Source organism: Brevibacillus sp. SIMBA_040 (assembly GCF_046535075.1).
Classification (GTDB): domain Bacteria; phylum Bacillota; class Bacilli; order Brevibacillales; family Brevibacillaceae; genus Brevibacillus.
On the sequence record NZ_JAWRXI010000016.1, the window covers coordinates 1 to 57,671 of the forward strand.

56 protein-coding genes, 3 pseudogenes and 1 other annotated feature (1 of these 60 running past the window's edge) are annotated in these 57,671 nt (G+C 47.0%); of the genes and pseudogenes, 42 read left to right on the forward strand and 17 right to left on the reverse strand.

Annotated features, from left to right (window positions below; genetic code table 11):
- Positions 1 to 144: 144 nt before the first annotated feature.
- The 3 genes and pseudogenes from SB752_RS23290 to SB752_RS23300 all read left to right on the forward strand — a co-directional run.
- A pseudogene (locus tag SB752_RS23290) lies at positions 145 to 1,070 on the forward strand (VanZ family protein).
- Between the two features lie 437 nt (positions 1,071 to 1,507).
- Positions 1,508 to 3,007, forward strand: a complete 1,500-nt coding sequence (locus tag SB752_RS23295; RefSeq protein ID WP_410717922.1) for a recombinase family protein — start codon at positions 1,508 to 1,510, stop codon at positions 3,005 to 3,007.
- Between the two features lie 35 nt (positions 3,008 to 3,042).
- A pseudogene (locus tag SB752_RS23300) lies at positions 3,043 to 3,417 on the forward strand (sigma-70 family RNA polymerase sigma factor); the annotation flags it as partial.
- Positions 3,418 to 3,467: 50 nt separating this feature from the next.
- Here SB752_RS23300 and SB752_RS23305 read toward each other — a convergent pair.
- Positions 3,468 to 3,620, reverse strand: a complete 153-nt coding sequence (locus SB752_RS23305) for a hypothetical protein (protein WP_410717923.1) — start codon at positions 3,618 to 3,620, stop codon at positions 3,468 to 3,470.
- A gap of 1,589 nt (positions 3,621 to 5,209) precedes the next feature.
- Between SB752_RS23305 and SB752_RS23310 the strand changes: the two are divergent.
- The 10 genes and pseudogenes from SB752_RS23310 to SB752_RS23355 form a co-directional block, all read left to right on the forward strand.
- Positions 5,210 to 5,782: pseudogene (locus SB752_RS23310) on the forward strand (Ig-like domain-containing protein); the annotation flags it as partial.
- A gap of 554 nt (positions 5,783 to 6,336) precedes the next feature.
- Positions 6,337 to 6,675 carry a hypothetical protein gene (locus SB752_RS23315; protein WP_410717924.1) on the forward strand — a complete coding sequence of 113 codons (339 nt, stop codon included), beginning with the start codon at positions 6,337 to 6,339 and terminating at the stop codon, positions 6,673 to 6,675.
- 125 nt (positions 6,676 to 6,800) lie between these two features.
- The gene (locus SB752_RS23320) at positions 6,801 to 6,929 is read left to right on the forward strand and encodes a hypothetical protein (RefSeq protein WP_410717925.1); all 129 of its coding nucleotides are present in this window, start codon (positions 6,801 to 6,803) and stop codon (positions 6,927 to 6,929) included.
- Positions 6,930 to 7,459: 530 nt separating this feature from the next.
- The gene (locus tag SB752_RS23325; RefSeq protein WP_410717926.1) at positions 7,460 to 10,408 is read left to right on the forward strand and encodes a hybrid sensor histidine kinase/response regulator; all 2,949 of its coding nucleotides are present in this window, start codon (positions 7,460 to 7,462) and stop codon (positions 10,406 to 10,408) included.
- 446 nt (positions 10,409 to 10,854) lie between these two features.
- Complete coding sequence (locus SB752_RS23330; protein ID WP_410717927.1) at positions 10,855 to 11,196, forward strand: hypothetical protein; 342 nt, start codon at positions 10,855 to 10,857, stop codon at positions 11,194 to 11,196.
- Positions 11,197 to 11,327: 131 nt separating this feature from the next.
- Positions 11,328 to 11,663, forward strand: coding sequence for a hypothetical protein (locus SB752_RS23335; protein ID WP_410717928.1), 336 nt, complete (start codon positions 11,328 to 11,330; stop codon positions 11,661 to 11,663).
- A gap of 369 nt (positions 11,664 to 12,032) precedes the next feature.
- Positions 12,033 to 12,458: a DMT family transporter gene (locus tag SB752_RS23340; protein WP_410717929.1), complete on the forward strand. Its 426-nt coding sequence runs from the start codon at positions 12,033 to 12,035 to the stop codon at positions 12,456 to 12,458.
- 42 nt (positions 12,459 to 12,500) lie between these two features.
- A complete protein-coding gene (locus SB752_RS23345) occupies positions 12,501 to 13,199 on the forward strand; it encodes a Crp/Fnr family transcriptional regulator (RefSeq protein WP_410717930.1) in 699 nt (232 codons plus the stop codon).
- 18 nt (positions 13,200 to 13,217) lie between these two features.
- The gene (locus SB752_RS23350; protein WP_410717931.1) at positions 13,218 to 13,676 is read left to right on the forward strand and encodes a DMT family transporter; all 459 of its coding nucleotides are present in this window, start codon (positions 13,218 to 13,220) and stop codon (positions 13,674 to 13,676) included.
- Positions 13,677 to 13,840: 164 nt separating this feature from the next.
- A complete protein-coding gene (locus SB752_RS23355; RefSeq protein WP_410717932.1) occupies positions 13,841 to 14,341 on the forward strand; it encodes a CarD family transcriptional regulator in 501 nt (166 codons plus the stop codon).
- An 88-nt stretch (positions 14,342 to 14,429) separates the two neighbouring features.
- Here SB752_RS23355 and SB752_RS23360 read toward each other — a convergent pair whose 3' ends face one another.
- Positions 14,430 to 15,485 (reverse strand): CapA family protein, encoded by a 1,056-nt coding sequence (locus SB752_RS23360; RefSeq protein WP_410717933.1) that lies wholly within the window; start codon positions 15,483 to 15,485, stop codon positions 14,430 to 14,432.
- Positions 15,486 to 15,644: 159 nt separating this feature from the next.
- On the opposite strand from SB752_RS23360, the gene SB752_RS23365 reads away from it, so the two are divergent.
- From SB752_RS23365 to SB752_RS23375, 3 genes are all read left to right on the forward strand, one after another.
- Positions 15,645 to 16,826, forward strand: a complete 1,182-nt coding sequence (locus tag SB752_RS23365) for a UDP-N-acetylmuramoyl-tripeptide--D-alanyl-D-alanine ligase (protein ID WP_410717934.1) — start codon at positions 15,645 to 15,647, stop codon at positions 16,824 to 16,826.
- A 216-nt stretch (positions 16,827 to 17,042) separates the two neighbouring features.
- Positions 17,043 to 18,029: a C40 family peptidase gene (locus tag SB752_RS23370; protein WP_410717935.1), complete on the forward strand. Its 987-nt coding sequence runs from the start codon at positions 17,043 to 17,045 to the stop codon at positions 18,027 to 18,029.
- A gap of 114 nt (positions 18,030 to 18,143) precedes the next feature.
- Positions 18,144 to 18,473 (forward strand): transporter, encoded by a 330-nt coding sequence (locus SB752_RS23375; protein ID WP_410717936.1) that lies wholly within the window; start codon positions 18,144 to 18,146, stop codon positions 18,471 to 18,473.
- Between the two features lie 70 nt (positions 18,474 to 18,543).
- On the opposite strand, the gene SB752_RS23380 is transcribed toward SB752_RS23375, so the two are convergent.
- The 6 genes from SB752_RS23380 to SB752_RS23405 form a co-directional block, all read right to left on the reverse strand.
- Positions 18,544 to 19,323, reverse strand: a complete 780-nt coding sequence (locus SB752_RS23380) for a FixH family protein (protein ID WP_410717937.1) — start codon at positions 19,321 to 19,323, stop codon at positions 18,544 to 18,546.
- 14 nt (positions 19,324 to 19,337) lie between these two features.
- Complete coding sequence (locus SB752_RS23385) at positions 19,338 to 19,940, reverse strand: SCO family protein (RefSeq protein ID WP_410717938.1); 603 nt, start codon at positions 19,938 to 19,940, stop codon at positions 19,338 to 19,340.
- 37 nt (positions 19,941 to 19,977) lie between these two features.
- Entirely contained in the window at positions 19,978 to 20,847 is an 870-nt protein-coding gene (ctaG, locus tag SB752_RS23390; protein ID WP_410717939.1) for a cytochrome c oxidase assembly factor CtaG, read from the reverse strand.
- A 171-nt stretch (positions 20,848 to 21,018) separates the two neighbouring features.
- Entirely contained in the window at positions 21,019 to 21,489 is a 471-nt protein-coding gene (locus SB752_RS23395) for a thioredoxin family protein (RefSeq protein ID WP_410717940.1), read from the reverse strand.
- Between the two features lie 4 nt (positions 21,490 to 21,493).
- Positions 21,494 to 21,922, reverse strand: a complete 429-nt coding sequence (locus SB752_RS23400) for a disulfide oxidoreductase (protein WP_103109037.1) — start codon at positions 21,920 to 21,922, stop codon at positions 21,494 to 21,496.
- A 159-nt stretch (positions 21,923 to 22,081) separates the two neighbouring features.
- A complete protein-coding gene (locus tag SB752_RS23405) occupies positions 22,082 to 22,882 on the reverse strand; it encodes a metallophosphoesterase family protein (RefSeq protein ID WP_410717941.1) in 801 nt (266 codons plus the stop codon).
- A 197-nt stretch (positions 22,883 to 23,079) separates the two neighbouring features.
- Here SB752_RS23405 and SB752_RS23410 point away from each other — a divergent pair, with 197 nt between their 5' ends.
- From SB752_RS23410 to SB752_RS23430, 5 genes are all read left to right on the forward strand, one after another.
- Positions 23,080 to 23,820 carry a cupin domain-containing protein gene (locus SB752_RS23410; protein ID WP_410717942.1) on the forward strand — a complete coding sequence of 247 codons (741 nt, stop codon included), beginning with the start codon at positions 23,080 to 23,082 and terminating at the stop codon, positions 23,818 to 23,820.
- Between the two features lie 92 nt (positions 23,821 to 23,912).
- The gene (locus tag SB752_RS23415) at positions 23,913 to 24,638 is read left to right on the forward strand and encodes an NAD-dependent deacylase (RefSeq protein ID WP_410717943.1); all 726 of its coding nucleotides are present in this window, start codon (positions 23,913 to 23,915) and stop codon (positions 24,636 to 24,638) included.
- 173 nt (positions 24,639 to 24,811) lie between these two features.
- Positions 24,812 to 26,722 (forward strand): ABC-F family ATP-binding cassette domain-containing protein, encoded by a 1,911-nt coding sequence (locus SB752_RS23420; protein ID WP_410717944.1) that lies wholly within the window; start codon positions 24,812 to 24,814, stop codon positions 26,720 to 26,722.
- An 86-nt stretch (positions 26,723 to 26,808) separates the two neighbouring features.
- On the forward strand, positions 26,809 to 27,345 hold the full coding sequence (locus SB752_RS23425) for a hypothetical protein (protein WP_410717945.1): 537 nt from the start codon (positions 26,809 to 26,811) through the stop codon (positions 27,343 to 27,345).
- Between the two features lie 106 nt (positions 27,346 to 27,451).
- Entirely contained in the window at positions 27,452 to 27,673 is a 222-nt protein-coding gene (locus SB752_RS23430; protein WP_410717946.1) for a hypothetical protein, read from the forward strand.
- A gap of 76 nt (positions 27,674 to 27,749) precedes the next feature.
- On the opposite strand, the gene SB752_RS23435 is transcribed toward SB752_RS23430, so the two are convergent.
- Positions 27,750 to 28,112 (reverse strand): L,D-transpeptidase, encoded by a 363-nt coding sequence (locus tag SB752_RS23435; protein ID WP_410717947.1) that lies wholly within the window; start codon positions 28,110 to 28,112, stop codon positions 27,750 to 27,752.
- Positions 28,113 to 28,203: 91 nt separating this feature from the next.
- Positions 28,204 to 28,449, reverse strand: a complete 246-nt coding sequence (locus SB752_RS23440) for a hypothetical protein (RefSeq protein WP_410717948.1) — start codon at positions 28,447 to 28,449, stop codon at positions 28,204 to 28,206.
- A 171-nt stretch (positions 28,450 to 28,620) separates the two neighbouring features.
- Between SB752_RS23440 and SB752_RS23445 the strand changes: the two genes are divergently transcribed.
- Complete coding sequence (locus tag SB752_RS23445; RefSeq protein ID WP_410717949.1) at positions 28,621 to 29,379, forward strand: DUF4931 domain-containing protein; 759 nt, start codon at positions 28,621 to 28,623, stop codon at positions 29,377 to 29,379.
- A gap of 101 nt (positions 29,380 to 29,480) precedes the next feature.
- Positions 29,481 to 30,611, forward strand: a complete 1,131-nt coding sequence (locus SB752_RS23450; RefSeq protein ID WP_410718036.1) for a virulence factor — start codon at positions 29,481 to 29,483, stop codon at positions 30,609 to 30,611.
- Between the two features lie 50 nt (positions 30,612 to 30,661).
- Here SB752_RS23450 and SB752_RS23455 read toward each other — a convergent pair whose 3' ends face one another.
- Positions 30,662 to 31,366 (reverse strand): M15 family metallopeptidase, encoded by a 705-nt coding sequence (locus SB752_RS23455; protein ID WP_410717950.1) that lies wholly within the window; start codon positions 31,364 to 31,366, stop codon positions 30,662 to 30,664.
- A gap of 204 nt (positions 31,367 to 31,570) precedes the next feature.
- On the opposite strand from SB752_RS23455, the gene SB752_RS23460 reads away from it, so the two are divergent.
- The gene (locus tag SB752_RS23460) at positions 31,571 to 32,866 is read left to right on the forward strand and encodes a phytoene desaturase family protein (RefSeq protein ID WP_410717951.1); all 1,296 of its coding nucleotides are present in this window, start codon (positions 31,571 to 31,573) and stop codon (positions 32,864 to 32,866) included.
- A 111-nt stretch (positions 32,867 to 32,977) separates the two neighbouring features.
- On the opposite strand, the gene SB752_RS23465 is transcribed toward SB752_RS23460, so the two are convergent.
- On the reverse strand, positions 32,978 to 33,784 hold the full coding sequence (locus SB752_RS23465) for a serine hydrolase (RefSeq protein ID WP_410717952.1): 807 nt from the start codon (positions 33,782 to 33,784) through the stop codon (positions 32,978 to 32,980).
- A 109-nt stretch (positions 33,785 to 33,893) separates the two neighbouring features.
- Here SB752_RS23465 and SB752_RS23470 point away from each other — a divergent pair, with 109 nt between their 5' ends.
- From SB752_RS23470 to SB752_RS23490, 5 genes are all read left to right on the forward strand, one after another.
- Positions 33,894 to 35,525 (forward strand): peptide ABC transporter substrate-binding protein, encoded by a 1,632-nt coding sequence (locus SB752_RS23470; protein ID WP_410717953.1) that lies wholly within the window; start codon positions 33,894 to 33,896, stop codon positions 35,523 to 35,525.
- Positions 35,526 to 35,549: 24 nt separating this feature from the next.
- Positions 35,550 to 36,284: a gamma-glutamyl-gamma-aminobutyrate hydrolase family protein gene (locus SB752_RS23475; RefSeq protein ID WP_410717954.1), complete on the forward strand. Its 735-nt coding sequence runs from the start codon at positions 35,550 to 35,552 to the stop codon at positions 36,282 to 36,284.
- 129 nt (positions 36,285 to 36,413) lie between these two features.
- Entirely contained in the window at positions 36,414 to 36,854 is a 441-nt protein-coding gene (locus tag SB752_RS23480; RefSeq protein WP_410718037.1) for a peroxiredoxin, read from the forward strand.
- 96 nt (positions 36,855 to 36,950) lie between these two features.
- Positions 36,951 to 38,003 (forward strand): DNA polymerase IV, encoded by a 1,053-nt coding sequence (locus SB752_RS23485; protein WP_410717955.1) that lies wholly within the window; start codon positions 36,951 to 36,953, stop codon positions 38,001 to 38,003.
- 11 nt (positions 38,004 to 38,014) lie between these two features.
- Positions 38,015 to 38,206 (forward strand): hypothetical protein, encoded by a 192-nt coding sequence (locus SB752_RS23490; RefSeq protein WP_410717956.1) that lies wholly within the window; start codon positions 38,015 to 38,017, stop codon positions 38,204 to 38,206.
- Between the two features lie 152 nt (positions 38,207 to 38,358).
- Here SB752_RS23490 and SB752_RS23495 read toward each other — a convergent pair whose 3' ends face one another.
- Positions 38,359 to 39,576, reverse strand: a complete 1,218-nt coding sequence (locus SB752_RS23495) for an MFS transporter (protein ID WP_410717957.1) — start codon at positions 39,574 to 39,576, stop codon at positions 38,359 to 38,361.
- 71 nt (positions 39,577 to 39,647) lie between these two features.
- The gene (locus SB752_RS23500; protein ID WP_410718038.1) at positions 39,648 to 40,211 is read right to left on the reverse strand and encodes a TetR/AcrR family transcriptional regulator; all 564 of its coding nucleotides are present in this window, start codon (positions 40,209 to 40,211) and stop codon (positions 39,648 to 39,650) included.
- 161 nt (positions 40,212 to 40,372) lie between these two features.
- Between SB752_RS23500 and SB752_RS23505 the strand changes: the two genes are divergently transcribed.
- From SB752_RS23505 to leuS, 9 genes are all read left to right on the forward strand, one after another.
- Entirely contained in the window at positions 40,373 to 40,936 is a 564-nt protein-coding gene (locus tag SB752_RS23505; RefSeq protein ID WP_268811906.1) for a YqeG family HAD IIIA-type phosphatase, read from the forward strand.
- On the forward strand, positions 40,933 to 42,054 hold the full coding sequence (gene yqeH, locus SB752_RS23510; protein WP_410717958.1) for a ribosome biogenesis GTPase YqeH: 1,122 nt from the start codon (positions 40,933 to 40,935) through the stop codon (positions 42,052 to 42,054). Before SB752_RS23505 ends, yqeH begins: the two co-directional genes overlap by 4 nt.
- A 71-nt stretch (positions 42,055 to 42,125) precedes the next feature.
- A complete protein-coding gene (locus SB752_RS23515; RefSeq protein ID WP_410717959.1) occupies positions 42,126 to 42,977 on the forward strand; it encodes a shikimate dehydrogenase in 852 nt (283 codons plus the stop codon).
- A 37-nt stretch (positions 42,978 to 43,014) separates the two neighbouring features.
- A complete protein-coding gene (yhbY, locus tag SB752_RS23520) occupies positions 43,015 to 43,305 on the forward strand; it encodes a ribosome assembly RNA-binding protein YhbY (protein WP_410717960.1) in 291 nt (96 codons plus the stop codon).
- A 17-nt stretch (positions 43,306 to 43,322) separates the two neighbouring features.
- Complete coding sequence (locus tag SB752_RS23525) at positions 43,323 to 43,922, forward strand: nicotinate-nucleotide adenylyltransferase (protein ID WP_410717961.1); 600 nt, start codon at positions 43,323 to 43,325, stop codon at positions 43,920 to 43,922.
- Positions 43,906 to 44,502: a bis(5'-nucleosyl)-tetraphosphatase (symmetrical) YqeK gene (yqeK, locus tag SB752_RS23530; protein ID WP_410717962.1), complete on the forward strand. Its 597-nt coding sequence runs from the start codon at positions 43,906 to 43,908 to the stop codon at positions 44,500 to 44,502. The genes SB752_RS23525 and yqeK overlap by 17 nt, the downstream gene beginning before the upstream one ends.
- Complete coding sequence (gene rsfS, locus SB752_RS23535; RefSeq protein ID WP_410717963.1) at positions 44,495 to 44,851, forward strand: ribosome silencing factor; 357 nt, start codon at positions 44,495 to 44,497, stop codon at positions 44,849 to 44,851. The genes yqeK and rsfS overlap by 8 nt, the downstream gene beginning before the upstream one ends.
- A gap of 6 nt (positions 44,852 to 44,857) precedes the next feature.
- On the forward strand, positions 44,858 to 45,607 hold the full coding sequence (locus SB752_RS23540; protein ID WP_410717964.1) for a class I SAM-dependent DNA methyltransferase: 750 nt from the start codon (positions 44,858 to 44,860) through the stop codon (positions 45,605 to 45,607).
- 39 nt (positions 45,608 to 45,646) lie between these two features.
- Positions 45,647 to 45,881, forward strand: a binding site (T-box leader).
- A gap of 76 nt (positions 45,882 to 45,957) precedes the next feature.
- A complete protein-coding gene (gene leuS / locus SB752_RS23545; RefSeq protein WP_410717965.1) occupies positions 45,958 to 48,375 on the forward strand; it encodes a leucine--tRNA ligase in 2,418 nt (805 codons plus the stop codon).
- A 428-nt stretch (positions 48,376 to 48,803) separates the two neighbouring features.
- Here leuS and comER read toward each other — a convergent pair whose 3' ends face one another.
- The 3 genes from comER to asnB form a co-directional block, all read right to left on the reverse strand.
- Positions 48,804 to 49,637, reverse strand: a complete 834-nt coding sequence (gene comER / locus SB752_RS23550; protein ID WP_410717966.1) for a late competence protein ComER — start codon at positions 49,635 to 49,637, stop codon at positions 48,804 to 48,806.
- 75 nt (positions 49,638 to 49,712) lie between these two features.
- Positions 49,713 to 50,426 carry a helix-hairpin-helix domain-containing protein gene (locus SB752_RS23555; protein WP_410717967.1) on the reverse strand — a complete coding sequence of 238 codons (714 nt, stop codon included), beginning with the start codon at positions 50,424 to 50,426 and terminating at the stop codon, positions 49,713 to 49,715.
- Between the two features lie 134 nt (positions 50,427 to 50,560).
- A complete protein-coding gene (gene asnB, locus SB752_RS23560) occupies positions 50,561 to 52,486 on the reverse strand; it encodes an asparagine synthase (glutamine-hydrolyzing) (RefSeq protein WP_410717968.1) in 1,926 nt (641 codons plus the stop codon).
- Between the two features lie 221 nt (positions 52,487 to 52,707).
- On the opposite strand from asnB, the gene SB752_RS23565 reads away from it, so the two are divergent.
- The 4 genes from SB752_RS23565 to holA form a co-directional block, all read left to right on the forward strand.
- Positions 52,708 to 55,077 (forward strand): DNA internalization-related competence protein ComEC/Rec2, encoded by a 2,370-nt coding sequence (locus tag SB752_RS23565; RefSeq protein ID WP_410717969.1) that lies wholly within the window; start codon positions 52,708 to 52,710, stop codon positions 55,075 to 55,077.
- A 55-nt stretch (positions 55,078 to 55,132) separates the two neighbouring features.
- Positions 55,133 to 55,678 (forward strand): RNA polymerase sigma factor, encoded by a 546-nt coding sequence (locus SB752_RS23570; protein ID WP_212964935.1) that lies wholly within the window; start codon positions 55,133 to 55,135, stop codon positions 55,676 to 55,678.
- Positions 55,678 to 56,535 carry an anti-sigma factor gene (locus SB752_RS23575; RefSeq protein ID WP_410717970.1) on the forward strand — a complete coding sequence of 286 codons (858 nt, stop codon included), beginning with the start codon at positions 55,678 to 55,680 and terminating at the stop codon, positions 56,533 to 56,535. Before SB752_RS23570 ends, SB752_RS23575 begins: the two co-directional genes overlap by 1 nt.
- Positions 56,536 to 56,800: 265 nt before the next feature.
- On the forward strand, positions 56,801 to 57,671 hold the 5' portion of the coding sequence (holA, locus tag SB752_RS23580) for a DNA polymerase III subunit delta (RefSeq protein ID WP_410717971.1). It continues 164 nt past the right edge of the window; only the first 871 of its 1,035 coding nucleotides appear in the window; it begins with the start codon at positions 56,801 to 56,803; the stop codon falls past the right edge of the window.

Genomic DNA, 57,671 nt, shown 5'->3' on the forward strand with positions numbered 1-57,671 from the left:
AAAGATGTCCTAATTAGGGGGATGAAACCTTTTCATATATCGGTTGATTGAGTTTACACAAAAATCTTGACAGACCCGAATCTATCTAGGTTATATGGTAAAGGCGAGTCGGTGCTTGTCATTACTACACAGCAGCGTAAAATTATGTTTGCCATAGCCATATTCTATACAATTGTGATTCTTTATTTTATATTTCTAGCGTTCGGTAGAGGAGATTCCTTGGATCAAAGGACGAGTTACGTCTTCATTTTTTTACCGGACAGTTTTTTTAGGTTGCCAAGTGTATCAGATCTTCTACATCCTACTCTGATGGACTTCGTTGGTTTTGGAAACATCGCTGCATTCATCCCTTTTGGCATATTGATTCCGTTGTTATATCGGACCAGTTTTATTAGATTCATTGCAATGTTCATCCTGTCCATTCTCGTGATTGAAACGATTCAGGCACTAACTTTACTCGGCAGCTTCGATGTTGACGACGTAATTCAGAACTCATTAGGTGCAGCAGTCGGATTCGGTGCGTACAAACTTGGCTTTCGTACAAAATATGTCTGGAGAAATATAGCAGCTACGGGAATTTCCATTCTTGTCCTTATGACCATGGTTTGGGGAATCTTCGGGATCGTTGACAAAGCGTTCATCAAAGATATTGGCCCTTTCGTGACGTTGAACGAATTGACAGACAGCACCGGAAATAAATCTACTGGTACAAAACCATACAATTTCAAAATTGGCGGTCAAACCGTAGAACCCAAATATAATGTGTATAGTGTCGAAGGCAATAATATTGAAACGTACACGTATACATTAGGCAATAAGGAGCTTTATCTCTCCTTGCATTATGGGATTCCCGATCAAAAGGATTTTCATGGGAGTTTAAGTGTGTCCGTCGACGGACAGGAGTTCCTGTCTACCTCTGCAGAAAGTCAACGCCATGAGCCAGATATGTTACTAGTTTATCTCGAAAATGCAAATGAGCTTACGATAACCATTGAGGGAAAGAAACAATATGGGATGTTGCGTTTCAGGAGATGAAATATTATTGGAGTTGGGAAAAGCGCGAGGAATAAGGCGAAATACCAATGCATATGGAGCCTCAAAAAGTAGGGTAATCAAAAATTCACCACTAGCTCAATTAACCCGCCCCCAATTTAAGAGGGGGTTTCTTCATTAAAAGTTTTTTTCATGTAATCATACGAATAAACAAACTCTTTTCACTGGCGATGATATATCGTTTCAAGTTCTCTCTAAACGATCGATCTGCTAGGGCAAGCTCCACAATGAACGCCTGCGCGCTGTCAAAAGATTTGCTCAGCTTCGCACTCCAGTATTAATTCTTCGACAGCATTAGTGAAGTTTTTCTACTTTTGACAAGCCGTATCTGAATATCCTCTCCACAGGAGGGGATGAACGATGCATATAAGAATGATACCCGGCGATTCTACTGACAGTATTCGTTCTGCCTGCTATCATTATTTATTAGGAAAGTACAGGAAGGAGAAGCAAAATGGTCGGAATATACGCCAGGGTGAGTACGGAAGAGCAAGCGAAAAGCGGATTCAGCCTCGACGATCAGATAAGGGAGTGCAGAAAGAAAGCCGGGACGAGTGAAGTTGCTGAGTATATAGATGATGTTTCTGGAGAGTTTCTTGATCGGCCTTCTCTCTCACGGTTGAGGCAAGATGTAAAGGATGGAGTAATTACTAAAATCGTCTGTCTTGATCCCGACAGGCTATCACGGAAGCTAATGAATCAATTACTCATAACAGATGAATTTGATAAACGTGGAATAGAGCTGGTTTTTGTAAATGGAGAATATGCGAAAACACCAGAAGGCCAACTGTTTTACAGTATGCGTGGTGCAATTGCTGAGTTTGAGAAGGCAAAAATTAACGAACGGATGAGTCGCGGAAGAAGAGAAAAAGCAAGGCAAGGTCGTGTTCTTCGTGACTTTCAGATATACGGATACGGTTATAATTCTGAGAAGGAACAAATTGTCATAAATGAAGCTGAGGCGGCAGTAGTTCGTCTGGTATTTGATTTATTTACTCAGCCTAATGATTTGGTTCATGGCATAAATGGAATAGCGGTTTACTTAACAAATAAAGGAGTACCTACGAAGCGAGGAGCTAGTGTGTGGCATCGTCAGGTTGTCCGCCAGATGCTCATGAACGAGGCATATGTGGGCCGGTTCTATCAGAATAAATGGAATACTGAGGGAATGTTGGGTAACCAATATCGCCAACCGGATGAGAAAGTACGTATGAAAATGCGACCAAAAGAAGATTGGATATCATTGCCTTGCCCGTCAATTATTGATGAAGCCAAATTTGAGCATGCACAGCGCCTGCTTAAGGAATCAAGAAGAAGGTGGGCTGGGCAAAGTTTAAACGAATACCTGTTGAGTGGATTAGTGCGTTGCGGCAGCTGCGAAAATACGATGCCTGGTAGAAAGGCGAAGAACTGGGGACGGCATGTGTTTGAATACACTGACATAAAGAATACTGCAGGTGCAAAAAATAAAGGTTGCGGTCGTCATGTAAGATGTGACTACTTGGATCTCCAAGTTTGGGAGACGGTTAGTGCTTGGTTAAACAATCCAGATGAGATTGCAGCTGCCATAGAAGAAAAGGTGGAGACACCATTTGAGCAAGTGGAACTGGATCGTTTGCAACAAGAACTCGAAAAAATAAAAACAGGTCGAAAACGACTACTTAAATTATTTGCTTCTGGTGAGGAAGACATTGGTGAAGAAGAAATTCGACAAGAGCTGAAGGAACTGAAAGAAAAAGAAGAAAAATTGAATCGACGGCTTAATGAGCTAAACGAACAGACAAGACTTCAGAGTGATCACCAATACAGTAGAAATTTGATTCAGGAAGCAGCAGAGTATTATTTATCGAAGGCACCCGATGAGCTTTCGTTTGAGGATAAGAAAGAGCTTATAAGACATGTAGTAAGGGAAGTTCGAGTGTTTGAAGATAGTGTGGAGATATTCACTTTTTAAGGGGCTTTCCACGCCGTCCTTTTGACATTTAGATCGAAATCCTCATGCACCTTCGTAGTCTGAAAAAAACCAAGAAGGACGTTTCCTTGCACGACCCGATCGGGACAGATAAAGAGGGGAATGAAATCACCCTGATCGACGTCTTGGGAACGGAAACAGATGAAGTCGTGGATGCCGTACAACTGAAGTTGGAATCCAACAAAATTTATCAGCACATCCACATCCTCGATGATCGGGAAAAAGAGGTTATTATCGGCAGGTTTGGCCTGGATCAGGACAAAGAAAAAACACAGCGGGAAATTGCACGAGAGCTTGGCATCTCCCGTTCGTACGTATCCCGGATCGAAAAGCGTGCACTTATGAAGCTGTTTAACGAGTTTTACAGGACAAAGCAGGCGCAGAACAGATAAACAGGTAGGCAGGAGTAAGCCCGTGCTACTAGTGTAGTGTTACAGCAGTCTCAAGAAGCTGGCGTGTGGAATGATTCTCCATTCCCGTTAGACGCAAATTCAACTACAGCCTCAGCACCAGCGTTCATAGGAATACCGGTGAAGTACAGATTGGTCGTCGTAGGTGGTAGTAAGGCCGGATATTCTAATGAAATCACTGTCACTGCATTACCACCAGTTTAAAGCATCTCATTTACTAGAGTATCCCTTAGGAAATATCCTAGGGGGTATTTTAGTTTAATTTAATAAGGAGCTGCTGAAGTGGCTCCCTGATGAAATGCATTAACTTTAGATAGGTTACCAACTCGTGTTATTAGGTTAATCTGAAGATGCCCGTTGTAAAAACTTTCTTACCCGTTGATGGAACGCCGTGTGCGATGAAAGTCGCCCGCACGGTGTAGGCTCGAACGAAAGCCCTCCCGAAGCTAAGGGTATAAGTCGAGAATAGCTCAAAACCGATTACTGACTTCGCTGCTTATGGCTCCGCAAAAAATGAACTGGGAGATGTATTTGTATTTCTGTCATTTTCCCAACTAACCGGGGTTACTTCGGCTAAAATTCAATATTCAACAGACCAACAAACATGGCAAGATGCGGAAGTGGATAGCCCTATTACCTCTACAACGGATGAAGTAATTGCAAAATTACCGTCCTACGCTTCCGGTTCCTATTATTTCCGGATGATTGTTGATGGAGGTCAGCGAGCAGGTGTGTCCAATATAACAAGCAAAAATATCGAGTAATCATCATTTCCATCAACCAGCCCTCGGGGGAAATCCCGGGGGTATTTTTTATCACGAAGAATTTGAGTTGCCTCGAACCGAGCGGGGCTATTTTTATTGCCTGCTATGGGAGAGGGTTCGTAATGAAGTGAAGAAGCGACTCGTGTGCTTGGTTTTCCAGATCTGGCACAGTAATGCTGATTCAACCAGAAAGGGCGTTTTTTAGGGGGAGCTGAGTATGGGTTTCTATCAGAAGTTTCCTTGTTTATTCTTTGTTGATTGTAGCTTGATAGAATGAAGATGCCCATTGTAAGTTTCAGACGACGAAAGGATACCTTTTTAACTGTTGATAGAACGCCGTGTGCGATGAAAGTCGCCCGCACGGTGTAGGCTCGTTATAAATCCGAAAAGGTATAAGACGAGAATAGCGTACCAAGTGATACAACTCCTCCAGATGCGGTGCCAAGCTTAGTGGCAACTCCATCAATGTTGGGACAAATTAGTCTTAACTGGGTAGGGACTACTGATTCGGACTGGGATCACTATGAATTGTATTATTTAGTTGATCCAGTAGCCGATGCAGATGATACAAGTACAAGTACTCATCATTCCAACTATAGCTATCAAGGAGACAATGTTGCAAACTTTGCATTTGCTCCAGGGATGAGAGTATCTTTTGCGCTGTACTCTGTCGATGCAACTGGAAACAAGTCAGTGACTAAAACATCTGTAATCCCTTCGATTTAATGTTAGGAAGTAAATCAATTAACCCTCGGGAAACCCCGGGGGTATTTTTTTACCAGCCAGACCATGAACCAGCCCCGAATCGATCGGGGATATTAAGCAACCAACCTAACTTTAGCTAGGTTTCAAAAAGAGATTGATATGATAATCTGAACGAGCCCATTGTAAGAATCTTCTTATTCGTTGATGGAACGCCGTGTGCGATGAAAGTCGCCCGCACGGTGTAGGCTCGAATGAAAACCCTCACAAACAGAAGGGGATAAGTCGAGAATAGCAATCAAGCACCTGTAGTAGTTAGTCCCATTCCGGATCAATTGATGTTTCCGGGGTTGCCTTTGTTGTCTGTATCCGTGGCAGGGAATTTTTCCGACCCGGATGGAGATCCTCTGACATTCTCGGTTGTCTCGAGTGACGCAAGCATCGCTACAGCCACTGTAGATGCATTTGGACTCGTAGAAATTCAAGGAGTTCCCGGTAAAAGTGGTATCGTTACAGTGACCGTCACAGCCACCGATGCCAAAGGGGCAACGGTCTGGGATGCTTTCCTAGTCACTTTGCCAGCGCTACCACCTATTATCGTCATCGATCCGGCATATATTAGTGGAACGAATTTTTCCATTCTCGGACCAGAACCCTATAGCATTCCCCTACACAACGCCATCAAAGATTTGAATGGAGGAGTCGTTACCTTTTCTAACTTCAAGATCAGTGGTGGTTTAGACCGAGTGGAAGTAGTGGGGAAGGATCTGATTGTTTATCGGAAATCAGACCCAGGACCAAGTTTTGCTAACGTCACCTTTGATTACACTGACAGCCTGGGAATGACGAAGGGTCATACCTGGGGCTTCATAATCATGTAAAAGAAGAAATTTGTGCTTGGTTTTCCAGAACTGGCACAGTAAAGCTGATTCAAACAGAAAGGGCGTTTTTTAGGGGTAGCTGAGTATGGGTCTCTATCAGAAGTTTCCTTGTTTATTCATTGTTGATTGTAGCTTGATAGAATGAAGATGCCCATTGTAAGTTTCAGACGACGAAAGGAGACCTTTTTATTTGTTGATGGAACGCCGTGTGCGATGAAAGTCGCCCGTACGGTGTAGGCTCGTTATAAAGCCATATGGTATAAGACGAGAATAGCAATCCTGGAGTAACAGGAACCCAAGGAAGTGTTACGGAAGGCTTTCCAGGCACAAAAGCATCGTCTCAACTAGAGTACAGAGCACCATCAAATGGGGATGGAGTCAACGTAGGAGGAACAAGCTTTATCAAGGCGGAAATTGGTAACGGTAGCACCACCTTCAGTACAATGGAAGAGCTAAAAACTTTAATCGACAACCTCCCATTTTTTGATGCATCACTATCTGGATCGACAATCACGATTACGTACTATGAGACAGGAACAGTTGGGAACGACTTCATGGCTACTAGTTCCAATGTAAATCAGATTGCTATGGTAACGGGTCCATTTCTTTCAGGCGGAAGTGACGGACAAACAGAATCAACAACCTTCACAGTGCAAACAGGAGCAACTGTTACTGGAAGCATCACCGTAACAGTTGGTGGAGTACCACACACCGTAGCAGTTACAGCTGGACTAATGGATTGGCAGGTGGCGGCACAAATCGCGACGAAACTGAATGCTGATGTAGTACCTGGTTACACGGTTACGAGTACTATTTTTTCGCCAACTATCCAATTTACTGCAACTACTCCAAACATTGACATTACACCGAATCTAACTGTGTCCATCGACTAAAAACAAACGACTTTCTCTATTCCTGAGGAGCTGCAGACGCGGCTCCTTTTTTTAAAAACACCAAGAATGACGGCCAGCCTCGTACCTAGCGTGGCTATTTTTGTTACCCCGAGGGGGTGAGGAAGGTGCAGGGGCAAAAGTTCGATGCGTTGTCTGAACGCGTTACTCGTGTAGAGGAATCTTATTTCTTGGAGGCTGGCAAACTGGCTTTCATGGAAGCACTGGGAGCTATCGGCATCCACTCTCAGGCATGAAGGACACATACAGAGTAAAAGGAGTCTTCATCAAAGCTACGGAAGGGGTCGGATATACTGACCCCAAATTCAAAGTAAAACGTGCAGGGGGCTGTCGCAACGGAAACAGATGAAGTCGTGGACGCTGTGCAGCTGAAGTTGGAGTCCAACAAAATTAACCGAGTTTTACCGGACAAAGCAGGCTCAGAACAGATAAGCCAAATCCACATGAAGTATGTAATAATATGAAAGACAAACACATCCATTTGATTTAAGAGGTTTACAACTTAAGACCTGTAAAATTAGTATATGTAACAGAGAAATGTAATTTTGTGGGGGAGCAATGAAAAAAGAGTGAGAAGAAAGGAAATTTGAAAAACAACGAATAAATAGGAAAGGAAAGGCTTTGACTAGCGTCAAACAAAACAAAAATTATGACAAAAAGAAAGATCTTCCTTTTAATTACCCTATTTATTATTTTCCTTTTAGCGATCCGGACAACTTGGTACCTACTGCTTGCAGAGCCGAATCACAAAGGAGCGGAACAAGGAGTGCTTGATCTCAGGGACTTCGATTTCAATTCTAATCGTGTTCTGACATTGAATGGAGAATGGGAATTCTATCCTCACGAACTTTTGATTCCGAACACATTCACTACTAGTAATCGACCTACCTACATTCAAGTTCCAGGTAACTGGGCTGGAGCCTTACATCCTGAGACGAACTCAAAAATTGGCTACGGAACCTATCGCTTGCGTGTATGGGTCAAGCCTGATCCTCAGCGTTTGTATAGTATCAAGTTATCGTATGTAGTATCCGCGTCCGCAGTATTTGTAAATGGTCACTTGGTTGGAAGCTCAGGTAAGCCAGCTGAGAAACTCGATCAAAACATAGCTCGAAATGTCCCTTACACCGCTACCTTTACCACCGATCAAAGCGAACTGGATATCGTAGTTCAAGTAGCGAATTACGATCATCTTCGAAGGGGAGGAATCATTAGTTCCGTCAAGTTTGGCAATCAGCAGGCGGTTGAAAGGGACAGGTGGTTCTCAATCAGCATGCAAGTGATTGTGTGCACGGTTTTAGTCATGCATGCCATCTATGTCTGTATCCTATATCTAATTGGTACTCGACAAAGGGCTCTACTTTCCTTTTTTATACTTATTCTCTTTGCGTTGCTGATGACCCTAATGGATGATGACCGATTGCTTTTGACTTGGCTACCGATTGATTATCCATGGTCTATAAAACTCATTTATTTGGCTATAATTGGTGTGGCTGCATTCCTGATGCACTTTGCCAAAAGCATTTTGGTCTCTCCCAGGAAGGCAAACATCTTCAACTGGTTCTTCTGGATTTGCGCCATCTCTGCGATAGTTATTTTGTTCACGACTGCCAAACTGACAACGGTTCTAGCATCTTTTTATTTCGGTCTGACCTTAATCGCAAGCATCATCTTGCTTGTCCTTTCAGTTCGAACGGCAGTAACCGTTGATGAAGATGCGATCTTTATTTCTTTGGGAATCAGCAGCATTCTGACAAATGTCCTTGGCGGTTTTATTAAGGGACTTTTCTGGCCAGATATCGGTTATTACCCAATTGACTTGATTGTAGCATTCTTGATGTTTGCCTCGTTTTGGTTCAAACGTTACTTTCGAGCTTCGACGCGCACCGCTGAGCTAGCTTCTCAACTACAAGCTGCTGACAAAATGAAGGATATCTTCTTGGCAAACACGTCACATGAGTTGCGTAATCCACTTCATGGGATGATTAATATCGCTCAAACTGTCTTGGAAGATTGGGACAACCAACACCATAAAAAGAGAAAAGCAGATCTTGAGTTACTCGTTACGGTCGGGAAGCGCATGTCCTTTTTATTGAACGATTTACTGGATTTAACCAGATTGAAGGAGAACGGTATCCGTCTGAATGTCCGTCCTCTCAAGATTCAGGGTATCGTAAACGGTATCACTGATATGATGAGATTTATGCTGCAGGGCAAATCAATTCGACTCATTAACCAGATCCCAGATAGTTTTCCAGCTATAATCGCTGATGAAAACAGATTTACTCAAATCTTGTTCAACCTGGTTCACAATGCCATAAAGTATACAAACGAAGGTAGCATAACCCTCCATGCAACAAAAGAGAACGGTATGGCAATGATCAGTGTTATTGATACAGGCATCGGCATGGACGAACAAACTCTTACACGTATTTTCCAGCCATATGAACAAGGAGGCAATGACACGCAAGCTATGAGTGGTGGTATTGGGCTTGGGCTGAGTATCGCTAAGCAGCTTGTAGAGTTGCATGGTGGGAAAATCGAGGTGTACACTGAGCCGGACAAGGGATCGCATTTTCGTTTTTCCATTCCATTGGCGAAGGAAAATGAACAAATGCCCGATCTTTCCAATCACCAAGCAGAAGATATGGTACAGCGGGAAATTTCGGTTACTGCTCCTAGTACGGCAAATGATGCTGAATTAGAAGAACAAGTAAGCATTCCTGAAGATAGAATAGCGGTTTTGGCTGTTGACGATGATCCTGTTAACTTGCAGATCCTTGCCAATATCCTTTCCTCAGAGAAACATGACATCATCAAGACGACTAGTGGAAAGGAGGCCTTGTCTATTTTGGAGCAGCGAGAATTGGATCTGGTTGTTACCGATGTCATGATGCCGATCATATCTGGTTACGAGTTGACACGTCTCATTCGGGAGAGATACTCCCTTTCTGAGCTGCCCGTACTGATCCTAACAGCACGTAGTCAAATAGAAGATATCCATACAGGGTTCTTAGCTGGAGCCAACGATTATGTGTCAAAGCCTGTGGATGCCCAAGAGTTGAGGTCACGCGTGCAAGCATTAACGGGTATGAAGCAGTCGGCCCGAGAGAGGCTTCGAATGGAAGCAGCATGGCTACAAGCACAGATAGAGCCGCATTTTTTGTTTAACACATTGAATGCTATCACTGCTCTTAAGCTAGTAGATTCTGAGCGGATGAGTGGGCTGCTGGAAGCTTTGACTGACTTCTTACAAGCAAGCTTTGACTTTAGTAATTCGAGAAGGCTTGTTCCGCTTTCGCAGGAGCTGGATCTCGTGCGGTCTTACTTGTATATCGAGAAGGTACGTTTCGATGACAAGCTTAAGATTCAGTGGGACATCGATGATGATCTTGAATTGCAAATTCCCCCTCTTTCTATCCAACCACTTGTAGAAAATGCAATTCGACATGGTGTCTTGAAGCGTTTAGGCGGGGGAACTGTCAGCATTCAAATTACTAATGTGGGGAATTGTGCTGAAATCGTTGTCAGCGATGATGGGGTAGGGATGGACGAAATTACCTTACGTCACCTATTTGATACAAATCGTCAGCAAAAATCAGGGATAGGTCTTTTGAATACACATCGACGCTTACAGCAAATATACGGAAAAGGTCTGCAGATACAGAGCCAGCCCGACCTGGGGACAAAGGTTTCCTTCACGGTTTGTAAGTGAAGGTATATGATCTAAATCAACAACAGGAGATCAGAGTTTTTACATATCTGCCACTGAGTTGAGCTATAGACAGGTGAATCAGAGCTATACCTTGCTTGAAAGAGGGAATGAATCAGCGTTATTTCGATAGTAAAGCGGGAATTTTCAGGAGAGCATTACCGTTGATTCAAACGGCATAGTAACGGTTTACCCAGATTTATTTTATCGAGAGATTTTGTGAGACGCTCATTTGGCGTCTTTTTCTTTTTCAGAACCAAAGGTCGGACACCAACAGAAGTTCCTTGTTTATTCTTTGTTGATTGTAGTTTGATAGGATGATCATGCCCATTGTAAATCTCGCGCGGAAGGAGCACCTTTTATCTGTTGATGGAACGCCGTGTGCGATGAAAGTCGCCCGCACGGTGTAGACTCGTTATAATGCCGAAAAGGAATAAGACGAGAATAGCGTGCCGTTAAGCAGTGATGCAACGATTACAGTACGAAATGGAAACATGTTCTCTTATATTAATCTCAACGAACCGTTAACGATCTGGGTTTCGTATGACTACGGTCCTGTTACAACTACACAGTTGCGGAGCAGTTTGCAAACGAATGACGCTGGAGCGACGTTCAAGATTGTACCAGTCAACACGGTTATTACAACTGAAACGGAGTTCAATGACTCGGATGAAGCACCAGAAATCGATCCAGTCCTTAATGGTTCTTCAGGAACGTCATTTGTGAAGGTGGTTGTTAAAGCAGCGAATGGCGCATTGGAGACCTATACAGTTAAGAAAAATGTACTTTAATTGATTCGAGGAGGAGCCGCATTTGCAGCTCCTCTTTCTTTTTACACCAGACAGTAAGCCGGCCTCGAACCGATCGGGGTTATTTTTATTGCCTGCTATAGGAGAGGGGAGGTGATCAGAGGGAACTGAGTATGGGACTCTATCAGAAGTTTCCTTGTTTAGATGCTGTAGATGCTGGAGATAAAATAAAGATCACTTTCTCAGAACAAGTTTATGGTAACGAACATGAATTAGTTGATGATTTTACGTTGAATAGTGCATCAGGAAACTTTTCTTTTGAGAGCGATGACATCTTCAGTGTAGATAATAACGTAGTGACTGTAACGTTAGGGAATACTACACTGGCGGCGTTAGAGGGAAACATCACAATCATTATGACTTCAAATGCAAGCGATGTTTCTTTGACTCTCACTCTATCGAACTGTCACATTCGTATACAAAATAAAATTAGCAGCCCCAATCAATAGCTGGACGCAAAAAGAAGCTAGTGAAAAGTATAAAGCGGTTCGTCCGACCTTTTTCATTTGCGGGTTTTGGTTAAATAACGAAATGATCCACGTGATAAAACCGATCGGAAAAAGGATAAAGCTCAAAATATACAACATCACCTTTTCAAATTTGCTCATTCCATCCACTCCTTTCCCTATTATTATACAAAAAGTATATAATTTTACAAAAATTCTAACGCTGTAACGAATTTCATAAAGAGAAGGGTTTGTCCGCTTTGTGGGGGCGTGTTTACAAAAGGTACGGAGCAAAGTAAAGGACATATGTCCTTTCTTCCAAGTCAGGTTCTATCCTTTAATTAAGGAAAAAGACCTCAAGGAGAGAGTGAAATGAAAGGCAGTTTCTTCGCATTTATCGGTGGGGCTTTCATTACCTTGCAAGGAGTAGCGAATTCCCGAATCAGCCAAGATATAGGAACCTGGCAGACGGCGACACTCACCCAGCTTACCGGTTTTATTACGGCCTTATGCATTTTGCTTGTCGTGCGGGATGGAAAATGGCTAGGATTGAAAAGAGTCCAGCCAATATATTTGGCGGGTGGTGCTTTGGCGGCGGTCATTATTTTTGGCAATGTCACTGCGATTCACCAGATCGGTGCTACGCTGACGATATCCGCCATCTTGATTGCGCAGCTGAGCTTGACCTTTATTATTGATAGTAATGGATGGTTTGGTGTGGCAAAGCAGCGGATGAGACTCCCTCATATTATCGGGATAGGTCTTATGATCGCGGGTGTAGTCATTTTGAGATTTTAGAAGATGAAAAGCGGTGAGAGAAGGGCTGGAGGGAACGAAGTTATGAACGAAATCTCGGATCGTGAGCAACTAAACCATTTTTTGCGTGAGTATCAGCTAGAGTCTGTGTTTCATAAGCAGCTGCTTCCTCAATTATCGCTGTTTCGTTTTGATCCAGGTGAGCTCATATGCGCCCAAGGAGAGCAAGCGCATGTTTTGTATGTGCTCGTTAAAGGAAAAGTGAAAATCTACACGACGACGTCAGAGGGGAAGACACTGATCTTATCCTTCAAGACACCGCTGGAGGTGATCGGAGAGATCGAATACGTGCGGGAGATGGAGAACCTCAATACGGTAGAGGCTGTATCGACGGTATGGATGCTCGGTATTCAGCATCGGTTATTGAAAAAATACAGCTCTGATTACGCTCCCTTCCTGCAATTTTTACTGGAGACCCTTACGAAAAAATTTACGATCAAATCCAATTCGCTCAGTTTCAATCTAATGCATCCGGTAGAGGTGCGGCTGGCCAGCTATTTGCTATCCGTTTCCTATGATGAATCTGATTCATTGATGAAAGGACAACTCGGATCGGATCAGCTACTGGATGCCGCAAATCTGATTGGCACGAGCTATCGACATCTGAATCGCGTCATCGGGCAAATGTGTGCAGATGGCTTGATTGAACGAAATAAAGGATACATCGTCGTAAAAGACAGGGGAGGACTCGCTGTACTGGCAAGAGGCAATATTTATGAATGAACGAAAGGGGAAAGCAACATGATTGTTGGGCTGTTACTGGCACTTACCGCTGGCGCATTGGTCAGCTTACAAAATATATTCAACAGTAAAGTGAATGAACACGCGGGGACATGGACAACTACCACGCTTGTTTTGGGAATGGGATTTCTCGCTTCGTTTGGCATAGGGCTGCTACTAGAGGGGAAGCACTTGTTTTCCATATCGAATATGCAGCCCTGGTATTGGTTCAGCGGAATAATCGGTGTCGGGGTAGTTATCAGTCTAGTACAGGGGATCAGATTGCTTGGGCCTACGTATGCGATCTCGATTGTCCTTACGTCTCAGCTAGGCTTCGCCCTCCTGTGGGATTCACTTGGCTTGTTCGGCCTGGAACAAGTCCCTTTTACAAGCAAGCAGTTGTTTGGTGTGCTGGTCATTATCGCTGGGGTGATCGTGTTTAAAGTGGGTGGGGGACGTGCGGTTCAAAAAGGTGGTTAACCTCTCCGGGAAGCAGCTCGGAGGACATCATTTCCTTTTTCTCTACATGAAATTTTATCCAAAATAAAATATTGACTTAAAATAATTCCCTGTGATAAAATTAAAAACTTTAAAACGAAAATCTGTGGTATAATGAAATGGATCGTATTGAAGGAGGTGGACGTATGTTTCAAGTTGGAGACAAGATTTTTTATCCCATGCACGGTGCTGGAATCATCGAGGTCATGGAGGAGAAGGAGTTTCTAGGGGAAAAGCATCTGTATTTTGTACTAAACATGATGTTAAAAGATCTACACATTATGGTCCCTGTTGAAAAAATGTCCGCTCTGGGTATACGCCAGGTAGTTGAAGCAGATATTTTGGCGCATGTGTTGGGGGTTTTGCATGAGGGGAAACCCGATGTAAGCATCAATGCAGCACAGCGGTACAAAGTGAACACGGAAAAAATGAAGAGCGGCAATATTTACGATGGTGCCGAGGTTATCCGCGATTTGTTCCTGATCAGCAAAGGAAAGGTGCTCGGGACAGGAGATAAAATCATGCTGGATCAGGCACAACAGCTCCTCATCAGTGAAATTGAGCTCGTAAAAAGTTTGGATTTTAATGCAGCTTCCGAATGTTTGAAGCAGGAGCTTTATAAAGAAGAGGCACAGGTAGCGCCGTAAGCTCCAGCTGTTACTGTATGCACTGATTCATAATAGGAATAGGAAATAGGGGTGGGACTGCGCTGGCAATCTCACCCCTTTTTGTTTTCTATATAAACCGTGGACCGATCGTGCGCCTGGAGTGGCCAAAGAGCAGCCTGAGCTTCTTACGCTGCGTCAGCGTCAGAAATTTGTCCGGGGAAAGCAGCGCAGAACGCATCGGAATGACGCGATACCGGACACGTCCCCCCGAAAAAAAGCGGTGGGAAAAGGTAGGCACGACAGAGATGTGCGTAATTTCTGTTTGCTCTTGTTCATCTTTTTCCACGGTCAAGCGTAAAATTGCGCCACATAATGAAGTTTCGAAATTAAGCATACGTTCAGAAGTGAAATTTCCGAGTGAGTATGCGACAACGGTACGTCTGATTTGTCCATCGGGTGTTTTGATCTTCGGGGTTACGACTGGCTGCAATACATGAGGGTGAGCGCCAAGAATGACGTCTGCCCCCTGATCCAAAATGCTTTGAGCAAGCAGTCTTTGTCTTTTGGTCGGGATATAACGGAATTCGAGTCCAAAATGAAGACACACAATCAGGAGATCGACAAGGGGACGTAGGCGCGAGATATCTTGCAAAATCTTTTCCTGGATGAGCAGATTGACTACCCAAGGAGAGTTTGGCGGGATTTGCTGTTTGTTCGTTCCGTACGTATAAGCCAGAATCCCGATGCGGATGCCATTCACCTCTTTAATCAGATAGGTAGAGGCATCTTGTTGATTGCGGTATGTGCCTGTGTGATCAATTTGATGCTGATCGAGTATATCCAGCGTTCGAAAAAGTCCGTTTGTGCCCCCATCAAGACAATGGTTGTTGACGGTCGTCAGTACATCAAAGCCTACCTTTTTCAAATCAGCAGCGAGAGCATCAGGACAATTGAAGCGAGGGTAGCCTTCTCGTGCTGACCCGATTTGATAGGGCTGCGTGCTCCCGGAAAAGGTCGTTTCCAGATTTCCGATGGTCAGATCCGCGCCCTGCAGGATAGGAGCGACAGGAGCAAACATGTCCGCGAATGAATACTGGTTCGTCCCGGGAATGTGAGCAGTTGCGATTTGCTCTCTCCACATGAGAATATCCCCAACCGCGGCTATCGTTACCTTTTGTTTCATTGGCTTCACCTCTCTTTCCTACTCTATTCTGGGAGTCGTCCGCTTGTTTTGGATAGAAGCGGAACGTTTTCATAGATATCGGTCTATACAGGCTGTCTCAGATACTCATACAATGTGAAAGCTGATCGTGAGGTAACCGAGGTAAAGGGGAGGGTGCCAGTGAGAAGGACCGGGGGAAAGAAAGCGCTCAAACCTGCGCTAAAGCCTGTAAAAACGCTCATCCTGGATAAACCGGTTATCGCCGTGACAGGAAGTGCAGGCAAAACAACGACCAAGGAAATGATATCGTCTATCCTTAGTAGACATTGGAGCATCTATAAATCCATGTATAACAGGAATTTTTTGGGGAATACGAGGGCGCATGCTAGACGAATCAAGGACGAGCACAAAGCGGCTGTCCTCGAATTCGGCATGCTGAACAGTGGCGATATAAAAAAGCATTGCCAGATTATTAAACCATCAATAGGCGTCATCACGAACATTGGAACGGCCCATATCGGTAATTTCGGCGGGCAGATCGCAGGAGTAGCAAAAGCCAAATCAGAATTGATTCGACATATGAAAACAACGGGGAAAGTCTTTTTAAGCGCGGATTGTTCGTACACCGATAAGCTGATGCAGCAGCCTTATACAGGCTCGTTTGCAGGAACGTTTATTACGATTGGAATTCAATGTGAAGCGAATTATCAGGCCAGTGATATTACGATGGATGAGCGGGGCATTACCTTTCTTTGCAGTATGAACGATACAAAAGAATCCTTTTTTATTCCTACTCTCGGAGAACACAATATTTACAATGCACTTTTTGCGATAGCAGTTGCGCACACACTGGGCTTTCCTGTCAGCACGATCAGAGAAGGACTGAGGACCTTCCAGCAGCAGCGAAAACGCTTGACACGATATCGCTTCACGGGAAACGTGCAGGTGCTAGACGATACGTACAGCTCGAATCCCCATGCTGCCAAAGCGGCGATTGATGTTCTCTGCCAGGTAGGAAGTGGGACGAAGGTGGCGGTTTTGGCAAGTATGCTGGAAATGGGATCCTATGAAGTACAGGGACACGAAGATGTAGGACGCTATTTAAGTCAAAAAGCCGTAGATTACCTCTTTACACTAGGAAATAGTGCCCGCCATATTGCGAGGGGAGCAATTCGCTCAGGCTTTCCTGCAGATCGGGTGGTGCATTGCAGGACAAAAGCTCGCTTGCATCGGATGCTGGCGAAACGGATGGGGCCGGACACATCGTTTCTCGTAAAAGGCTCTCATCGGTTAAAGATGGGAGAAACAGTTGTGTTTCTATGCAAGCAAACAGGAAAAATCTGGTCCCAAAAGAAAGGATAGACACTAGTGAATATACTGTCGAAGCTCTTGTCAATCAGGAAGGACAAGGGCTTTTTTCCATGTGTTGGGGTGTTGTCAAGATAGGACAATGGTCATCCTACTATGTAATCAAATCCTCGATTGGAAAGATTTACAGCCTTATACGAGCTCTATTCTTCCAGTAAACTGGTTTTTGTACCCAATCCGTTGGGAAAAACACAGCCAGGAGGAGAACGAATGACGAAACGAGATTGGTTGCAAAAGTCGACTGTCGCCGTCATGCTGAGTACATCCCTGCTCATGTTTGCTGAAGGTGGACATGCTGCAGCTAAGACTGTGGATTCACAAGCGTCTGCGAAAGCGACAGCAGAAGTAGTATCACAAGCAAAAGCGCTGGTCGGAAAAGATTACAAATATGGCGCAATGGGACCAAATTCATTTGGCTCAGCAGGTTTGGCAACATACATATACAAAAAAGCAGGCATAACGATTGAGGACACGATTCCAATGCTGTATAAGGCGGGGGAAAAAGTGTCGGCGAAGGATATTCAGGAGGGTGACCTCTTGTTCTTTTCCTCGAATGGAACAGGAGCGCCAAGCTTTATGGGTGTTTATATCGGAGATAACAAATACATCTACTCATCCCAAGGCGAAGACGCTGTCGTAGTCAAAAATGTGAGCGATTATTCAAAAAAATTAGTTGGTGCGCGCCGGATACTTCCAGCAGATACTGGTGCCGGATCAAAACCAGCTCCTGGCGGGACAGAGAACAATGCCTCGTCTGCTTTGGGAGATAAAGTGATTGCAGCAGGTAAGAAATATATGGGCACGCCGTACGAGTACGGATCGACCCGCTCTAATAAAAAAACAATGGATTGCTCTGAGCTGACAATGTGGGCTTACCTGGAGGGCGCAAATATTGACATGGGACGCGGGGGAGCACGCTCCCAAGCGAATTATGTAAAGAAAAACGGCAGCTACACGACGGATATTAATAAGCTGAAAAAGGGCGATCTCGTCTTCTTCATGGCTTATAAGGGTTATAAGGAGTCCGATTACAAAGGAATCGATGTAGGGAAGCAAAGCATTACGCACGTAGCTATCTACATGGGAGATAATAAACTGCTCAATACGTTTTCCAAAGAGTCTGGTGGGGTCAAAATCACTGATTTCAAAGATACGCATTGGGGATACCGTTTCATCATGGGTGGACGACCTTACTAAGCGGCACAAAGCAGGCAATAGCGGAAAAAATAGGTGAATGACCGAGGGCAAACGCACATACCATCTGTGCGTTTGCTGCATCTCTTATAGGGAGACTTGTAGGAGGTGAACGTCATGTCATATCAATATCCCCCTGGAGGTTATCCTCCCGGAGGCTACCCGCCGCCTCCAGGAGGTGGTTATCCACCACCACCAGGACCTCCGCCAGGCAGGACGCCCAGTTCGCCAGGAGCACGTGGATATGGAGGTACACGGCGCATTGATCGGGGTGCGATTTATCCCTGCCTATATCGCTATACCTACATCTGGCTGAAAAATGGCCGTTCCTTCTGGTTTTACCCCGTATACGTCAGTCGTAATTCTGTAACAGGGTATCGATGGAGAAACAATCGCTGGGAGTATTATGGTTTAGAGCTGGATCGAATCGCCTACTTTACCTGCTAGAGATATCTACATGCAAGCACCATACAACAAACGGCCCTCCGCAATGGAAAGGCCGTTTTGTTTATGCTCGTTACTGCACTGTCAGTGGGAACTCTTTATGATCGTGTACGTCCCCTTTTTCAACGTGTACATTTACTTGATAAGAACCAGCGGCTGGAAAGGAGATGCTGCTATCATACTGTCCGGGCTTGGATTGGGTAGCCTCCACAAATGTGTGCTTTTCTTCATTTCCTTGCCAGTATTCGAATTTAACCGATGCATCGGCAAAAGCCTGATTGTCCTTCATCAGATGGACCGTCACTGTAGAGGGCTGGGAAGTTTTGATTTCATCAGCAGGCATGAAGTGAAAATCGACGCCGCTTGCAGCGTGATTTCCGCTCTCTGCATTACTGCCATGCTGATGGTCCGAACCTGCGCCTGTAGCTGGCGCCGTATGTGAAGCATGATCATCCGCCGAGCCCTTTACTGTAAACGGGGTCTTTTGCATATTGTGAAAATCTCGTGCCGTTACATGGTAGTAAACAAAGTACGAGCCAGGCTCGCTGATGGTTTGCTGGGCCGTATAGACCCCATCAGATGTCAGGGCAGCGGGAATGGTCACATGCTGCTCCTGGCCATCCTTCCACCACTCAAATTTTACTTCCTTGGCGTCATCAACAGGATTTCCTTCTTGGGTCACTTTTACAGAAAACGTAATCGTTTCTCCTACTACTGGCTGTTCAGGAGCAAAAGAGAAGGAGGCCTCTACAGGTGCACCGGAGCCAAGATCGGTATTTGCGCTGTTGTCATTGCCACAAGCCGTTGCGATGAGTGCAACCGTACATAGTAAAAAAAATAAATAGCGTTTCATTGTCATTACCTTCCTTATTTAACGTTCAGAAGCTCTTGATATATTTGGTCAGGATCAAAATCCTCCCCCATGCCAAACTTGCGCGTGACTTTATTATTTTGGTCGACCAAATACGTGCTGGAAGTATGAGAGATAAAACCATCCTCCATTTTATTGGCGATAAAGCCAAGGGAACTCGTTATTGTTCGGGTCGTCTGCTCATCACCGCGCAGAATCGTCCAGCCCTGCGGTTGAATTCCTAATTGCTTCGCATAGTACTTGAGTACATCAGGGGTGTCATTTTCAGGATCGATGGTGACCGTCAAAAACTCGACCCCATTGCCCATCAAATTGGCTTCCTGCAGGCGTTTTTGCAATTGCACCATTTTGATCGTGGTTGTCGGACAAATGTCGGGACAGCGTGTGTAGATCAGCTCGACCAGACGAATGCTCCCCGGTTTTGGGGTGAGGGCATAAGCATGTCCATCGAGCGTTTCCAATGTAACATCGGGGAGCGTAGACTGTGCATTTTTTGAGCCGCCCCAAAACCAGGAGGCGACCAATGCAGCGAGCACGAGCAACGGCAAAAGTATAAGCAGTCGTCTTATGCGAAGAGCAGTGGTTGTAGGGACAGACATCAAGCGCGCCTCCTTGGTAGATTTGGTTGCAGAATTGTTATTGTGGCAACAATTCATCCTCAGGCTGATTCTTTTCCTTTTTGTACCAAGCTGTAAAAATGTAGGCGAGCACTACACCATACGTCATTTCCTGTATCAGCTTCATAATGATCCCGCCAAGTCTCTGATCCTCGTGAGGAGGGAGCGGAACAGCAAACATAGACTTGTCGATAGGAGCCGAAAAGAATGGCGCACAAAGCAAGGACGGACCGTTTACATACGTTTCGTACATAGCTGTTTCCGAAAAGATGATCAAGGCACAAGCTGGCGTGAGAAGTACGCCATTGGCGAAAAGATAGGCCAGCTTTTGCAGATCAGTCAAGCGGTTAATCTCCGGGAACGGTGCGAGCACAGGTGTCCACATAATCAAGGCAGCGACAAGCAGCACAAGGTGAATCATATTATGTACGGCCAGGTTGTTCATCGCCAGATCCAGGACAACAGGCATATGATAAAACGAAAACAGGCTATTAAACAAGAGAACAGCAGGAATAGGATGAGTGATGACACTAAGTAAACGTCTCGACCAATTGCGTGAAGTTAGCGGACGCAGCAGCCATCTTGGCATTCCGTAGAGCAATAGCAGCGGCATGATCAAATATAAAAGAGACTGCTGCAGCATATGGGCACTGAATAAAAAGTGTCCGGCTACGTTTAGCGGACTGCCCATGCCAAAGTAAAAGAGCACGAGGCCAAGCGAAAAGGATATCTTTTGTCTCCGCGTAGCGGGAGTGGAATCCGCAAATGTATGACGCAGAGGGCCAATAAAGGAAAAATACGCCACAGCAAGCAAAGCAGTCAGTAGCATCAGCTCCGGGTTCCATGTCGCCCGAAAGCCAAAGGTTTCCGTCAGATAAATGAGGGTCAATGGTCTTACCTCCGTTTTCCAAGGATCTTCCCCAGTACTCATTATAGGCAAAGAATGAAAAAGCCTTATGACTCGTTCGGGCTATTTCTTCCATCGAAAACGCAGGAGTTCACATGAATGTCACGATTATCCAATAGAAAAAGCCTCCCGAAAGAGGGAGACCTTAGTTGCTTATGATTTTTTCTGCTCTTCCAGCCACGTCTTCCATTCGTTGGCTTCGTGACCACCTACCATACGAGCTACTTCCTTACCATCTTTGTAGTGAACAAGTGTAGGGGTGAATTCGATGTTGTATTGGTCCCAGCTAGCGTTGAATTCCAGTAGATTATGTTTTTTCATATCGATTTGCATGTCTTTTACAAGAGGAACGAGTACAGGAGTGGTTGCCTTGCAATGCTCGCAAACTGGGCTGTAGTAGTATACGAACAGTTCATCTTTATTGGCGAGCTTTGTCTGTAGCTCCTCAGGCATGATCAGGTTGTCGTACAAAGGATCGTTTAATTGCTCGATAGTGGCTGGATTCAGGTTTGCTTTTCCATAAGGATTACCTGCTGCTGCTTCGCGATTGGAAATATCGGAGTAAACGATAGCGCCGATCAACAAAGCTGCGACGAGAATGGAAAGAAAAATAATCTTTTTCATGGCATCAGTTCTCCTTTGTGTTTTTCATGACAATAACTTGCAGGATGCTAATCAAGGTAAAAGCGATTAAAGCCAAAAATGGAATCGTTATGAATCCAAACCAGTTGATATAGTCCGTATTGCAAGGTACAATGCCGCAAGCATTACCCAGGTCATGCAGCGCCGGAACCTTTTGGACGAGGTAATGATAAAGCGAAATTCCACCACCAATCAACGAAAGAACCAGTGCGTACATCGACATTTTGTAGTCTTTTTTGGCACTTGCGATCCCGAGGAGGATGATGAGCGGATACATCAAGATGCGCTGGTACCAGCATAGATCGCATGGTATGTATTTCAGTACTTCTGAAAAAAAGAGACTGCCTGCTGTAGCAATGAGGGAGATTCCCCAAGAGAAGAACATTGCTTGCTCAGCGACTTGTTCACGTTTCATAACAACACCTCGTCCATATCTTAACATATTACGAATCGGAAGTAGATTATAAAAAGTAACAATTTGTGAAAGGCATAGCTGGCAATGCTTGTCCAAAATGGAAGGAATGGCAGGCTACCTGTTGCCTTATGCAGCAGGTAAGCGCACCTGATTGGTCGCTTACAATTTATATGGTTCATTCATCCGGACGTTAGGAGAGGACGTCGCTTCATGGATGGGCACAAATATGCTTTGTAGCGAAGGCCATTCCACCAGCATAACGCCACGGCGATAAGCAGCGCCACCATCAATACCTACCAAGTTATTGCGTCTCCATGGTCCAAAGCCCCCGTAGTCAGGCAATTTAGGTACAGGTGTATGACCGAAAACAATAGGGCGCTCTCCTTCATAATAAAGGTAAAAGGGCTCCCGAATCCACAACAGATCTTCAGGTGACTGTTGTTGCAACGGGATTCCCGGACGGATACCAGCGTGAACGAGGAGGACAGCGGGAGCACCTGTCTGCGGATTCGCTGGAAGCTCTACGTAGAGTGGGAGGGAGGCAAGAGCCGGCAGCAGTTCAGGGTAGCGGGACAGGATAAGTTGACGAGCTTCTTCCTGTGCTTGTTCGGAGGGCATCGAGCCAATAAAGGCACGGCGCAGTGGGTGATTACCCAAAAAGGAACGGATGGTCGCATCACCTCCATTAAACCGGAGGTAATTTTCAGAATTCCCGCTTCTTTGTAGCCAATCCTCAAACATTTGCTCGTGATTGCCTTTTAGTATGACGATTTGCTCTGGATACGCTTGACGCATCGCAAGTAAATCCAGCAGGACTTCTTTCGATTCGGGTCCACGATCAATCATGTCTCCTAGCACATAGAGCTGATCATTGCGTTGCGGTGAGAAGGAAGCGTTGCGAAGTGCTTGCTGAAAGGCTTGATACTGTCCATGAATATCTGAGACAAAATAGGTGGCCATACCTCCATTCCCCTCCTTCTAAATCCGATCTATCGTTCTTATTAGCATATGTACAAAAGCGAGTAGGGTGATTGAATAAGGTGCTGGGGGTGCGATGCATGGATGCGGGGCCTAAAGATGGGTTCACTGCATGTAGGCAGCTGGAATACCTATAGATGGTAGTCAAATACCTATGATGCGGGAGGATAAAAAGAAAGATGGCTAATTCATCCGTTGATTTTACTTCACCGTCCGTACAATTTACGTACGACTTGAAAAATAATCTCTTTTTTAAAAAGGATGACAGGAATTACATTGACTCGCTATCGATCAATCAATTAAACACATTAGGCAATGCATCCCTGCTCGATATTTATTTGACCACAGGCAATGTCGTTGAGCCTCATATTCATCAAAATGCCTCCGAGCTTGTGTACTGCATCTCGGGTGGAGCAGTCGTTTCGATCATGAATCCTTATACAAATCAGATGCTCAATTTTACGATCGGGCCAGGGCAGGTAGCCAATGTTCCCCAGGGCTGGTGGCACTATGAAATGGCTACCACAGACAATACACATCTTTTGGCGATCTTTGATGCAAACACTCCAGAGGTCATTTTCAGCTCCCAAATGCTGCGCTTGACTCCCGCGAGTGTACTCGCTCATACGTATTGCCTGGATGAGGCAAAGATAAAGGAAGCGCTGGAACCGATTACTAGCAACGTCGTTATCGGTCCGCCAATAGGTTGCCAGCAAGGAGGGCGTGGAAGTATGACCTCCAGTGCGTATCCATACCAGCTATACTACGGCCAACCATCAGTACCCTATCCCTACTACGATGTAGCCCATGTACAGCAAGCGCAGCCACCATACGGATATCAGCCAGCTCCACCCCCACAGCCACCATATCAACAACAGCCCGCCTACCAGCAACCTCCGACATATCAGTGGTATTACTAACAGGATGAAAACGACTCCCTGCGTATACAAGAAACTACTTGTCCCTTACAATTTAGCAAAGGTGGAAAACAGACGCGGAGGGGATGATAGCAATGAAGCAACTTGTTGAATGGATCAAGCAATCTGCGTGTACGGTTGTTTTTACAGGAGCAGGTATGTCCACAGAGAGCGGTTTGCCAGATTTTCGTTCGCAGACGGGGTTATGGCGTGGGCAAGACCCCATGAGGCTGGCAAGCACGTGGGCAATGGAGCATGAACGGGATGCTTTTCTTTCGTTTTATCAGAAACGAGTAGAGGGTTTGTTATCATGCCAGCCTCATCTAGGACACGAAATTTTGGCAAAATGGGAGAAACAAGGGCTCGTTTACGGGCTCATTACACAAAACGTTGACGAGTTTCATCAACGGGCAGGCAGCATGGAAGTAGCGCAGCTACATGGCACACTCGGGTCCATTCGCTGCGTAGTGTGCACGTTTACGTTTCCAAGCAGCAGATATATGACACCGGATGGAACGACATGCGAGTGTGGAGGTATGCTGCGTCCAAATGTTGTGCTGTTTGGTGAAGCTTTGCCGCATGAGGCCCTGCAGCAAGCTGAGAGGTGGAGTAGTCAGGCTGAGCTTTTCCTAGTACTGGGTTCCTCTCTTCAAGTAAGCCCCGCTAATTGGTTTCCCCAGCTAGCAAAGGAGCAAGGCGCAAAACTGGTTATCGTCAACAAAGAACCTACACCACTGGACGGATTGGCCGATTTGATTATCCAAGACGAGCTGATTGGTATGGTGCTGAAGCGAGCAGATGAAGCTTTGGGATCTAGGTAAGTGGCATTTGGAGAACACGAATGCTGCTTGCCTTTTGCGCGTTTACATAGACAGGCTCAGGTTGCGGGTGAAAATCCTTTGCGCCCTAGAGCTTCGGAGAAAAACATGGTACCATCGGGTATAGCATCCATTTGCCTTTTCATGCGGCAAATAGAAAAGTATAGGTGACCGATATGCAAATATTAACAGTAGAAAATCTCTCCAAAGGCTATGGAGAGAAAGTATTGTTTGACAACATTTCCTTTCATATTGCCGAGCAGCAGCGGATTGGATTGATCGGTGTAAACGGCACAGGAAAGTCTTCCTTGTTAAAAATCATTGCGGGCTTGGATACAGCAGATAGCGGAAAGGTCGTTCATGCCAATCACTTTCGCGTCGAATACTTGCCGCAAAATCCGAGCTTTGAAGAGGATTCCTCTGTATTGGACCAGGTTTTTTACGGCGATTCTCAACTGATTCAACTGCTTCGTGAGTACGAGCAGGCTTTGGCTGACCTGCAAGTGGCGCCAGATGACGAGAAGAGGCAGGCGCGGATGTTTTCCGTGCAAACCCGAATGGATGCCGCTGATGCTTGGGAGAGCAATACGCAAGCGAAAATGATATTGACCCAATTGGGATTACATGATTTCTCACAGCGAGTGAGTGAGCTCTCTGGCGGTCAGCGCAAGCGTGTCGCGATGGCTCGCGCGTTGATTCAGCCAGCCGATTTATTGATCCTGGATGAGCCTACCAACCATATCGACAATGAGACGGTAGAGTGGCTTGAAGACTATTTGACCCGTTACAAAGGTGCCTTGCTGCTCGTCACGCATGATCGCTATTTCTTGGATCGTGTAACAAATCGAACCTTTGAGCTTGATAAAGGAAAGCTGTACAGCTATGAAGGCAACTACGCTACCTTTTTGGAGAAAAAGGCTGAGCGCGAAGAAAACGAGGCGGCGACGGAGAGCAAAAGGCAAAATCTCTTAAGACGAGAGCTTGCTTGGCTGCGACGTGGAGCGAAAGCACGGACGACCAAGCAAAAAGCGCGAGTTCAGCGTGCCGAGGAACTGAGAGACCGGGCGGTAGAAGGACCGGCAGCCAAAATGGAGATGGCACTGGGAGCAAGCCGCTTAGGCAAAAAAGTGATTGAGATTGAAGGCATTAGCAAAGCGTTTGGAGATCGCAAGCTCATTCAAAATTTCAGCTACATTGTACTGCCTGGTGATCGAGTCGGAATTATTGGGCCAAATGGAAGCGGAAAGTCGACGCTATTAAACTTGCTCGCAGGAAGAATTCAACCTGATGTCGGTTCTATCGAAGTGGGTACAACCGTTAAAATCGCGTATTACACACAGGGAAGCGTGGAAATGGACGAAAAACTGCGAGTGATTGAGTATGTAAAGGAAGCCGCAGAGGTCATTCAAACGAGTAACGGCGAGTCGATTACAGCATCGCAAATGCTGGAACGTTTCCTTTTTGCCCCGCATATGCAGTGGACCCCTATCTCACGTCTGTCAGGCGGAGAGCGACGACGTCTCTATTTATTGCGCACCTTGATGGGAGAGCCGAATGTTTTGTTCCTGGATGAGCCGACGAATGATCTTGATATCCAGACACTCAGTATATTGGAAGATTATTTGGAGCAGTTCCCTGGTGCAGTCATAACTGTTTCCCATGACCGCTATTTTCTGGATCGCACGGTTGACCATTTATTTGCTTTTGAGGGGCAGGGCACGATCCATCTCTACAACGGAAATTATTCTGAGTACCTCGATGAAAGACGTGAGCAAAAGTCTTCACAGCAAGCGATCGCAGACCCCGTTGACAAAAGTGAAAAAACGAGCGCAATCAGGGGCAATAATCGTACGAAGAAGCTCTCTTACAAAGATCAAAAGGAATGGGATGAAATCGAAGGGAAGATCGCTTCATTGGAAGAGCGCAGCGTTCGTCTGAAGCAGGAGATTACTTCTTCCGGCAGCAACTATGGCAAGGTGGAGAAGCTGTTTGCCGAAGAACAACAGGTAGCGGCAGAATTAGAAGCAGCTGTAGAACGATGGGCAGAGCTGTCTGCTATGATTGAAGAATTAGAGCAAGGAAAATAATAGCAGGAAATCACGAACCCCAAGCGGAGTATGTTCTTTTGTCTTGGGGTTTTTGCTATATAATGGGAGCAAGGGAGAGTGATTTGATGTTGATAGCGATGAAGCGGGAGTTTTTTCATTCCTTGCAGCCAGATCAACTGGGGCGAGCATGTATCGAGCCCGTGCTGTTACCGCTCAGGGGAAAGAATCCGTCGGTGAAGGCAGAGGTGTATCAACAGCTCACGATAGGGCAGCGTGCCTTGTTTATGTTTCATGTTTGGCATGATCATGCGAATGGGTCCGCTCTTGAGTTTTATTGTTGGCTCGCTTATACGAGGCAGGAATTCTCGTACTGGATCGGGATTCAGGCAGGCTTACGCTTTTTCGGACAAGAAAAGATCATCGCCCTACTCGAGGAAATGAACGAGGTACTAGAGGAAAGAAATCAGAGGCTTGGCAAGACGATGGCAGATGTAACGGGACAGGATTTGGAAGAGGATGCTCAGCTTTCGGAAACGGTTCATCGACTCTATGCACATTATCAACAGAACATACCGGATACCTTTTTGATGATCTACAGTTATATTCGGAGTCATCCGGAAGAATTCGTCTCTTTTCCAACGGAAGATATTGTGGAAGTATAGGGCCCAGTACCAATCTCTGTTTGTATAGCCAGTTATTGAGGCTGTGAAAGCACTCCCTGCTTCCTGTAGACTAGAGAAGATTACTAGAGTAGAGGAGTCGCTGTCGTTGCCTGCTTATAAATTAGATCCAGAATGGGTTGAGTCTTATCTTGCCCAGCAAGAACAAAAACTCGCTTGCGAAGTGCACCCTGACGAAAAAGATGCGATCATGAACAAGATCAGAGAAATGACGTTATCCATTATGTACAAGCAAGCAAGAAGATTTCTTGTATATATTGAATCAGATGGAATGCATGTAACCGATGAGAGAAAGACTCGTTTCATGTAAAAGGGAATGGAATGGAAGACCCGCCTCGGGATTATAGGGGCGGGTCTTTGCTTTGGACGAAAAGGATCGACGCTCATTACTGTTGCCTAATACGTACTGGCGTACCGATGGGGACTGTCTTCGCCAACTCGTTGACATCCTGATTGAACATGCGAATACATCCATGGGAAACGTATTTGCCAATGGAGGAAGGATCGTTCGTTCCGTGAATGCCGTAATGGGGTTTGCTCAAACCGAGCCAAAAGGTGCCAAACACACTTAATGGACCACCTGGATACGAGTTCGGATACGGTACTTTATTGATAATTGTAAAATCCCCACGTGGGGTTGAGGTAACAATCTTTCCGAGAGCAACCGGAAAGGAGCGGACAAGCCGGGAACCGTCAAAGAGGTCAAGTCTCAAATTGGCAATGGAAATACGAATGTTATAGGATGGCATCTTCTTCACCTCCTCCAGTTAGGGGGAAACCAAACGCCTCTATTAACATCCTATGTGTGTAAGCTGAAGCGGTACCTGTCAGCTGCTTGCATTATCTAAGCTTATAGCTCGCAGAAAATGGATCTGGATAGCGGAGACCATCTCGATAAAACAAGGCACGCACCCAGGCGTACAGACGCAGTGGGATAGAAGGGAAGACGATAGCCAGCTTGCCTTCCTCTAGAATAGGCAAATCCACTGGTGATTGAATTTCATAGGGAACACCTTCTTGATCCAGCATAATTTTGTATTTATGTGCCTCACTCCAGCTAACGGGATAATAAAAAGACCTCTCCATTTGCATCCAACACCTTTCCGCTATTCACTGCTTCTCATTGTATGCAAATCGCTTGAGATAAAAAAAGAATCCGCAGCCCGAATTAAAAAGGGGCTGTTGCATGAAAAACGAAATGATTTTCTCGATCATTTTCGTGTAAAGTGAGGAGAGAGGAACAGGAGGGACGCTTGTATGACGCAGACGCATTTGCACTTTAATATGCAGATGGGTAGGAAAAAACCAGAGAGTGTGATCAACCGGGAAGCAGCCTGTCCATTTTGCGATCGCAAAAGTCTCACGGACGTGCTGGAGCAGCGTGGATCGATGATCTGGCTCATGAACAAATACCCGGTTTTACAAGAAACCTATCAGACTGTCTTGATTGAGTCGGATGAGTGTGAGGGAGACTGGTCGGTCTATTCCAAAGAGCATGTACGGGCTCTTTTGTCCTTTGGGGTAGAAAAATGGCTGGAGATGGAGCGGAGCGGCTCCTTTCAATCGGTCCTTTTTTTCAAAAATCATGGTCCATTATCTGGCGGAAGCATTCGCCATCCACATATGCAAATCGTTGGACTTAATCAGTATGATTACCACGCGCAAGTCAAGGATAGTGATTTTATCGGGAAGACCATAGACAGAGAAGCAGGGATCGAGTGTACGCTGTCGACACATCCGCGAGCCGGCTTTTTTGAATACAATGTAGTCTTGTCGGATTGGGATCGCTTGCCCCAGATGGCAGACTACCTACAGATTCTTGCTCATTGGGTACTGAATCATGTCAATGTGCGAAATAAAAGCTACAATTTCTTTTTTTATCATTGGAAGGACAAGCTGTTTGCCAAGGTCGTACCACGTTTTGTTACCTCGCCGCTGTACGTCGGGTACGCGATTCCACAGGTAGCAAACAATTTGGACGAAATCATCTCGGAAATGAGACGCCATTATTTTTAGGCAAACTGCATTTGTTGCCCCTCCAGATTGGAAAAAGAGGGAGCAGGCGTGCTACGATAAGGAGGATGCTTGAAGTAGTACGGAAAAAGGAGTGACATATGATGAAACTGTTGTCTATCGAACCAACACCAAGTCCAAACGTGATGAAACTAAACGTAGACGTGCGTTTGCCAGACGGCGTTCAACATGTTTATAAAAAAGCAGAGGCTGCGAAGGCGCCAGAGCTGATGGGCAAGCTGCTCGAAATCGATGGGGTAACATCCATCTTTCATACTGCCGATTTTCTCGCACTGGAGCGTAAATCGACTGCAGATTGGCAGCGTATTTTGACACAGGCAAGAGAGGTTTTGCAAGCGGGTGCGGGGACGACTGTTACAGTTCCGTCTGCGGCAGACGCTGCAGCCTTTGGCGAAGCGCAGGTGTTTATCCAGATGTTTCGGGGTGTACCGATGCAGGTTAAAGTAACCATGGGTACGGAGCAAATACGTGCCGCCCTGCCAGAGCGTTTTGGGCAAGCAGCTGTAAACGCAGGCTCTGCTTCTCCAAACCTGATTATGGAGCGAAAATGGGTCGAGCATGGCGTACGCTACGGGGATTTGCGCGAGATTGGGGAAGAGGTTGCCGGTGAGATCGATGCAGCCTATCCCGAGAGCCGTGTTGCACAGCTCGTAGAACATGCGATGCAGCTTGGACCAGGAGAAACCCCAGAGCCTGTTGTAAGGGAAAAGAAGGTTGTTACACTTGAGATGCTCACCGATCCAGACTGGCAAAAACGATATGAAGCACTCGATCGGATGGAGCCGACTGAAGAAGATTTGCCTATTCTTGAAAAAGCATTGCGCGATACGAAGCCTTCGATTCGCAGACTTGCTGTGGTCTATTTAGGAATGGTTGGGGGAGACGCCGTCTTCCCACTCTTGTTCGAAGCACTTCGTGATGACTCTGTCTCTGTAAGACGAACTGCGGGCGATACCTTGTCTGATTTGGGTGATGTACGAGCAACTGCCCCGATGTGTGAGGCTCTGAAGGATCGCAATAAGCTTGTTCGTTGGCGTGCAGCGAGATTCTTGTTTGAGGTGGGGGACGAGTCTGCACTCGAGGCATTGCGTGCAGCACAAAACGATCCTGAATTCGAGGTCAGTCTGCAGGTACAAATGGCTGTTGAACGGATTGAAAGCGGTGAAGCGGCTAGTGGTACAGTCTGGCAGCAAATGACACGCAGAAATGACTAAGAGCATAGATGGAAAAACGGGGCGATGTATGCAGCCCCGTTTTTTGCGGGTTAAGAGGACTTTTCTGGGATGACTCCGCCATAAATAGCGGTCTCATTCCCAGTCAATACCGCCCAGGCTTGATTGCCATAATCAAAATGCCACCACTCATCAGAATAATTGGTGAAGCCAACCTGACTCATGACGTGGTACAATAGCCGACGGTGGTCACGACAAATTTGTTCATCGAGAGTAAGCTCAGCCTTTTGTTCATAGTAGAGGGTGGCTGCCCGATCGCTGAAATCATCAAAAGGTGTACCCATGTCTAACCAACCATCGGGTCCTGAAAGCGTCAAATCTACAGCGCCTCCCGTCAAATGACGAGGTGGCTTCTCCGGATCTATGGAGGGGCGGGCAACAAAGCGGTGCAACTGCGCATACATCTCTTCATTTTCTGTCCAGCCCTGGTCAAGCAGACAGTTTTTCTGGCGATCATACAAAGCCTGTTGCACCGGGGTTGGCCGATAGCCATCCAAAAGTACGAGCCGAATTCCTGTCGGAAGTAATGAAGCAGCTTCCTTTAACCGTTGTGCGACACTCTTGCGCAGCAGGCAATCATTCGTTGTCCCGGTTAAGCCTTCGTGAAAGTAAGCCGGATACACCTCAATCTCAGGGGAATACTGCTTGAGAGAGAGAAGGGGCTCGTGATTTTCTGCGATGGGTGGCAACGAACCCAACTGCTTGACTTGCATGGGGATAGGAAAATTCCAGGTCATATATGGAAACACCCTTATCTTTTCAGGTTTTCTTTTCATTATAGCATGATGGGTATAGAGGAAATAAATGGTATGTGCCAGTATAAAAATAGACACAGTTCAATAATGGTTGACTTCCACCTTATACATCCAGTATTCTAGGATAGGGTTTAGCATTGTTACTGGATCAGAATCAACATCGCTAGTGCGTAGGGGAGATTGTGTATGACAACCAATCACTATGACGTTGTTATCGTAGGTGGAGGATTAGCTGGTCTTTCCAGCGCTGCCTACCTGTCATCGAAAGGCAAAAAAGTTGCTGTATTGGAGCGCGGTCAATTAGGTGGACGTGCCGTTACGTTGAAGATCAAGGGCTTTAACTTTAACTTCGGTGCCCATGCTATTTACGCTCGTGACAGCTCAGTTCTGAGAACGTTTGAAAAAGAGCTGGGGCTTCACATTGACTGGCAAGACTTTAACCCGACCAAAGCTAAGTACGATATAGGAGACGAGCTCACTGCTGTTCCTTCTAACGTACAAGGTCTCTTCCAAACAAAGCTGCTTACCGGTTTGGACAAAGTGTTGTTTACGTTTGAAATTTTAAAAACCATGTTGAAAATGGAAAAAGGCCATCCGCATATGTCCATTCTGAAGTGGATGGAGAAGAAGCATGTCAATGAAGAAGTAAAAGACATGATGCTGACACTTGCTTCCTCAAACTTCTTCACACGTGAACCGGAGAAAATTCCGTCTGACGTATTCTTCTCGTACTACAGCCGTCTATTTACAACCAATAAGCCTGTTGCCTACATTGGTGGTGGCTGGCAGGCGTTGATCAATGAATTTGTTCGTGTCATTGAAGCGAATAATGGAACGATTTTGACCAAAACCAAGGTTGAACAGTTCCATGTAGAAGACGATCGTGTTGTGGGAGTGGTAACACCGGAGGGCGAGTTTACTGCTGATGAATTTATCAGCTGTATTCCGCCGAAAGAAATGGTCAAGGTCTTTGCTGAAACACGTCTGGAGCATGCGATTGCTCAGCATGCAGAGTACGAGCCAACTGTGGTTATTGTCTATGATATCGGGCTTAAAGAACGCGTCGACGTTCCATTCTCGTATATCTACGACAAACAAAACAACATCTTTATTACGGATATCTCGTATTACGACCCGACTTGTGTACCTGAGGGTGGTCAGCTTTTGCAGGCAACCGCGTATATGCGTCAAGCAGATGTAGGGAACAAGGAGGCAGCTGAGCAGCGTAAAATAGAAATTGAAAACCTGTATGACAAGCATTTTGCCGGATGGCGTGAGCAACTTGTTGTGCCACGTGTCTCCACCCGTGCGATTGTACAGGAGATCAAATGGACCATGAACCAGAAGCCATTGCCAATTTCACTGCCGGATTACCGCAACCTGTTCTTTGCTGGTGACTGGTGTGAGGGACAAGGACAATTGTCCGAGCTGTCTTTCTCCAGTGCGTTGAATGTAGCCAACCTGATTTTGGAAAAAGAATAATGTGAGAACAAGATCACGGGTGCTCCCTTTTTGAGTGGGAGCGCCCGTTTTTCGTCAAAAAAAGCCGCCAAACGAAGCTGGCGGCGAAGATAACGATTCAATTTTGGTGATTTAGGAAGAGTATACACCGTATACGAGGCTGCCGATACGCGCCATGACGTCCGCTGCCGCTTTTTGCTTCAGTCCTTTGTTCAGTACGCTGATCGTAACAGCATGGTTGCCGACGTAGAGGATACCAACATCGTGAGTAATGTTTGTAACAGAGCCTGTCTTGTTGGCAAATTCCCATTTTGGTACCATGCCGATGATATCCCCATCAGGATCAGGGAGCAGGAAAGGAATGCGGTCACGGTGCTGCTGCTGCTTCAAGATCGCAATCATTTTTAGACAGCTGTCATACGAAATGACTTTACCTGTAGCCAAATAACGCATATGGCTTCCCATGTCGGCTGCTGTAATCTCGTTGTAGCCCTCAAGCTCGGCTGGGACGACCATCAGCTTGTTGTAGAACTGGCTGTTCACCATTTCGGTTTTGCTCATGGCAGTACGGATAGCTTCGATGCCAACCAGATCAATCATCATGTTGGTCGCGGTGTTATCGCTCTGGATGATCATCAGAGTGACCAGGTCCTGTACGGTCAGCTCGGTACCGGGAGTTATATGCTGCAGCACACCTGCTCCACCCACCAGGTCTTCATGGCGCAGCTTGATCTTGTCCTCAAGTGCAAGCTTGCCTGCGTAAGCCTGGGCAAATACTGCTGTCATAATGGGAACTTTAATTACACTAGCGGCGTAAAAGCGTTGATTTTCATTCCAGGTGAACTTCTCGCCGGTTTGTAAATCTTCCAAATAAATACCCCATTCACCGCCCGCTTCTTGCAGCAAATCAGCTATGGAAGTAGAAAGACTTGATAGCATTTGATCCATCTCCTTTTTCTTTCGTGTAGACAAAATTTTCTCAAGATAATATTATTTAGTCATGCTCCTAACAATCAAGAAGAATTATTCCAGAGACGGGGGTTTTTTTGTGAAAAGGTTCAAAAAGCTATCATTCTGTGCTGTGCTACTGACCAGTCTGGCATTTGCTGGCTGTGGTACACCGCAGGCGGGCACGAGTGAGGGAGTGTCTACTTCCGAGAAGGGACAAGCAGCATCCAGCCCGCAGACCATGCAGGTGAACCTGAATACAGGTGAGCCGAACACGATCGACCCTGGACTGGCAGAAGATATCCCTTCGATGTCTGTTGCCCGGGCAGCATTTGATGGTCTCCTTCGCTTGAATGAAAATGGCGAGCTGAAAGAGGCGGTCGCTGAAAAGTACGAGGTATCAGAGGATGGGCTAACGTACACGTTCCATTTGCGCGATTCCAAATGGTCCAACGGGGATGCGGTAACCGCTCATGACTTTGAATACGCGTGGAAACGTGTTCTCGATCCTGTAACCGCTTCCGGCTATGCGTACCAGCTGTACTATTTGAAAAATGGAGAGGCCTTTAACTCCAAGAAAGCAAAAGCAGAGGATGTTGGTGTAAAGGCAACGGACGACAAGACGCTCGTTGTGACCCTGGAGAACCCGGCGCCGTTCTTCCCGGAGCTGGTCGCATCTGTCACCTACTTCCCTGTGAATCAAAAGGTCGTAGAAGCAGGCAAGGAGTGGGCTTCCAAACCGGAAACCTACATCGGAAACGGTCCGTTCGTGTTGAAAAAATGGGAGCATAAATCGGTCATCGAATTTGAAAAGAGCGATTCCTATTGGGACAAGGTGGCTGTCAAATTGTCCAAGCTCACGGTCAACATGATTGAGGATGCCAACACAGAGCTGTCCATGTTTGAAAAAGGCGACTTGGATTGGGCAGGCTCACCGCTCGGCGATTTGCCACTCGATGCGCTCGATGCTCTGAAGGATTCGGGTAAAATGCAAACGCAGGCGACTGCAGGGACGTATTGGTACATCTTCAACACGACCAAGAAGCCTTTTGACAACAAAAAGATTCGCCAGGCTTTTGCAACAGCCGTAAACCGCAAAGAAATCTCGGACAACGTCGTACCATTCAAGAGTACGCCAGCGACGGGAATCCTGCCGCCAACCATGGCGCTAGGTACAGATGGCTACATCAAGGATGGCGATGTAGAGACAGCGAAAAAGCTGCTTGCCGAAGGAATGAAGGAAGCAGGTCTGACCCAGCTGCCTGAGCTGACGATCGCGTACAATACGACAGAAGTAAACCAGCGTATCGCAACCGTCATCCAGGATCAATGGAGAAAAGCGTTTGGAATCGAAGTGAAGCTGGTTAATAAAGAAAACAAGGTACACCGGGAGCAGATGAAGGAAGGCAACTTCACGATTGGACGTGCGAGCTGGATTGGCGATTTCAACGATCCGATCAACTTCCTGGAAGTGTTCAAGGGTGGCCTGAATACATCGAAATGGGAGAACAAGGAGTTTCTTGACCTGCTTGCACAGTCTGCCAAAGAAGGCGACGTAGCCAAGCGCAAAGAAATCCTGAAAAAGGCAGATGCCATCGTCATGGACGAAATGCCGGCAATGCCGATCTACTATTTCACGTATGCATGGGTTAAACAGGACAGCGTTAAGGATGTTGTAGTAGACGCCCTCGGATTCATTGACTTCAAATACGCGTCCAACGAAAAGAAATAAAGAATGGATGAGGGAGTGAATTGTGTGCGGCCGATTATTGGCGTAGCGTGTACGAAAATGTTTTTCCCAGGTAACAATCTGGACCAGTTCTTTTATGTTGGTTCCGGCTATGTGGATGGAATTGCCCGCGCTGGCGGAATTCCACTCATCCTGCCGCTTCTCACGATACAGGAGGCGCCGTTTCGCCAGATGATCGAATCGCTGGACGGTTTGATTTTGACGGGTGGAGACGATCCGGCACCACACTTGTACGGCGAAGAGCCGCTGCAGGGCTTGGGGGAAATCGAATTCGAGCGAGACCTGGCTGAGCTTGAGATAATCAAGCTGGCGATGGAGCTGCAAAAGCCGATGTTAGGCATTTGTCGTGGGATGCAAATCATGAACGTTGCTTGTGGCGGCACGCTCGTTCAGGATATCCCAAGACAGGTTCCAGGGGCATTGCAGCACGCGCAAAGAGGCTCGCGCCAGTATGGTGCACACAAGGTAGTGCTGCAGCCTGGCTTTGTGGCAGACGCACTCGGCAAGACGGAAGTGCTGGTTAATACCTCACACCATCAATCGGTTAAAGATGTAGCACAAGGCTTTAAAATGACTGGATGCGCGGCTGACGGTGTGATTGAGGCGATTGAGAGCCTCGACGGGCTACACGTAGGGTTGCAGTGGCATCCGGAGCGCATGTGGGCGCACGACAGTGATATGCTAAAGCTCGCAGAGGCATTTATTGCCCGTGTCAAACAGCAGAAGCTGCAGGCGACCTAGGAGCGATCAGGAAACTAAAAAACATTTCAAGAAGAACCGTTCTGTCAGAGGCAGGACGGTTTTTCGTCTTCTACAACCGTCTGAGTTTTCGCGCTGGTTCATGTATACTGGGAGAAAGAGGTGAGTGATATGTTAAAAGTGGGAGCAGACACCCCGGTATTTGCGGCAATGAGCACAAAAGGCCCTGTAGACCTCAAGGACTATCTGGGCAAGCAAAATATCGTCCTCATTTTTTATCCGGGTGATGACACGCCCGTTTGCACGAAGCAGCTCTGTGCCGTGCAGGACAACTACGCTTCAATCGAACAGGCTGACACAGTCGTATTCGGGGTAAACCCGGGAGAGCTGGGCAAGAAGCAATCTTTTGCAGAGCGGTTTGGCTATCGCTTTCCGTTGATCGTTGATGCTGACGAGTCCATTCGATCCGCATACGGAGTAGGCAAAATTCTCGGTCTGTTCTTCCAGCAACGCATCGTCTACATCATTGGCAAGGACAGGAAAATCATGTATGCGAAAAGAGGAAACCCTTCTGTTTCCGAGCTGCTTTCGGTGATCGCCACACGCTCCTAAAGAAAAAGGGCGGTTCATATGGGGATTCGTTACTTGCAACAAAGGCGAAAAACGGGGATAATACAAATGAGAATGTATGTTTGGTGGTTATCCGACATGAGAAAAATCCTTCACATGGATATTGACGCTTTTTTCGCGAGTGTGGAGCAGCTAGACCGGCCGGAATTGCGTGGGAAACCGATCATTGTTGGGGGTACAGGCAATCGTGGAGTCGTATCGACCTGTAGCTACGAAGCACGTAAATTCGGTGTCCGTTCTGCTATGCCTATCGCTATGGCTCGAAAAAAATGCCCACAGGGTGTTTATTTACCTGTGCGCTATAGCCGCTATATTGAGAAGTCTGCGGAAGTCAGAGAGATTTTTTCCTCCTATGCAGAACGTTACCAGACGGTTGGACTGGACGAGGCGTATTTGGACGTCTCGCACTATGATAATGCCGTCCCTGTCGCTCGTGAAATAAAAAGGCGGGTCAAACGGGAGACGGGGCTGACTTGCAGTATTGGACTCTCGTATAATATGTCACTCGCCAAAATAGCCAGCGACCTGAAAAAGCCGGATGCCTTTGTGATTATTCGCCCGGAGCAAGCTTTGGAGGTACTGAGGACGCTCCCGATTGGCACATTGCATGGTGTTGGGAAGAAGTCGCAGGAATTGCTCGCCAAAAAAGGAATTGAGACGGTCGAGGACTTTTGGCAGCTTTCTTTGGATGAGACAGTCAGCTTGTTTGGCAAATTCGGAAAATCGCTCTATCATCGTGCCAGAGGGGAAGACAGCAGGGAGATTGAAATGGATCGTACGCCAAAATCGACGAGTCGTGAAACGACCCTCCCGTTTGATTTGTATGATCGGGAATCGATAGAGCCGATCGCCACGTCCCTGCTACGCGAGGTAGAGGAGGACATCCGCCAGGAAGGGGTAGAGCCTCAGACGATCACGCTAAAAATCAAGTACGCAGATTTCACCCAGCGCACCAAGCAGCACAAGGCTATGGCAGGTGCCAATTGGAAGGATTTGCTGGATGATCTGCTCGATGCGTTTGACTATTCCGCAGGTGTGAGGCTGGTTGGTGTCGGTTTTTCCAATTTTGCTGATCAACAGGTAGAGCGCTATGAGCAGCTCACGATGTTTTCCTGGAAGCTGGGGCAATAGGAGGGAGAGCGGTGGAGGAAGCAAATGCATTTCATTGCTGTGCGACCTGTATTCATTTTCGCGTCGAAAAAGGTGCAAGTGGAGTCAGCTATCGGTGTTCACGTCTCACCTACGAAACACGCCCAGATTATCGTTTCGAGTGCTGGACTCCGACGGAGAGAGTCCAGCGATTGATGGAAGCGAGACAGAAACCAGCAGAATAAATGGCCTGATAATACACAGCAGCACCCCCTTGCCGATAAGCGCAAAGGGGTGCTGTTTTACATGCTAGGTTTTCTATCGAGAATCATCACTTCTTCAGCCCCATCCATCTGGCCACTTGCATAAAAGCCCGTGATCGGACGCAGATTCAACCTCAAAATTTCAGCTCGCTTTCTTTGTGCGTGATACGAACGGTTTTGCTTGCCCGCAATTGGACAAATAGCAGGATGCCAAAACCAAGCACAGCTGCTGCTACGACAGGAATGGCACTGGAAACTGGCAACAGATCCGTCAAAATTCCTCCAAGCAATGGACCTGCCACCATGCCGACACCATGGAACATGTTAAAGAGCGAATAGGCGGTACCATAAGCCCCGCTGCCACCTTCGTCAATGATTCCGCCTAATGTGGCAAGTGTTGGTGACAAAGTGAAGCCTACGCCTGCGCCGACGAGTGCCATGGCGATCGCTGTTTGCCAGAGCGAGCCAGACCATACGAGGAAAGGCATGAAGATGGCTAGTGCAATAATGCCGGCAAACATCAGCTTGTACGGATTATAGCGGCTGGAGAGCGAGCCTGCTACAGGAGCTATCATCCCGTATGCCAGGGTCATCACAGCAAACAACAGGCCAATTGTGGTTGGTGTGCTGCCCATCTTCGCTGTAAAGAAAACAGGGAGAGTTGGCTCCAGCAAGCAGAGAGATACTTCTGCCAGGAGCACGATTCCGGCAATAAAGACGACTTGTGGATTGCGGATAAAGCCACTCAACTCCAGCTTTTCGCTGACAGTCCGATTTTTTTCTTCTTTTAAGAACAAGAAAACCAGAACGATGTTGAGCACCGTAAATGCAGCTGCGGCAAGGAACGGCATTCGATGGTCGCTGATCTCAAACAGCCAGCCGCCGATGGGAGCACCGAGCAAGGTTCCTGTAGAAATAGCGGTCAAAGCGGTACCCATGACAGCTCCGCGTTTTTGCGGCGGAAACAGGTCAGCGAGCAAAGCGAGGGCTGTTGGCCATGTAGCTGCTGCCGAGATCCCTTGTACGAAGCGTGCGGTAATCAAAAGCACCATGGACTCTGAAAAAGCAAACAAAAGTGTCGATACAGCGAGTCCAAGCAAGCCGATCAGAAGCATAATGCGTCTGCCGAACCGGTCAGATACCGGACCGAAAATAGGAGTGGCGATGAGCATAGCAACCGCATAGCTGCTAAATAATACTCCCATCATGGTCGAAGAAGGCTGCAACGTTTCCGTAAAATAAGGAACAATCGGAATCAACAAGCTGTACAGCAGCATGTCGATAAACAGAATCAGAATGACGAACAGAAGACCTGTTCGCTGTTGCTTTGTCATTTGTGTAAAGAAAGACATGGTGAACACCTCGTTACTGTGAAAACTATTTTTGTTTTATTGGTTTTTGTAAAAAAAGGGGAATAAAAGGATCACCTTTTATCCACTGGTACGAGCCCGAACAAAAGTACATCCACAATTGCGGAAAGGGCCTGTGACACGGTAATTTGATTTTGCATGTAAAAACGTTGGTCAAGCGTCGAGTTTACGGCATCGATGATCAGCTTCATCAGGAGAGTGACGTTCATATTCACAATCTGACCTTCGCGAATTCCTTGCTCAATAAGCACACGCAGTGTTTGCCAATCGTCTGACAAAGCTGAGTCGACCATGGCCCATTGCTCAGGATAATAGCGCTTCATCTGTTCAAGTACACGTAAATCGTATAACTCGTAATGGGTAGGTAAAACCATCATGACCCCTTTGATCTTATCGATGAGAGAGAGACTGTCGTCGTCAATGATTTGCTGCGCTTTTTCATCGCCTTCTGCAAAGGTTTGTTCAATGATTGCTTCTAAAATTTCGACCTTGGACGAGAAATGCTCATACAGTGTGCGCTTGCTGATTCCGAGCCTGCGAGCCAGATCATCCATAGAAAATTTCATGCCCTTGTCTCTGATCTCTTCAATAAAACCTTTCATGATCCGGTCTTTTATGTCAATCAACCCCCTGACAAAACTACTCGGGTGAAAACCATTTAAACAAAAGTAGTTTTCTTAGTACCTTCATTTTACTCAAACGGTTTCCCGAAAGCAAGGGGCTTCTGTGCTTTTTCTTTTGCAACAGAGTGGTCGATTATGGTATAGTAGGTGCCGAAATCGCGGTTGATTGCTTTACATCATTTGGAGGTGCCCCCGTGTTTTTAAAGAAGCTGATGCCCAGTCAGTTCGTGGAATCTATCCACCATATCGATATAGATCAATTGAAGCGAAATAAGGTACGGGCCGTCATTACAGACCTGGACAATACCTTGGTTGAATGGGACAGGCCGCTTGCCACCCCCGAGGTAGAAAACTGGCTGAAACGCTTGCATGAAGCGGATATTCAGGTAACGGTAGTCTCAAATAACAACAAGGAACGTGTGGACCGTTTCTGTTCACCTCTCGATATCGGATTTATTTGCTCGGCTCGTAAGCCTACGAACCGGGCTTTCCTGCAAGCGGTACGGCAGATGAATGTAACGATTGCCGAGACCGTTGTTATTGGCGATCAATTGTTTACTGATGTGCTGGGCGGAAACCGGCTTGGGTTCCATACCATCTTGGTAGTACCAGTAGCCCAAACGGACGGTTTTTGGACGCGTTTCAATCGACAGTTGGAGCGTGTGGCCCTTATTTGGATGGAGCGGAAAGGAATGGTTTCGTGGAGGAGAAAAGCATGATAGAACAAACGTCTGGCTCCTGTGCCGGCTGTGGGATCATGATTCAGACGGAGGATGCGAAGCGGCCAGGCTATGCCCCGGCGTCTGCACTCGACAGGAAAGTCGTCATTTGCCAGCGCTGCTATCGCATCAAGCATTACAACGAAGTGGCCCCTGTAGGAATGGGTGACGATGACTTCCTACGCATTTTGGATGGGATCGGCTCTACCCAGTCATTAGTGGTCATGGTAGTCGATATTTTTGACTTTCAAGGCTCTTGGCTGCGTGGATTGCCTCGATTTGTCGGTAAAAATCCGATTTTGCTCGTAGGAAACAAAGTTGATTTGCTTCCGCGCAACATCAATTTGAACCGTGTGCGCAACTGGATGCAGCACGAGGCAAAGGAACGTGGCTTGCGTCCAGAAGACGTAGTACTGATCAGTGCGGAAAAAGGTCAGAACATCGACGAGCTGCTGAACCGGATTGGCGAGCTGCGCAAAGGTCGCGATGTGTATATTGTTGGGGTCACGAACGTAGGCAAGTCGACCATGATTAATCGGATTTTACATGATTATGGCTCTACCGATATGGAAATCACTACTTCACCGTTTCCAGGGACGACTCTCGACAAGATCGAAATCCCGCTGGAGGACGGTCGCTCCATTTTTGACACGCCTGGCATTATTAATCGTGATCAGATCGGACACATGGTTTCCCCGGCAGACCTTCGTAAAATCACTCCGAGAAGTCGAATCAATTCCAAGGTATACCAGCTAGACGATGGTCAATCGCTCTTTTTGGGTGGGCTTGCTCGAATTGATTTTGTTCGTGGACCGCGTCAGTCCCTCGTTGTTTATGTAGACAATGATCTGTACATCCACCGGACGAAACTGGAAAAAGCGGATGAAGTGCTGGCGAAGCATCATGGAACACTCCTGGTACCACCCACTGGCGAAGAAGGAGTCAAAGCATTGCCGCCATTCGTTAAGCATTCCTTCAAAATTAAACCGACCGAGACGACAACCGATATTGTTATTTCCGGCTTGGGTTGGGTCAGTCTCCAAGGAAAGCATGAAGCGAGCATCGTGGTTCATGCGCCTAAAGGTGTGAGCGTAGGGATGCGCAAAGGCTTGATCTAGTCACTGTTTGAAATAGGAGCATCTTTTTTCCGTGATATATGCTAGAGAGACATAATGGGGAGGATATCTTCATGATTACAAGCAAAACACAACTGGTTGGTTTGTTTGGACATCCGGTTTCTCATTCGCAGTCGCCGATGATGCATAATGCGGCATTTGCGGAGATGGGCTTGGGGTTCGCCTATGTTGCGTTTGATGTTGATCCTGCCGATCTGGAGGACGCTGTTAGAGGTATTCGTGCTCTTGGGCTAAAAGGTATTAATGTAACGATTCCGCACAAGGTAGCCATTATGCCGATGCTCGATGAGATTGATCCTCTGGCAAAACGAATTGGGGCTGTCAACACAGTTGTGATCAACGACGGGCGACTGATCGGTTACAATACAGATGGAATGGGATACGTCCGCTCGCTCGTAGAAGAGACAGGGATTGTTCTGGATCAACAAATCGTAACCATGGTAGGAGCGGGTGGCGCTGCCAGAGCAGTTGCGTTTACTCTAGCAGAAAAAGGTGTTAAGGAAATTAGAATCATGAACCGCTCAAGAGAAAGAGCACAGATTCTGGCAGAGCATGTTGGTACGATTGTCCCTACCAAAATCGTAGAACAGGGTGACGGGATGGACGCGATCGCAGACTCTTCGCTGCTCATCAATACGACCTCGATCGGGATGCTCCCAAACGTACAAGAAATGCCTGTTCCACCAGAATGGCTTCATAACCAATTAACCGTAAGCGATCTTATCTACAATCCGTTGGAAACACGCCTGCTCGGCGAAGCCCGTGCGATTGGCGCAACTGTTCATTCCGGTGTAGGCATGTTCGTCAATCAGGGAGCATTGGCCTTCGAGTTATGGACTGGCCAACAAGCACCCACTGATGCCATGCGTGAGATCGTCTTGCAGCAACTAAAGAAAACGACCTGATCGACAACGATTGCAGGACAAATAAGGAGGCATGCCGATGTTAACCGGCAAGCAAAAACGTTTTTTACGTGCAGAAGCTCATCATCTTGCGCCTATTTTCCAAGTAGGAAAAGGCGGAGTAAATGAAAATATGATTACACAAATCAAGGAAGCGCTGGAAGTGCGCGAGTTGATCAAGGTATCCATCCTGCAAAACAACAGTGATGGCAAGCACGAAGTAGCAGAGGACCTGGCAGCAGGTGCTGGAGCGGAGCTGGTGCAACTGATTGGACATACAGTTGTATTGTACAAAGAGTCCCGGGAGCACAAGACAATCAAGCTACCATAGGACAGTAGGCAATCACTATGAACGAACAACAACAAAAGCATATTGGTATTATGGGCGGCACGTTCGATCCGATACACTGCGGACATTTGCTCGCTGCTGAACAAGCGCGTGAACAGGCAGGATTGGACGAGGTGTGGTTTATGCCTACCCATGTTCCTCCCCATAAAAAACGGAACAGCCTAACGCTTGCGAAGCATCGCTTGCAAATGGTAGAGCTTGCGGTGGCTGATCATGAATCGTTTTTTGTAACGGATATAGAGCTTAGGCGTGAAGGTCCTTCCTACACCTATGACACGATCGTAGAGCTTGTCTCACAGTACCCAAATTACCGATTCTCCTTTATTATTGGGGGAGACATGGTGCAGATTCTTTCCGAATGGTACCAGTACAAAGAACTGATTCGTATGATACACTTTATTGGTCTGGCTCGGCCGGGAGCTGAGCTGGACAAAGGCAATAACGATGAAGTCGTGACATTTGTCGAGATGCCGGTGTGGGATATTTCTTCTACACTCATCCGGAATAAAGCAGCTGCCGGCAAGAGTATTCGTTATCTCGTGCCAGATGCAGTCGAACGCTATATAAAGGAGAACCGATTCTATGAACAAGTGGAGTAATCGGGAGGCTCTGCTCGAAAAGGTACGGGCGCAAATGCACGACAAGCGTTACCAGCATACGCTCGGAGTAGCTGCGTCGGCAAAGCAGCTTGCAGAGCGATTTGGGGCTGATCCTGAAAAAGCAGAGCTGGCTGGATTCTTGCACGACTACTGCAAATGCTGGCCTGTTGAAAAAATGTCTGAGATTCTGGTTCGCCATGACATGCCAACCGAGCTGTTGGAAGGAGAAAAAGAGCTGTGGCACGCATTTGCCGCAGCTATCGTCATCCAAACGGAGCTTGGCGTCACCGACACAGAGATCTTACAAGCTGTACGCTACCATACGACGGGGCGGGCCGGGATGTCCATGTTAGAAAAAGTGGTTTGTGTGGCAGACTATATAGAACCGAACCGCAACTATCCAGGTGTGGAAGAAATTCGCACAATGGCACAGCATGATCTGGATGCTGCCCTCGCCCATGCTTTGGGAGGGACGATCCGCTTTTTGATAGAAAAGCAGAAGACGGTTTATCCGTTGACGCTGATTGCATACAACGATTTGGTATCCCAAAAAGGGAGAGCAGGAGGGTTTAATGGTTAAAACAGTAGATGATTTGGCACGTTTGGTGGTAAAGGCAGCAGAAGATAAAAAGGCAGAAAACTTCAAGGTACTGGATATCAAAAAACTATCCGTTATTGCGGACTACTTCATGATTTGCCACGGTAACAACGAACGTCAGGTACAAGCGATCGTCAGAGAAATTCGCGATCAGGTGTACAAAAATGGTTTTACGGTACGCGGCATTGAGGGTGCAGATGAAGGGCGCTGGGTTCTCGTTGACCTCGGTGATATCGTGATCCATGTCTTCCACCGTGAAGATCGTGAATTTTATAATTTGGAGCGTCTGTGGAAGGATGCAGAGGAAGTTTCCTTCGCAGAGCAAGGGTAAATACAGATGGCATATGCACATATGGCGGCTGTGTACGACAGGCTGATGGCGGACACTCCCTACGACCAATGGCTGGACTGGGTTGAGCGCATGTGGGCAAAAGGAGAGAAGCCGCAGCACGTCATCGATCTTGGTTGTGGTACGGGCACGATTGCCATCCCGCTTGCCAAGCGTGGATACCGTGTTACGGGAGTCGATTTGTCGGCGGAAATGCTGGCAATCGCATACGACAAGATGAGGCAATCTCAGGTAGATGTTTCCTGGGTGGAGCAGGACATGCGCGAGCTGGAATTGCCTGTGGCAGACGCAGTCATATCGCTATGTGATTCACTCAGCTATTTGACCGAGGAAGCAGATGTCCAGGAGACATTCCAGCGTGTTTTCGCCCATCTTGCGCCCGGGGGCAGCTTTCTGTTTGACGTACACAGTCCTTATAAAATGCTGCATATTTTTGGGGACGAGACCTTCACACACGTGGAGGATGAAGTTTCGTACATTTGGCAATGTTTTTGCGACCCGCTTCGTTTAGAGGTAGAGCATCAGCTGACCTTCTTCCTTTTGCAGCCAAATGGCTTGTACGAGCGAATGGAAGAGGAGCATTGGCAGCGTGCCTACCAACCGATTCAATTGATGCGCTGGCTCACGGAAGCTGGATTCACAGACATTGTGATCACTGCTGATTATTCGGATTTGCCTCCACAGGAATCAAGCGAACGCCTATTTTTTTCAGCACGCAAGCCGAAAGATTTGACATGATTGGTTCTGATTTACTATAATCGTGTTATAACTGCAAATTTCGACGCGTAGAAGAGGAATAGTAAGAAAAGACTTCGTGAATCTAGAGAGTTGACGGCTGGTGCAAGTCAACCCGGAGCATTCTGAACTCACCTCCCAGCACTCCCCCTGAATGTCCTTTGGCTGTGTAAGGGAGAGCGACTCATCCATGATACGGATGTAACAAGTGGGTGAATGTCTGACATTTGCCAATCTGGGTGGTACCGCGGGATAAACACAACCTCTCGTCCCTTTTTCGTTGAACGACAAGGGACGTGGGGTTTTTTTATTTTTTTACACCTTTTACCTATTGAAGATGGGAGTGCTTTACCATGGTTTTTAGTCATCGCAATATCGAAAAGAAGTGGCAGCAATACTGGGAGCAAAACAAAACCTTCAAAACGTCTGAGGACGAAGGCAAGAAGAAATTTTACGCACTTGATATGTTCCCGTATCCATCCGGTGCAGGACTTCACGTAGGTCATCCAGAGGGATACACGGCTACCGATATTTTGTCCCGCATGAAGCGCATGCAAGGCTACAATGTTCTGCACCCAATGGGTTGGGATGCTTTCGGTCTGCCTGCTGAGCAGTACGCACTGGATACAGGGAATGATCCAGCTGAATTTACAGAGCAGAACATCAACAACTTCCGCCGCCAAATTAAGGCTCTGGGCTTTTCTTATGACTGGGACAGAGAGATCAATACGACTGATCCGAGCTACTATAAATGGACGCAATGGATTTTCACCAAGCTGTATGAGCATGGATTGGCTTACGTTGACGAAGTAGCCGTAAACTGGTGCCCTGCTCTGGGAACCGTACTGGCTAACGAAGAAGTCATTGATGGGAAAAGTGAGCGTGGCGGCCATCCAGTTGAACGTCGCCCAATGCGTCAATGGGTACTGAAAATTACTGCTTATGCTGAAAGACTTTTGTCTGACCTGGAAGAACTCGATTGGCCAGAGAGCATCAAAGAAATGCAGCGTAACTGGATCGGTCGTTCAGAAGGGGCAGAGGTGACTTTTGCGATCGACGGACATGACCAATCCTTTACCGTCTTTACAACACGTCCTGATACCTTGTACGGAGCAACTTATGCTGTGCTGGCGCCAGAGCACAAGCTGGTTGACGTAATCACGGTACCAGAACAAAAAGAAGCAGTCGATGCATACCTGGAGCAAGCAAAACGAAAGAGTGATCTGGAGCGCACGGATTTGGCGAAAGAAAAAACCGGGGTATTTACCGGTGCCTATGCAATTAACCCGGTAAACGGCGAGCGTCTGCCAATCTGGATTGCAGATTACGTACTCATCAGCTACGGAACAGGCTCGATCATGGCGGTTCCAGCTCATGACGAACGTGACTATGAGTTTGCCAAAACGTTTGATCTGCCAATCAAGCAGGTAATTGCAGGTGGAGATATCTCCAAGGAAGCGTATGCAGGTGATGGCGAGCACGTCAACTCCGGCATTCTCGATGGATTGAACAAAGAACAAGCGATCAGCAAAATGATCGAATGGCTCGAAGCAGAAGGCAAAGGAAATCGCAAGGTAACGTATCGTCTGCGTGACTGGTTGTTCAGTCGTCAGCGCTACTGGGGTGAGCCGATTCCGATCCTGCATCTGGAGGATGGCACGATGAAGGTCGTTCCAGAATCCGAGCTACCGATCATTTTGCCAAAAACAAAAGAAATCAAGCCGTCCGGTACAGGGGAGTCACCACTCGCCAATATCACCGACTGGATTAACACGGTAGATACGGAAACAGGCCTCAAAGCACGCCGTGAAACGAACACCATGCCACAATGGGCGGGTAGCTGCTGGTACTTCCTGCGCTTTATCGATCCACACAATGATAAAGCAATGGCTGATCCAGAAAAGCTGAAAGAATGGCTGCCGATCGACATTTACATCGGCGGAGCCGAGCATGCGGTTCTTCACTTGCTCTACTCCCGTTTCTGGCACAAATTCCTGTACGATATCGGTGTAGTTCCAACGAAAGAACCTTTCCAAAAGCTGTTTAACCAAGGAATGATTCTTGGCGAGAACAACGAGAAGATGAGTAAATCAAAAGGGAATGTCGTAAACCCTGACGATATCGTAAACAGCCACGGTGCGGATACGCTTCGTATGTACGAAATGTTCATGGGACCTTTGGATGCTTCCATCGCTTGGTCAACAAAAGGTCTGGATGGATCACGCCGCTTCATAGATCGTGTATACCGCTTGTTCGTTAACGAAAGCGGAGAGCTGAACGACAAAATCGTGGACACCTCCAAAGCTACCAGCATGGAACGTGTGTACCACCAAACGGTGAAAAAAGTAACAGAAGACTACGAAGGTCTGCGCTTCAACACTGGTATTTCCCAGCTGATGGTCTTCATCAACGAAGCGTACAAAGCTGACGTACTGCCGAAGAAATACATGGAAGACTTCGTGAAAATGCTCTCCCCAATCACGCCGCATATCGCTGAAGAGCTGTGGGAGAAGCTGGGTCACAGTGAAACACTCACGTACGAAGCATGGCCGACGTATGACGAGTCCAAACTGGTTGATGACGAGGTAGAAATCGTCCTCCAGGTAAATGGCAAAAACAAAGAAAAGCTGCTCATTGCATCTGAAGCAACCAAAGAGCAAATGGAAGAGCTGGCTCTAACAAACGAAGTCATCAAAGAACTGATCGAAGGCAAAACAATCGTCAAAATGATCGCAGTTCCTGGCAAGCTGGTAAATATCGTCATTCGTTAAGTGAATAAAACGAAGTAGGAAAAGAAGTGGAGCCTGTATCTGACGGGTCTCCACTTCTTTTTTATGGAATGGAAAGAATAAATTTTAAGTACTTGCCTCCTGAATTCGCAATAACAACCCAAAATAAGGAGTTTTTATGTCCTTCATTATTCTCTTCTTTTAAAACGTCCCGAGTGCAGGGCCAGAGGCTGGCGAGAGGAAAACGGAGAAAAAGCGAGGCTCTTTGGAACACAACCCAGGCGAAATGGAAAAAGCGGAACACGTTTTTAAGCGGGAGGCTCTGAAATACTCCCTGAGCCAGCCACTTTTGGACGCGGTTCCGCTTTTGGAATGTAGCCGTACAGTTCATGCTCCCAGCAAGTGTTCCAAGAAGCCGGAGCTTTTTCTCCGTTTTCCTCTCCACCCCAGAAGCTAAAGCCCAAACGAGGCTAGCTAGGCTGACTACTCCAAGTCCGCTCCAGCATCTCCTGATCCTCTGCGAACTTGACCTGCGTACGTCGAAATACTTCAGCGAAAAGTCCGGGGATACCATTTTGCAAAGGAATTAACCCTTCGCCAGTCACACCACCCGGCACGCAAACACGCTTTTGCAGAGTAGGGAGGGTAAAAGCTTCTTTTCGAAGCAGTTCGGCCATGCCAATAACCATTTGCGTAGTCAAGTAAGTAGCGGCTTCTTCAGAAATGCCTGTTTCCTGTACGGCATCGTGAATCATTTGCTGGAGGATGTAGCTGAGAAAAGCGGGGCCGCAGCTGGCAATATCAGAGGTTACCCGCAGGAATGGCTCAGTCACCTCGATAGGGGTGCTGATATGCGAAAATAAAGCGCGAATGAACTGACGCTGCTCGTCTTGGATACGTACACCAAATTCGCAGAGGCAAACGCCACCTTGGGCGGCATTGGTTATGCTGGGCACAACACGAGCTACAGCGCTGGGCACCCATGCTTCCATTTGCTCTAGCTTAATGGGGCTGGTGATCGTAATCAACAGGTGCTCGGGTGTCAGCGCAGGGGAAATTTGCTGGAGCATCACGCTATATTCCATTGGCTTGACACATAGCAGCAAGATTTTGGCGGCTTTGGCAAGCTCCAGGTTGTTTTTGGCAACGACAAGCCCGGGATGCCGATGAGCAAGCTGCTCCGCTTTGGCGGGAGTACGGTTGCTGACAATAATGTGTCCGGGGGACAAGGCTTTTGCAGACAGCAATGACTCGATCAAAATGCTGCCCATACTGCCCGTGCCAATAAACCCAATTTTATCCATGGGCATATCTCCCTCCAATATTCTTACCCCATTCTATGAGGGGAAGGAAGGGAACATGACCAACGATTTCGTCACCTATTGAATGCGGACGCGGTCTTTTATACGTTCGAACATTTTATCACCGATGCCTTCGATCTCTTTTAGCTCTTCGACTGATCGGAATCCGCCTTTTTCTGTTCGGTACGATAGGATGGCTTTTGCCCGCGCTTGTCCAATGCCAGGTAGAGTCGTCAGCTCCTCTGTAGTAGCCGTGTTCACGTTAATGCTGGGTTCCTGGCCGCCGCTCTGGCTATTCATAGACCCTGAGCTTACTCCATAAGGTGGCAGGGCGACTGTCTGTTGTCCCGAAATAAGAGCTGCCGAAGAGCCTTTGGCAGGTATGATTACGGCACTGCCATCCGACAGCGGCTGCGCCAAATTGATTTGGTCGAGATCTGCATCAGGTAGGGTGCCGCCTGCTTTTGCTATGGCGTCTGCTACTCTCATTCCTGTTTCAAAGCGGTACATGCCAGGCTGCTTGACCACACCCTTCACGTCTACGTACAGGGGAGTAGGGGGAGGCTCGGTGCTTTTTGGTTCCGAGGTCTCAGCAGGCTTCGGTGACTCATCGCTCTTAGCATCGCTTCCAGCAGACAGATGGGCTTTCGCATAAGCGGGTGCTTCCAATGGCAGCTTGTCAGGTAGATTCTCCTGATCCGTCTGATAAAGCCAGACGCTGCTGCCAAGAAAGAGAATGGCGCCAGCAAGTAATATGTACCTGCGATATCGTTCCCACAAATCAAACAGCATAACAAAAAACCTCCCTTGCCTTGCGCGCGTATCGTAATAGAGACAATAAGTTCGTTCTCTAAGCACGATGCTACGAAAAGTAAGGGAGGGGTTGCAAATCTATTTTTGCTAGTCTTCGAGAGAGATGAAAAGACCTAGCCAATATGCTGCAGGGAATTTTTCTTGCGACGAACGTCTACATTCGGACTGACATACGGATCAAAATTATAGCGCTGCTCGATAAAGATTTGATGCCACAGCATGAAGACCAAAACCGTCCAGATTTTGCGGCTGTAGTCAGCATTTCCTTCGCGGTGTTCATCAAGCATATAGAGCACGTATGCCTTATTGATCAAATGATCGACTTTGGATTCAAAAATGATCTCTTTGGCCCATTTGTAAAACTCGTTTTTCAACCAATGACGTGTCGGAACCGGGAAGCCCAGTTTTTTCCGCGTCTTGATTTCCGGAGGCAGGAAATCTTTCATTGCTTCACGCAGGACGTGCTTGGTGGTGCCATTCGCGATTTTGTACTTCGTTGGAATGGTAGCGGCAAACTCGAAAACCTTGGTGTCGATGAAAGGTACGCGCAGCTCCAGTGAATTAGCCATCGTCATTTTGTCGGCTTTCATCAGGATATTTCCACGAAGCCAGGTGTGAATATCCAGATACTGCATTTTCGTCACATCATCATATTGCGAAGCGCGTTTGTAGATCTCCTCTGTGATGGTAAAAGGGGAGACGTAGGAACTGGAATGTGCGATATCTTCCATTACAACGCGTTTTTTCATCTCTTCACTGAAAATCAGTGCGTTTCCGAAGAAGCGCTCTTCGACTGTTTTTGAACCGCGAATCAGGAAGTTTTTCCCTTTAACCTGATCGGGCAGAAGCTGAGCCACATTGCCGATGGAGCTTCTCATCCAAGCTGGCATCCCGGAGAACATTTTCAACGAGCTAGGTTCCCGATAAATGTTATAGCCTCCGAAGAATTCATCAGCACCTTCGCCAGACAGCACCACGGTTACATGCTCACTTGCCATTTGAGCGACGAAATATAGCAGGATAGCAGAAGGGTCAGCAACCGGTTCATCCTGATGCCAGATCAAACGCGGCAATTCATCCATATACTGCTGGGCATTAATGACACGCTCATAGTGCTCTGAGCCTAAATATTCAGCAGTTCGTTTGGCGTAGTCAAGCTCGCTGTAACCAGGGATATCAGAACCTACGGAAAAGGTTTTGACAGGTTCAAACGTGCGCAGCATGCCAACGATACTACTGGAATCCACACCACTGGACAGGAATGCTCCACGGGGCACTTCACTGATCCGATGCTTGTCGATGGAATCCATCAAAACACTGCGTGTGCCTTCCACGAAGTGCGAAAACGGTTTACTCTCATCCGGCTTAAACTCAACATCCCAATAGCGGTCCAGCTTGATCTCATCGTTTTCGATGATAAAAGAATGCGCTGGTGGGATGCGATAAATTCCGCGATACATGGTCTCAGGGTCAGGTACATATTGGAAGGTCAAATAGTGATAAAAGGCGTTTTCATTGACTTCACGTGTCAAACCCGGGAGTTCCAACAGACTTTTGATTTCACTGGCTACCCCGATAGAATCCCCTGTTTCTACGTAGTAGAGGGGCTTGATTCCAAAGTGATCACGGGCACCGAACAAACGCTTTTTGCGAGAATCGTAGATCGTAAATCCAAACATGCCGCGCAAATGCTTCGGTGCTTCAGTACCTACTTCCTCATAAAGGTGAAGAATGGTTTCAATATCAGAATCGGTATGAAAAACATGACCGATATCTTTTAACCATCGTTGCAGCTCTTTGTAATTGTAGATTTCTCCATTACCTATAATCCAGACGTCTCGTGTTTCATTGAACAGCGGCTGGTGACCGCCTTCCACGTCAATAATGCTTAAACGACGAAAGCCCAGGGCGATGTTGTCTTCGAGATGAAAACCATCGTCATCTGGACCACGGTGCAGGATAACACCTGTCATCGCACTAATCGCTTCTTGCACGACGGGTACTTGCCGTTTGTTGTAGAGTGATACGATTCCACACATATGAAATGACTCTTCCTCTCACTGGATTGCTCCTGCTAACTCTATCACGTATCGCAAGTCAGCGCAATCTCTACTGAATGCCTATCCATGCAACCAAAAACGTTGTCCCACCAAGGAAAATGGTCATTATCTCTCTTCTATTTTTGTCCGTATTCTAACAGATATACTCCCTCTTACTGATGAAAAAAAGCTCGACAAAGAGAGACGGAGGGAAAAAATACGTGACAATACTTAGCGCAAGTATATTGGTGATGGCAGGTTTCTTGCTTTCTGCCTATTTACATCCTGCCTGGCTGTTGGCAACAGCTGGCCTGAGTGCGGCTCTCGTTGGATTTTTCCCCAAACCTGCGCGAAAACAATGCACTGTTTACACGCTTATTCTCATTCTAGCAGGTCTATATTTTGATGGGTACGAGTTTCTCCATCGCTCAGAGCTGAGTCAGCTAGCAGTAGACAAAAAAGCTGTTTGGATACAAGCAACGATAGCTTCGCCAGTGAAGAGAGATGGTGATGTAGCTCGGTTTTTTGCGGATGTAAAGGAGAGCAGAGTTAGTGAGAAGCGGCTGCACCGCCCTGAACGAATTGTGTTGCGCGTAAAGCTTTCGACACTCGAAGAGGCAATGTTGATAGAAAAGTGGAGAAGGGGGAGTGAACTTACTGCCAAAATCCAGTTGTCACTTCCCTCTGCTGCCCGTAATCCTTACGCCTTTGATTATGCACGATATCTCTACTGGCAGGGCGTCCATGTGATCGGCGAAGCTGATTTTTCCACGATTGAGCATGTAGCGCAAAGCTCCATTATTGCCCGATTTCAAGAGTGGCAAGATGACGGGGCAAATCGAATTGATCGGCTTTTTCCTGATCCTGAAATCGCAGGATATATGAAATCGTTACTGCTTGGTCTTGGCCAGGAAGTGACGCCAGAGCTTGCGGAGATGTACTCACTTTTGGGATTAAGCCACATCTTGGCAATATCAGGACTGCACGTGACTCTCGTCAGCAGCATGTTTATGTGGACGCTGGAACGAGTGGGAGTCAGGCGCAAAACGGCGCTCGTGACCACGATCATCATGCTTGTCGCCTATGTGCTTTTAGTTGGAGCCAGTGCTTCCGCTGTTCGCTCCGGACTGATGGGTGGAGTGGGATTGGCGTGCCAAGTCCTAGGAAAAAGGTTGGATGGAAAGGAAGTTTGGGCAGGCGCACTGATTGTCATGCTGCTGTCTAATCCGTATCAGCTATGGCATGTCGGATTCCAACTGTCATTTGCGGTGACGCTCGGTCTCATCATTTACGTTCCATACAGTTTACAGGTTTGGGGCAGGGTACCAGCCTGGCTTCGTACGCTAGTAGCGGTTACTTTCACTGCGCAGGTAGTTTCATTCCCGTTTCTTATCTATCATTTTCATCAGTTTTCCCCCTTATCCTGGCTTGTAAATCTTGTGGTGACCCCGCTCCTTTCCATTATTGTACTTCCACTTGGCTATATTGCGATTGTTTTGGGCATGGCTCATCCGATTTTAGCCGTTTGGCCAGTAAAGCTGTCGAGTATTTTCTTAGAGTGGGTTCATCAACCGTTATTCAATTTGCAAAAATTGGAAATTCCTTATACCAATTGGCCCCATCCAACTTGGTGGTGGCTATTTTTGTACACCATATTTTTGATTGTGATACCCATTTTGTGGAAGGCGGGGCTTCATCGCCGAAAAGACATAATCCTTTACATCGCTGTATTTTTTGCGCTATTAGTAACAGCAAGGCAACCTTTTGCAGGTGGAAATGAAGTGCGAATCACGTTTCTCGATGTTGGTCAGGGAGATTCCATCGTTGTCGAAATTGCTAATCAGAAGGTATACTTAATTGATGCTGGTGGAACGATTTCGTTCTCGGCACGCGAACCATGGCGAGAAAAACGGGACCCATTCGAAGTGGGAGAGGATGTCGTTCTTCCCTTTTTGATGGCCCGAGGGATCGAGAAAATTGACAGAGTCGTCATGACCCATGGGGATATGGATCACATTGGGGGCATTGCGGCCTTGGTACCGCGCTTTTCTATCGGCGAGGTAATTGTAAATGGAAGCTCGCCGCAAGCACACGAAGAGAAGATATTGCAGCTCATTCGTGAAAAACGTGTGCCGATCGTTACAGGCAGTCCCGGTCAGACGTGGTCAGATGCACCGGGAATTGAGTGGAAGTGGCTTCATCCAGGACAAACTGGGGCTTATGCTGGTAACGATGCATCGGTTGTGTTACAGTTGACAGCTTACCAGACAACAGTATTATTTACCGGAGATGTGGAACGTAATGGGGAAATGAGGCTGGTGAAAAACGGGTTGCCAGCTGTGGATGTTTTGAAGGTAGCTCATCATGGCAGCAAGACGTCAAGCACGGAGGCCTTGCTTTTGGCGACTCGTCCAAAAGCCGCAATTATTTCAGCAGGCGCAAACAATCGCTATGGGCATCCGGTACCAGAGGTTTTAGCAAGATTAAAAAATGCGGGTTCTACTGTGTACAGAACTGATCAGCAAGGAGCAATTACGCTGATCATTACGACTTCAGGCATGAGCTGGAAGACGCAATTAACAGATACATAAATTGAGGTTGCAACCTTTTCATTAAGCGAACCGTCTGTAGGGGGGAGAGGAGAATATGCAGGAAGCAGACCTGATCAGGATGGCGCAGTCAGGCGATCACGATGCGCTTGTCGAACTGCTTCGATCCATTGAGACCTCCGTTTACCGCAGCGCTTATTATATTCTAGGGAACGAACAAGATGCGCTTGATGCAGCACAGGAAGTGCTGATTCGTATCTATCGCAAATTGGACACCTATCAGGAAAAGGCGAAATTTTCCACGTGGGTCCAACGAATTGTGAGTAACGTCTGTATGGATAAATTTCGCGCGAAGAAGGAAACGGTCTCAATCGACGAGCATGAATTGATCATTCCTGATCGAAACAACGTAGAGGATGAAATTCTTCTCACTGGATTGTCCAATGACATTCAGGAAGCCATTGGGAGACTGCCTAAACAGTATCGAATGGTTGTAGTACTCCGCTATCTGGAGGATTTATCCTACCAGGAAATCGCGGAAGCTTTGGATTTGCCGCTTAACACGGTAAAGTCGTATTTGTTTCGGGCGAGACAGCAGCTTCAGGAACTACTGTACGACTACCAGAAAGGGGGGATCGGTTGATGACCCATGATGAGGTTTGGGAATGGATGCAGCGGGATCTGGATGGAGATCTGTCTTCGGGAGAAAAGCAAATGCTTTACAGTCTCCTTCAAAAAGATCCTGATCTGCAACTGAAGTACAACCGTTTGAAAAATGTTTCAAAGCAGCTAGAACAGCTACCCCCTGTCGTACCCTCATTCAGTATTGTAGATTCCATACTGCCAAGACTGGAATCAGCGGCAGCAATGCCAGCAGCCAAGTCGATTCAAAATGAGGAAATCTTGCCCACACTGGAAGTAAAGCACAAGTCGTCTTCACCGGTTACGTCGAAAAAGTGGAAGCGGACAAAAGTTTGGCTTGCCAGTATCGGAAGCACAGCAGCAGCAGCCTGCTTAATGATTGGGATGCTGTTTACAGGTAGTGACGGGAAGAATCACGAAATCGCTGATTCAAATCAAGGCGCGATGATTGCCCCTCCTCCGATCGAGGAGAAGACCGCGTTTATTGGGCCGCCTGCTCCAACTCCAAGCACTAATACATCTCAATCCATTACTACGGAGGACGAGAAGAAGCCTGCCAAGCAGCCTGCGAAGAAGCAGAGCTCAAAGCCGCCTGCAAATCAGGCTACGCAAAAACAAGATACAAAACAGAATGTGAAGCCGGCCGACAACAAACCTAAAGCTCCTCCAACGCCCGTGCGCCAAGAGGAAAAACCACCAGCATTTCCTATCGGGCTGAAAGATAACCCGGACCGTGAAGACAAGACATCTGCTAAAGACGACAAGGACAACGACGGGGACAAGAGTAAAAGCAACAAGAACAAAGATAAAAAACAAAAAAAAGATGATGACGACGATGACGATGATGATAACGATTAAACCGCGATCTGCATGACAAACGCGGCTTTTTCGAAGAGACTGGCACCAAGCTGGGGCTTCTTGCGTATTGTACAGTATCAAGCACCCCCTGCTTACCGTTTGGGGAGGAGGAAATCCCGGGGCTTTTCCCTGAACGTTTACATAGAGGTGCCATGTATAGAGAAACCGCTGCTGATGAGGCTAGCGGTTTTTTTCTTTTCAAACGACCTCGGAAACATGTGCTATAATAACGCAGGTAAGGTTAGGGAAAGGGAGAGAGTTACTCATGCCACTACTGTCGGCCATCAGGGAAATTCGCCAAAATCAATACTCGCCGATCTATGTCCTCTACGGTCCAGAGAGCTTTCGTGCGGAAGAGTTTATGGCTCTGGCCAAAAGGGAAATGATAGCTCCCGAGTTCAGTGATCTCAACTTGAGTGTGTATGACTGTACAGAAACGGGACTGGCGGATATTTTGCAGGATGCGGAGACATTGCCGTTTCTAGGGGAGCACCGGTTGATTATTGCCAGACAAGCCTACTTTTTAACAGGTAGCAAGCCGCCAGCAAAGGTAGAGAGTGATCCTGATGCCTTACTTAGCTATTTGCAAAACCCGCCGGACTATTCGACGCTAATTTTACATACAGAGGCAGACAAGCTGGACGAGCGTAAAAAGCTGGTTAAGACCTTGCAGCAAAAAGCAAAGGTAATCCCGTTCCCCTTGTTGAAGGACGTGGATTTGTATGGCTGGGTAGAGCGCCAGGCGGACAAATATAAGGCAGCCATCGCAAGGCAGCAAGCCATGAAGCTGGTTGAGCGTGTGGGTGGTGAGCTGCGTCTTCTGGATAAGGAAATTGAGAAAATGGCTTTATTCGTCGGCGAGGGTGCGACGATTACAGAAGAGGTTATAGAAATGCTTGGTGCGCGTACGCTGGAGCAAGACGTATTCGCCCTGATTGAACAGGTAGCTTCCGGGCGATTGGACCTGGCACTCAGGATGATGTACGACTGCATGAAGACAGGAGAGGAGCCGATCAAGCTCTTGGCGCTTTTGGCGAGACAATTTCGTATGCTGCTCCATGTCAAGCAGTTGGCGCCTCGTGGTTATTCGCAGCAGCAAATGGCTGGGATGATCAAAATGCATCCGTATGCCGTAA

Coding starts and splice junctions, on each gene's coding strand:
- SB752_RS23295 (WP_410717922.1), top strand. CDS start 1,508: ATGGTCGGAATATACGCCAGGGTGAGTACGGAAGAGCAAGCGAAAAGC.
- SB752_RS23380 (WP_410717937.1), bottom strand. CDS start 19,323: ATGAAACGCTATTTATTTTTTTTACTATGTACGGTTGCACTCATCGCA.
- SB752_RS23420 (WP_410717944.1), top strand. CDS start 24,812: ATGCAAATATTAACAGTAGAAAATCTCTCCAAAGGCTATGGAGAGAAA.
- SB752_RS23435 (WP_410717947.1), bottom strand. CDS start 28,112: ATGCCATCCTATAACATTCGTATTTCCATTGCCAATTTGAGACTTGAC.
- SB752_RS23405 (WP_410717941.1), bottom strand. CDS start 22,882: ATGGCCACCTATTTTGTCTCAGATATTCATGGACAGTATCAAGCCTTT.
- SB752_RS23370 (WP_410717935.1), top strand. CDS start 17,043: ATGACGAAACGAGATTGGTTGCAAAAGTCGACTGTCGCCGTCATGCTG.
- SB752_RS23465 (WP_410717952.1), bottom strand. CDS start 33,784: ATGCTATCAAGTCTTTCTACTTCCATAGCTGATTTGCTGCAAGAAGCG.
- yhbY (WP_410717960.1), top strand. CDS start 43,015: ATGTTAACCGGCAAGCAAAAACGTTTTTTACGTGCAGAAGCTCATCAT.
- rsfS (WP_410717963.1), top strand. CDS start 44,495: ATGGTTAAAACAGTAGATGATTTGGCACGTTTGGTGGTAAAGGCAGCA.
- SB752_RS23415 (WP_410717943.1), top strand. CDS start 23,913: ATGAAGCAACTTGTTGAATGGATCAAGCAATCTGCGTGTACGGTTGTT.
- yqeK (WP_410717962.1), top strand. CDS start 43,906: ATGAACAAGTGGAGTAATCGGGAGGCTCTGCTCGAAAAGGTACGGGCG.
- SB752_RS23400 (WP_103109037.1), bottom strand. CDS start 21,922: ATGAAACGTGAACAAGTCGCTGAGCAAGCAATGTTCTTCTCTTGGGGA.
- SB752_RS23425 (WP_410717945.1), top strand. CDS start 26,809: ATGTTGATAGCGATGAAGCGGGAGTTTTTTCATTCCTTGCAGCCAGAT.
- SB752_RS23525 (WP_410717961.1), top strand. CDS start 43,323: ATGAACGAACAACAACAAAAGCATATTGGTATTATGGGCGGCACGTTC.
- SB752_RS23450 (WP_410718036.1), top strand. CDS start 29,481: ATGAAACTGTTGTCTATCGAACCAACACCAAGTCCAAACGTGATGAAA.
- SB752_RS23480 (WP_410718037.1), top strand. CDS start 36,414: ATGTTAAAAGTGGGAGCAGACACCCCGGTATTTGCGGCAATGAGCACA.
- SB752_RS23495 (WP_410717957.1), bottom strand. CDS start 39,576: ATGTCTTTCTTTACACAAATGACAAAGCAACAGCGAACAGGTCTTCTG.
- SB752_RS23355 (WP_410717932.1), top strand. CDS start 13,841: ATGTTTCAAGTTGGAGACAAGATTTTTTATCCCATGCACGGTGCTGGA.
- SB752_RS23575 (WP_410717970.1), top strand. CDS start 55,678: ATGACCCATGATGAGGTTTGGGAATGGATGCAGCGGGATCTGGATGGA.
- SB752_RS23350 (WP_410717931.1), top strand. CDS start 13,218: ATGATTGTTGGGCTGTTACTGGCACTTACCGCTGGCGCATTGGTCAGC.
- SB752_RS23515 (WP_410717959.1), top strand. CDS start 42,126: ATGATTACAAGCAAAACACAACTGGTTGGTTTGTTTGGACATCCGGTT.
- SB752_RS23360 (WP_410717933.1), bottom strand. CDS start 15,485: ATGAAACAAAAGGTAACGATAGCCGCGGTTGGGGATATTCTCATGTGG.
- SB752_RS23455 (WP_410717950.1), bottom strand. CDS start 31,366: ATGACCTGGAATTTTCCTATCCCCATGCAAGTCAAGCAGTTGGGTTCG.
- SB752_RS23395 (WP_410717940.1), bottom strand. CDS start 21,489: ATGAAAAAGATTATTTTTCTTTCCATTCTCGTCGCAGCTTTGTTGATC.
- SB752_RS23570 (WP_212964935.1), top strand. CDS start 55,133: ATGCAGGAAGCAGACCTGATCAGGATGGCGCAGTCAGGCGATCACGAT.
- SB752_RS23540 (WP_410717964.1), top strand. CDS start 44,858: ATGGCATATGCACATATGGCGGCTGTGTACGACAGGCTGATGGCGGAC.
- SB752_RS23445 (WP_410717949.1), top strand. CDS start 28,621: ATGACGCAGACGCATTTGCACTTTAATATGCAGATGGGTAGGAAAAAA.
- SB752_RS23460 (WP_410717951.1), top strand. CDS start 31,571: ATGACAACCAATCACTATGACGTTGTTATCGTAGGTGGAGGATTAGCT.
- SB752_RS23485 (WP_410717955.1), top strand. CDS start 36,951: ATGAGAAAAATCCTTCACATGGATATTGACGCTTTTTTCGCGAGTGTG.
- SB752_RS23345 (WP_410717930.1), top strand. CDS start 12,501: ATGAACGAAATCTCGGATCGTGAGCAACTAAACCATTTTTTGCGTGAG.
- yqeH (WP_410717958.1), top strand. CDS start 40,933: ATGATAGAACAAACGTCTGGCTCCTGTGCCGGCTGTGGGATCATGATT.
- SB752_RS23385 (WP_410717938.1), bottom strand. CDS start 19,940: ATGTCTGTCCCTACAACCACTGCTCTTCGCATAAGACGACTGCTTATA.
- asnB (WP_410717968.1), bottom strand. CDS start 52,486: ATGTGTGGAATCGTATCACTCTACAACAAACGGCAAGTACCCGTCGTG.
- SB752_RS23410 (WP_410717942.1), top strand. CDS start 23,080: ATGGCTAATTCATCCGTTGATTTTACTTCACCGTCCGTACAATTTACG.
- SB752_RS23440 (WP_410717948.1), bottom strand. CDS start 28,449: ATGGAGAGGTCTTTTTATTATCCCGTTAGCTGGAGTGAGGCACATAAA.
- SB752_RS23340 (WP_410717929.1), top strand. CDS start 12,033: ATGAAAGGCAGTTTCTTCGCATTTATCGGTGGGGCTTTCATTACCTTG.
- SB752_RS23375 (WP_410717936.1), top strand. CDS start 18,144: ATGTCATATCAATATCCCCCTGGAGGTTATCCTCCCGGAGGCTACCCG.
- SB752_RS23335 (WP_410717928.1), top strand. CDS start 11,328: ATGGGACTCTATCAGAAGTTTCCTTGTTTAGATGCTGTAGATGCTGGA.
- SB752_RS23315 (WP_410717924.1), top strand. CDS start 6,337: ATGGCTACTAGTTCCAATGTAAATCAGATTGCTATGGTAACGGGTCCA.
- SB752_RS23555 (WP_410717967.1), bottom strand. CDS start 50,426: ATGCTGTTTGATTTGTGGGAACGATATCGCAGGTACATATTACTTGCT.
- leuS (WP_410717965.1), top strand. CDS start 45,958: ATGGTTTTTAGTCATCGCAATATCGAAAAGAAGTGGCAGCAATACTGG.
- comER (WP_410717966.1), bottom strand. CDS start 49,637: ATGGATAAAATTGGGTTTATTGGCACGGGCAGTATGGGCAGCATTTTG.